This is a genomic window from Brotonthovivens ammoniilytica, from assembly GCF_025566885.1.
Classification (GTDB): domain Bacteria; phylum Bacillota; class Clostridia; order Lachnospirales; family Lachnospiraceae; genus Brotonthovivens; species Brotonthovivens ammoniilytica.
In genome coordinates this window covers 57,672-115,342 of sequence record NZ_JAOQJQ010000007.1, presented here as the reverse complement: position 1 = coordinate 115,342, position 57,671 = coordinate 57,672, and the positions used below count along the sequence as shown (strand labels likewise).

Genomic DNA, 57,671 nt, shown 5'->3' with positions numbered 1-57,671 from the left:
TGCCGGAACAGGATTTTAAGATTGGAGATCTGACGGTATGCCCTTTAAGGACTTCTCATGATGCTGCAGAGCCTGTAGCATATATGATGAAAAACCAGGGAAAATCTATGGCAGTGCTTACCGACCTGGGAAAATATGATGATTATCTTGTGGACAAGCTGCAGGGATTAGATGTATTATTGTTAGAAGCAAATCATGATGTACATATGCTGGAAGTGGGAGGCTATCCCTACTATCTGAAAAAAAGAATCCTTGGAGACAGAGGACATTTATCCAATGAGTTGTCCGGCCAGCTTCTTGGCAGACTGCTCCATGACAAATTCCAGAAAGTAGTTCTGGGCCATTTGAGTAAAGAAAACAACTATCCACAGCTGGCTTACGAAGCTGTGCGGCTGGAGATTACGATGGGCGACAGTCCTTATAAAGGAAGTGATTTTCCCATTCAGGTAGCAAAAAGAGACCAGGTATCGGAACTGGTCTGCGTCTAAAAGAGATGTTTCAAATAAATGAAATATATAACAAAGAGAGGAACAGCGGGAGAACCCGCGGAGGGAAGAGATGGATAATACAGCAAACAGAACAGTAATTACAGTAGTAGGAAAAGATACCGTAGGCATTATTGCGAAAGTATGTACTTATCTTTCAGAAAATCATATTAATGTACTTGATATTTCTCAGACGATTGTACAGGGATTTTTCAATATGATGATGATTGTGGATATGAAAGATGCGGCAGAACCTTTTGCGGAATGTGCAGCTCAGCTGGAAAAACTGGGTGAAGAGATTGGCGTTTCCATTAAATGCCAGAGAGAAGAAATTTTTGATAAGATGCACAGACTGTAAAGAAAAAAGATAAAGGGGAATACACGCATGATTAATATGTTTGAGGTAAACGAGACCAATAAAATGATTCAGCAGGAAAACCTGGATGTGCGTACAATTACACTGGGTATCAGTCTGCTGGACTGTATTGATTCTGATCTCGATAAGTTAAATAAAAATATTTATGAAAAAATTACAACGCTGGCAAAAGATCTGGTAAAGACAGGACGGGAGATTGAGCGGGATTATAGTATTCCCATTGTAAATAAGAGAATTTCCATTACTCCTATTGCACTGGTTGGAAGTGCAGCCTGCCATACGTCGGATGATTATGTGACGCTGGCAAAAACACTGGACAGAGCGGCAAAAGAGGTTGGAGTTAATTTTATCGGAGGTTATTCCGCACTTGTGTCAAAGGGAATGACAAAAAGTGATGAGCTGCTGATCCGTTCCATTCCGGAAGCGCTGGCATGTACGGAAAGAATCTGCAGCTCTATCAATCTTGGTTCAACAAAAACCGGTATTAATATGGACGCCGTAAAACTTATGGGCGAGATCATACATATGACGGCGGAGTACACAAAGGAAAACGATTCTCTTGGGTGTGCAAAGCTTGTGGTATTCTGCAATGCCCCGGATGATAACCCGTTTATGGCAGGAGCCTTTCATGGCGTAACGGAAGCGGATGCTATTATTAATGTGGGCGTCAGCGGACCGGGAGTTGTAAAAAAAGCGCTGGAGCAGGTGCGGGGAGCCAACTTTGAAGTACTTTGTGAAACCATTAAAAAGACCGCCTTTAAAATTACAAGAGTGGGCCAGCTGGTTGCCCAGGAAGCGTCTAAACGCATGGGGATTCCTTTTGGAATTATTGATCTGTCCCTGGCTCCTACACCGGCGGTTGGAGACAGTGTAGCTGAAATTTTAGAAGAAATCGGTCTGGAATATGCAGGAGCTCCGGGAACTACCGCCGCTTTGGCGCTGTTAAATGACCAGGTGAAAAAGGGCGGTATTATGGCGTCATCCTATGTAGGCGGCTTAAGCGGAGCTTTTATTCCGGTAAGTGAAGATCAGGGAATGATAGATGCAGTGCTGGCCAATGCACTGACACTGGAAAAGCTGGAGGCTATGACCTGCGTATGCTCAGTGGGACTTGATATGATTGCGGTGCCGGGAGACACCTCAGCCAGCACACTGTCCGGTATTATTGCAGATGAGATGGCTATCGGAATGATCAATCAGAAAACAACAGCTGTTCGTTTAATTCCGGTAATCGGAAAAGACGTGGGGGACCAGGCAGAATTTGGAGGTTTACTGGGTTATGCACCCATTATGCCGGTCAATCCGTACTCCTGTGAAGCATTCATAAACAGAGGAGGACGAATCCCTGCCCCGGTCCACAGCTTCAAAAACTAAGCAATTTCACCGAAGGTGAAATAAATGAGGGAGTATCAGGGGGAAATGGAGACATTTCTCCCTGCTTTTGCTCCATAGGAAATACCGTGTTGTGATAAAACTGAAAAGTAGGAAGTGTTGAGTATGAAATGGAAATTAGAACTGCCGGCAGAGGAATCAAAGATGCTGTTTTCCAGGCAGGATCTGGTGAAACTGATGATACCGCTGGTATTTGAGCAGCTTTTAATGATGCTGGTGGGTGTGGTAGATACGGCCATGGTTTCAAGGGTTGGGGAGGCAGCAGTTTCGGGAGTTTCCCTGGTGGATATGATCAATCAGCTGATTATACAGATTCTGGAGGCCTTGGCTACAGGAGGAGCTGTAATTGCGGCGCAGTATATCGGGCACCGGGAACATAAAAAATCCTGTCAGACAGCGAATCAGCTTATGATTGTCGTAACGTTGATTTCTGTGGGAATTATGGGCTTGATGTTTCTGATCAAAGGTCCTGTGCTGGGAGGTCTTTTTGGAAATGTTGACGATACTGTAATGACAAGCGCCATGACATATCTGATGATTTCTGCAGTTTCTTATCCGTTTTTAGGTATTTACAGTGCGGGAGCGGCATTGTTCAGATCCATGAAAAAAACTAGTGTGACCTTATGGATGGCGGCCTTAATGAACATTGTAAATATCATTTTTAACAGCATATTTATATTTGGCCTTGATATGGGGGTGGCAGGAGCCGCTCTTGGTTCTTTGGCCGGGCGTATGATTTCAGCTGTGGTAATTACACTTCTGCTGCTAAATAAAAAACAGATTGTGCATCTGGAGAAAATTACAGGTCCTGTATTTGACGGAACTCTGATTCGGAAAATATTATATATCGGCGTTCCAAATGGTCTGGAAAACGGTATGTTTCAGTTTGGAAGGATTCTTGTGGTGGCGATTGTATCCGGCTTTGGTACTGTACAGATTGCAGCAAATGCAGTTGCCAATAATATAGCCGGTATCGAAGTGATTCCGGGATTTGCTGTTGGTATTGGAATGATTACGGTAATTGGCCAGTGTGTAGGAGCAGGAGATTACAAACAGGCAGAATATTATACGAAAAAACTCAACCGCCTTGCAATGGCAGTAATGTTCCTTTATAACGGAGGGATTCTTCTGCTTCTGCCTTTAATTTTAAAAGCATATGTACTTTCCCCGGAGACATTGCAGATGGCAGTGATACTCCTTGTAATCCACGGTGGATTTGCTATGTTTTTGTGGGCGCCGTCCTTTGTAATGCCCAATGCCCTTCGGGCCTCTAATGACGTGAAATTTACGATGACGGTTTCCATGGTTTCCATGTGGGTCTGCAGAATACTGTTCAGCGTTATTCTTGGGAGATTTGCCGGACTTGGAGTTATAGGAGTGTGGCTTGCAATGGTACTGGACTGGGTATTCAGGCTTATTTTCTTCCGGGTTCGTTTCAGAAGCGGGAAATGGCAGCGTATTAAGCTGATTTGAGGCTTTCTTTCAGGGCTGTATCCAGAAATAAAAAAGGTGTTGACAAAGCAGAAGGAAAATTATATTATAGTTGCAAGCAAAAGGGAGTAGCGACGCGAATGCGCTTCGAAATCGTCAGTACAGTGCAGATGCACTCGGTTAGAATTAAACAGCAAGACTTTTGTCATACGTTGTGTGTGGCAGAAGTCTTTTTTTACTCTATAGGGATACTGTGTTGTGATAAAGCTGAAAGGTGCCGATTCCTATAGAGCAAAAAACACTCCGCTGTAGATCGCACTGCGGCTGATATCCCTTGCTAAGGAGGATATATGAAACGGAAAAAAGAAAAAAAATTTAAAAACTGTGAGGTGCCTCCGGGGCAGAAGAAGCAAAAAAATTCTGCAGCCGGTAAAATTAAGCTGAAATCAATACTGATAGCTGCTGTTGTCACAGCTGTTGTACTTGCGCTTACTTTTTACTTTACATTGTTTGCTATTAATGTGCAGTCAGCAGGATTCTGGGCGGCGGTTATCGGCGGAACAATTTTATTCCTGGCCGTAAAAGCAATTGCCTATTTTTCTCTGAGCATTACAAGCCGGGATATTCAGCAGAGTGAGAGAGAATATCAGAATTATAAGAATACAAAGCAATTTGTAATTCCGGGAGTGATTATTCTGGCAGCAGCTGTAATTGCCATACTTGGCTCTCCTATGTTCCATGCGGGAAAGTATTCCTCTATTTTGAAGGTAGAAGATTCGGTATTTGAGGAAGACCTTGCAGAAACTTTAAATACGGATTCCATTGCCCTGATGGATACTTATTCCGCACAGATGCTTGGAGACCGTGAAATCGGTTCTCTCTCAAATGTGGTCAGTCAGTATAATGTGGCTTCTGACTATACCCAGATTGATGCCAATAAGGCTCCGTTGAAGGTTGCACCTCTGGAATATGCAGGATTTTTTAAATGGATTAATAACAGATCTGACGGCATTCCGGGATATGTAACGGTAGATCCGGTTTCTATGTCTGCAGATTACAAAGAAGCTGCAGAAGGCATGAAATATGTACCTTCCGCTTATCTGGGACAGGATCTGGCCAGACATATCAGAATGCATTATCCTACAGCGGTTTTTGGAAATCTGCATTTTGAGATTGATGAAGAGGGAAATCCGTATTATATTGCAACTGTTTACAAAAAGACTGTATTTTTATTTGGAGGAAAAACTGTAAAGGGCGCTATTATTGTGGATCCGGTGGATGGCTCATCGCAGTATTATGATGCTGCAGATGTACCAAACTGGGTGGATGTGGTTTATGACGGCGATCTGCTTTGTGAACAGTATAACTGGTATGGAAAATTGCAGAATGGTTTCATTAACAGTGTCATAGGAAAAAAAGGCTGTAAGCGTGTCACCATGTATACCACAGATGAAGAGACTGATCAAAACGATGCAGTTCCCCTTTCCGATTATGGATATGTTGCAAAGGATGGAGATATCTGGATTTACACAGGCATTACATCGGTGAATGGAGACAGTTCTAATATTGGTTTTATCATGGCGAATGAGCGTACAGGTGAAACTCACTACTATGAAATTGCCGGGGCTGATGAGAAATCGGCTATGTCCGCCGCAGAAGGTGAGGTACAGGAAAAAGGATACCAGGCAAGCTTCCCGTCTCTGATCAATGTAGATGGAGAACCTACTTATATTATGGTTTTAAAGGATGCCAGCGGACTGGTGAAGCTGTATGCAGCAGTAAATGTGGAGCAGTATAATCTGGTAACTACCGCTTCTACCCAGGAAGAATGTATTCAAAAATACAGGAATCTGATTGGCACCGGAGAGGCAGTACAGGAAGAAGACAAGAAAGAGGAGCCGTCAAAGCAGCCTGTAGAGGCAGAGGGAAGTAAAACGATTACCATTGCTGATATAAAACTGATTGATATTGATGGAAATACCTATATTTATATTATCACCGGCGAGAAGGAAATTTTCCGCCAGAAAGTATCGGAAAACGAGAATCTGCTCTTTTTAGAAAAGGGTGATAAAATTACGGTATCTTACAGCGGAAAAGAAATGGTATCCTATACCCCATCGAAATAAAAGCTAAAGATATAGATACAGACAGGTAACTGTTTCGTATTATGGTATAAAAAACAGATGCAGGAACCGTTTTTGGTTTTGCATCTGTTTTTTGGCTGGCATCAAAACTATAACTCAATCATATGCCTTAACTTTTCCCTGGCCCGTGTCAGCCGGGAGCGTACGGTTCCTTCCGGAATTTTCATGATTTCGCTGATTTCCACAGTAGAAAATGATTCGTAATAGTATAGAATCACAACGATTCTGAACTTGGGTTCCAGAGTCATAACCATATCCAGCAGATCGCTGTATTTGGTTTCTGTGACAGATCCAGACTGAAGGAGATCAATATCTTCAGTCAAAATGGAACGCTTTCTTTTCCTTAACATCGTTTTTGCTACAGACATTACAATTTTCATAATCCAAGGGCGGAATTTTGTTCTGTCTCTTAAATCATTTCTGTGCTCAAAAGCTTTGGTAAGTGCTTCACTGACCGCATCCTGTGCATCGGCTTCATTGTTTAAGATTGCATATGCCAGGTGGTATAAGCCGGTCTGATATGCTGAAGCGTAATCTGCAAACTCATCATTTGTAATTTTATCCATTGTATTTCCTGCCTAACTTTATCTTTTGCTGTGAAAGACTTCAATATATATGACGCGCCAACAGCGAAATCCGCTCCCGGCAATTTAAAAATATTTATGCGTTCAAAAGGAATGGGCACGGCATGGAATATGTATGATCCTTTCTTTGCGGGATCATGGTTTTATTACTGTAACATAAGATATCAGATCTGCATATGGAACAGGCGTCCCAAGCAGGCGGGAAACACAGCGGTGTGATAAAAAACATGTTATGATAAGAAGATCTTTGGAACCAAAAATAAGAATTGGCCAAAATTTGTTTCAGACAACAGATTTAAAAGTATAAATTATTTTACAACTGAAACATATTAATTGTACTTATAAATTCCAGTAAATAATTTAATACCATCAAAAACGGACCTTCGTTGTAAAAAGGCCGGCCTCATGTTAAACTTTAATAGAAAGTTATCTGTCCTGACAGGCAGTGCCTCATAGCTTTAAAGAGGGATGATGTTATGGCGGCCCCTGGCTGCAGGCGGAGGGTCCTGAATGTGGGATCTTTTTGCAGAAGAACTGGTCATACTTAATAAGGAGGATTTTCCGTATGGAAAAGTTATCAATTGAGAAACGTTTGAAAGAAAACGATTATCCGGGACGTGGAATTATCATTGGAAAAACAGAAGATGGAACAAAGGCTGTGACAGCTTACTTTATTATGGGAAGAAGCGCAAACAGCAGAAATCGTATATTTGTGGAGGAAAAAGACGGAATCCGTACGGAGGCATTTGATCCTTCAAAGCTTGAAGATCCCAGTCTTATTATTTATGCTCCTGTTCGTGTACTTGGAAATAAAACAATTGTAACTAACGGAGATCAGACAGATACGATCTATGAACTGATGGACAAACAAATGACCTTTGAACAGTCACTGCGGGGGAGAACTTTTGAACCGGACGCACCAAATTACACTCCGCGGATTTCTGGTATTATGCATGTGGAGGATGGAAAATACAGCTATGCCATGTCTATTTTAAAGAGTAACCACGGGGATCCGGCCTCTTGTAACCGTTATACATTTGCATATGAAAATCCGGCAGCCGGGGAGGCCCATTTTATTCACACATACATGGGAGACGGCAGTCCGCTTCCAAGCTTTGAGGGAGAACCAGAGCTTGTGGATGTTCTGAATGATATTGATGCTTATACTGACCTGCTCTGGAACAGTTTAAATGAAGAGAATAAGGTTTCTTTATTTGTGCGGTACATTAATATCGAAGATGGCTCTTATGAGACACGAATCGTAAATAAGAATCAATAAGGGGGCATACAGATGAATGAATTAGAATTGAAATACGGATGTAATCCAAACCAGAAACCATCCAGAATTTATATAGAAGAAGGAGAGCTTCCAATAAAAGTGCTGTGCGGTAAACCAGGATATATTAATTTTCTGGACGCTTTTAATGGCTGGCAGCTGGTGCGGGAATTAAAAATGGCAACAGGCCTTCCCGCAGCCACATCCTTTAAACATGTTTCCCCGGCAGGGGCAGCAGTAGGACTTCCTTTGACTGATACAGAAAGTAAAATATACTGGGTGGATGATTTAGGAGAATTATCTCCCCTTGCCTGCGCCTATGCAAGAGCCAGAGGTGCGGACCGTATGTCTTCCTTTGGAGATTTTATTTCTTTATCAGATGTGTGCGATGTATCTACTGCAAAGATTATTAAGCGTGAGGTATCAGACGGAGTCATTGCGCCCGGATATGAACCAGAAGCGTTAGAGATTCTGAAAGGAAAAAAAGGCGGAAAATATAATGTCATTGAAATAGATCCGGAATATGTTCCAAATCCGGTGGAGCATAAAGAGGTATTTGGAATTACCTTTGAGCAGGGCCGGAATGAACTGAAAATAGACAAAGATATGCTAAAAAATATTGTAACGGAAAATAAAGAGATTCCGGAACTTGCCCAGATTGATTTATTGATTGCTTTGATTACTCTGAAGTATACACAGTCTAATTCTGTATGCTATGCGAAAGGCGGACAGGCTATTGGAATCGGAGCAGGACAGCAGTCCAGGATTCACTGTACCCGTCTTGCAGGACAGAAAGCAGATAACTGGTTTTTGCGCCAGTCTCCCCAGGTTATGGGCCTTCAGTTTGTGGCCGGCATTAAACGGGCAGACAGAGACAATGCCATTGATGTGTATATGGGTGAGGAGTATATGGATGTGCTGGCCGACGGCGTCTGGGAGACAATCTTTAAGGTGAAACCGCCGGTATTTACACCGGAAGAGAAAAAGGCGTGGCTGGCGAAAAATACAGATGTTGCTCTGGGATCTGATGCATTTTTCCCCTTTGGAGATAATATAGAGCGGGCATATAAAAGCGGCGTTAAATATGTTGCGGAACCGGGCGGGTCAATTCGCGATGATCATGTAATTGATACCTGCAATAAATATGGAATGGCAATGTGCTTTACAGGCATCCGTCTGTTCCATCATTAAAAACAATCAGAGAAACAGTGTGTGGCTGCAGAATTTGAATTCTGCAGCCATTTTCGTTATACTGAATAAAAATGGATGATGAAAAGGGGAGAATTATGACGCGAATACTGCTGGTAGAAGATGATAAATGGATTATAAAATCTCTCACAGAGTTTTTAAAGGAAGAGGGATTTGAACTTTTTACAGCCTGCGGCCAGAAAGAAGCTCTTGACAGATTAAAAGAAAGAGAATATGATCTGGCCCTTCTGGATGTATCCCTGCAGGACGGCAATGGTTTTTCTGTCTGCTCTGCAATAAAAAAAGAGATGGATCTGCCAGTGATTTTTCTCACCGCATCTGATGATGAATATAGTGTAGTAACGGGGCTGGATTTGGGGGCGGACGATTATATTTCAAAGCCGTTTCGGCCAAGAGAACTGGTATCTAGAATCCGCAGCGTGCTTAGGCGTACTGGAAAAAAAAGAAGCGTGATCTGTATGGGGGCTCTTCGGATTGATCCGGAAAAGGGAAGTGTGTTAAAAAATGGCAGAGAAATCAGCCTGTCTGCGTTAGAGTACCGTCTGCTGCTGTTGTTTGCCGGAAATCAGGGGATGATTTTGAGCAGAAGCAGAATCTTAGAGGAGATCTGGGATGTATCCGGGGAGTTTGTAAATGATAATACATTGACGGTTTATATTAAAAGGCTCAGGGAAAAGGTGGAAGATGATCCTCAGAATCCTGAAATGATAAAAACTGTACGCGGGCTGGGATATAGAATAGGAGAATAGGACATGAAATTGCTAAGGAATGCGCAGGTGAGAAATCATCTGATTTTATATTGTGTTTTATCATCAGGTGCTGCTGTCCTGGGGTTTTTGCTTTGCAGAGAATCGGGCTTTTTAATCTGCATTCTGGGTGCCGTGTTTATCGTATTATATCTTATGGAAATGAAAAAGCGTTATCGGCATATGGAAGCGTTTGTCTCCCGTGTGGACGCTGTGCTCCACGGAGAGGAACAGATATGTTTTTCAGACTATCAGGAGGGGGAATTAAGTCTTTTAAGAAACGAAGTAGTAAAGCTTACTGTCAGGCTGCGGGAGCAGGCAGAGCAGCTGAAAAAAGATAAAATTCTGCTGGCAGATTCCATTGCCGATATATCCCACCAGATTCGGACGCCTCTGACTGCGCTGAACCTGTTGACAGTTTCTATGCGCAGTCAGGAGCTTACAAAAGAAGACCGGCGGGTAAAGCTTATGGAGATGAGTCAGCTTCTTGAGCGGATTGAGTGGCAGATTTCAGCTTTATTAAAAGCAGCAAGGTTAGATGCCGGAACCGTGGAGCTTGAAAAGCAGGAAATTTCTCTAAAACGATTAATAGAAAAAGCAGCCGAACCCCTTTTGATTTCCATGGAATTAAGAGAACAGGAGCTTTTGCTGAATTTGTCAGGCAATTTCTGCGGAGATTTTATGTGGACTGCAGAAGCTGTGGGAAATATTCTGAAAAACTGTACGGAGCATGTGCCTGCAGGAGGTAAAATCAGTGTAACTGCCAGAGAGAATGCACTGTATTCAGAGATATTGATTTCGGATACCGGAGAAGGATTTGATACAGAGGATCTGCCGCATCTGTTTGAACGGTTCTATAAGGGAAAAAATGCTGGCAGCCAGAGTATTGGGATTGGTCTGGCGCTGGCCAGGATGATTATTGTACGTCAGGACGGAATTATTAAAGCGGAAAATCAAAAAGACAAAGGGGCTTTGTTTACCATTAAATTTTATAAGAGTGTGATATAAAAAGTTCCAGAAGATTTCATAATAAGAACTGTGGAGTGTAAGGCCCGGGGCAGGGATGGGGCGCTGTTTTTTGATGGATATGATATGTGACAATTCTGTCACTTAAAAGTCATCGGGACGTCATTTGAGCCTGTTATGCTGAGAGCAGAAAAGAAAAAGGAGAAGAGTTTTCATGGAAATTCTCAGAGTTGAAAATCTTAAGAAATATTATGGAGAGGGAACCAATACAGTAAAGGCGCTGGACGGTATTTCTTTTTCTGTAAACAAAGGAGAATTTATCTCTATTATAGGCCCGTCGGGCTCCGGAAAGTCTACGCTGCTTCATATTCTGGGAGGTGTAGATAAGCCCACATCCGGAAAAGTTTTTATGAATGGTCAGGATATTTATGGGGGGACAGATGAGCAGCTGGCGGTTTTCAGGCGCAGGGAAGTGGGGCTGATTTATCAGTTTTATAATCTGATTCCGGTTTTAAATGTAATGGAAAATATGACGCTGCCGGTGCTGATGGACGGAAGAGATATTAATCAGGAGCGCCTTGGGGAGCTAACAGATATTCTGGGACTGAAAGGCAGAGAGAATCATCTTCCAAACCAGCTTTCCGGAGGTCAGCAGCAGAGAGTATCTATCGGGAGAGCGCTGATGAATGCCCCGGCGGTTGTTCTGGCAGATGAGCCTACCGGAAATCTGGATTCCCGCAATAGCCAGGAAATTGTAGAACTGCTGAAGCTGTCAAATGTAAAATATCAGCAGACGCTTATCATGATCACCCACGATGAAAATATTGCCCTTCAGGCAGACCGCATGATTGCAATTGAAGATGGGAAAATTACCCGGGATGAGGTGATGGGCAGATGAATGTTTTTCAGAAAGTAACCTTTAAAACCATGAAAGAAAACCGTATGCGGACCGGAGTAACGATTGTGGGAGTTTTGCTGTCGGCGGCTTTGTTTACGGCTCTGGTATCCTTTTGTACAAGCCTGTTTTCTTATATGGAAAAGACCTATATATACAGGGATGGCAATTATTATCTGCATGTGCCCAATGCGGGGAGTGATGTACTAGAGGAATGTAAGCAGGATGATGAAACGGTATATGCAGCAGCGGCCCGTTATGTTGGATATGCTTTTATTGACAGTGAGAATGAATATAAACCGTATTTGTATGTTGCGGCGGCAGACCAGACGTTTTTTGATATTATGCCGGTGCATCTGGTGTCCGGACGGATGCCGGAAAATGATGGAGAAATTCTGATTCCGGAGCATTTAAACTATAATGGGAATGTTGTATATAAAAATGGAGATACCCTTTCCCTAAAGCTGGGAGACCGGAAATCTGTCCTGGGTGAAAAATTAACTCAGGATGATGCCTGGTATGGAGACGGCAAAGAAAACTTAGAAAAGACCGGAAATAAAACATATCAGGTAGTTGGAATTTATGAACGGCCGGAATTTGAAGGGTATACAGCACCGGGCTATACGGCATTAACCTATTCCCAACAGCTGGTTTCTAAAACAGATGGATATGATTTGTATCTGAATATTAAAAATCCGGGCAAACTTATGGATGCCTATATTGAGCGGCATCAGCTGGCAGATTATTCTGTGGAACAAAACTGGAATCTTTTGATGTTTGCCGGGGTAATCAAGTTTTCTAACTGGTCTGTTATTATATATGGTTTTGCGGTGATATTTGGTATTTTAGTTTTGACAGGATCCATTTCCCTTATTTACAGCGCTTTTTCTATTTCCGTCAGCGAACGGACCAAACAGTTTGGCCTGCTGTCTTCTATTGGCGCAACAAAGAGGCAGATTAAACAAAGTGTTTTCTGGGAGGCGGGATTTGTTTCACTTGCCGGAATCCCTCTGGGCATCTGTCTGGGGCTGGCAGGTATGGGAATCACCTTTCATTTTATCGGAGATAAATTTCACAGTCTGCTGGAGTCTCCTTATGATGTGACACTTCACGTTTCATTGATTTCAATACTGCTTGCTGCAGGAATCACCCTGTGCACAGTATTTATTTCGGTGTGGATTCCTGCCAGAAGAGCAGCCAGAGTAACAGCCATTGAGGCCATCCGCCAGCAGAATGATATCACGAATCAGAATAAAAGTGTGAAAACCTCCCGGCTGTTTTTAAAGGTATTTGGACTAGAAGGGATGCTTGGAAGAAAATATTTTATCAGAAGCAGAAAAAAATACCGGACGACCATTGCTTCTCTGGCTTTGAGTATTATTCTGTTTTTATCTGTCAGCAGTTTTACCATGTATTTAAGGTCGGTAGTAAGTGTAAGTGTGGTAACATCCAATTATGATCTCTGGTATCAAATGCCGGAATATCAGCAGGAAACGCTTAATGTGCTTTCAAATCTTTCTGAAACAAAGGAGATGGCTTACAGCAGCAGTGATATTTGTGATATCGTGATTCTGCCAGATGATCTGGCAGAAAGCCAGGTTAAGTTTCAGCAGGCAGCAGGAGGTTTTACGGATGATGTTAAAGATTCAGGTCTTGCATTTACCGCATATAAGTTTTATCTTGAGGATACCGCATATGAGGCGTTTTTAAAGGAGCAGGGACTGGAAACGAAAAAATATCTAAACTCTGACAATCCCCCTGCTGTTGTATATAATACCGGAAAGCAGACACTGTGGGAAAATGACAGCAGAATCACCTATCAGTTTGAATATTTTAAACAGGATGTCACCTCTGTTTTAAAGGTAAAGGCGGTCCCGGAAAAGAAGGGATACAATAATGTGGGAGGCGGAATGGAGATTGGAGAGGACGGTACCTGGCAGTATATGTATTATTATGTGCGGGAAGGGGAACAGGAAGAGTATGATCAGCAGGGAAATCTTTTAAATGAGGTGAAGATTCCGGCTGAGTATGAGAAGGTGCAGATTGGAGATCTTGTCAGCGAAGCGCCTCTTGGGGTTCCCACAGACAGAGGCACGGTGCTGATGATTTATCCTTATTCAGCAGCTCCCCGGGAGTTAGGAGGCAGTGTTACCTGTTATTTTAAGACCGATAATCATGAGACACTGACAGCAGAAATGAAAAAAGTGCTCTCAAACGCCGGCCTGCCTTCCGGAGATCTGAATATTTATGACCGGGTGGCGGATGATGAGACGAATCAGAATCTTCTGATCATTATTAATGTATTTTCTTATGGATTTATTATTATGATTTCGCTGATTGCCGTGGCAAATGTCTTTCATACGCTGTCCACAAATATTGCTCTCAGAAAACGGGATTTTGCAATGCTTGCCAGTATAGGAATCACCAAAAAAGGAATCCGGAATATGCTGCGCTATGAATGCATTTTATACGGTGTCCGGTCGCTGATCTTTGGAATCCCCATTGCATTTCTTGGGACGCTTTGTATGTATGTGCTGGTGCTGCAGGCTGTAGACGCATATTTTGTAATACCAGGGAAATCCGTACTCATTGCGGTTATATCTGTATTTGTGATTGTGTTTTTAACAGCAAGGTTTGCGGTGAAAAGACTTCAGAAGGAAAATCTGATAGATGCGCTGAAGGCAGAAAATATTTAGGTATAACAGGAAAAGAAATTCCCTGCCGGCCGGGTGGCTGACAGGGAATTTCTTTTTGCTTTTTTGGTATGTAAGAAATTGTTTGATTAACGATTTGTTTGTATTGTTTTTGGTATCAGATTCTGCAGGAAATATTTCCCGCAGAATCAAAAAGTATTGTTTATAAACATCTCCGGTAATGTAGGTTTATTCCGCCTCTTCCTCAATGATAAAGGATACAAGTAAATCATCCTGATTTACGCTGTCACCGGCAGAAACATAAATCTTATCTACGCTGCCGTTTACTTTTGATACAACGGTTGTTTCCATCTTCATAGCTTCCACTGTCATCAAAGGCATATTCTCTGTAACTTTGTCGCCTTCTTTTACAAGGACTTTTCCAACTGTTCCAGGAATGGAAGAGCCAAGGTGGCATGGATTGGATTTATCCGCTTTCAGCTTCTGGTCAGCTTTGATTTCAAGATTCTTATCCTGAACCCGGACCGTACGGATGGAACCGTTTACCTGGAAGCTTAAAGTGCGGATTCCGTGTACATCCGGATCGCTTGCTTCAAGATATTTAATCAGGACTTCTTTTCCTTCGCCCAGTGTCAGATAAGTTTCTTCTCCTTTGCGCAGTCCATAGAAATATACATGACTTTCCAGACGGGTGACATCATTATACATTTCAAAATGGTCGCAGTAATCTTCATATACTTTCGGATATAATGCATAGCTGATGGCTTTTTGCTGCATGACTTCTTCACTCTTATCTTCATAATGGTACTTTTCGATCAGGTGCTTTTTAATTGCTTCTAGATCTTCCGGAGGAAGAAGTCTGCCTGGGCGCTCTGTTAATGGTTCAATATCTTTCAGGACAATTTTCTGAAGGGCTGCAGGGAAACCGCCGTCCGGCTGTCCCATCATGCCTTTAAAGTAATCAACTACAGAGTCCGGATAGGAAAGTCCTGCGCCGGCTGTGAGAATATTTTCCTTAGTCAGATTATTTTTAAACATGAAGATTGCCAGATCGCCTACCGCCTTGGAAGTTGGGGTAACTTTAACAATATTTCCAAGGAGATCGTTGGCATCTTTATACAGAGACTTAATTGATTCAAAGTCATCGGCAGATCCCATGCTGGTAACCTGAGCTAAAAGGTTTGAATACTGTCCGCCGGGAATTTCATATTTGTAGATTTCCGCATTTGGAGCTTTCATATCACTTTCAAAAGCAGCGTAAACTTTACGGATTCTGCCATAGTAGCGGCTTAATTCATCCAGCTGTTCAAAATCCAGTCCGGTATCGCGCTGGGTGCCGCGAAGGGCTTCTGTAACAGCGTTCATGGATGGCTGGCTGGTGAGAGAGGACATGGATTCAATTGCAAGGTCCACAATATCAACACCTGCTTCAGCGGCCATTAATACAGAGCTTACGCCGTTTCCTGTGGAATCGTGTGTATGTAAATGCAGAGGAACGTTTAATTCATCTTTTAAGGCTGTTACAAGTTTTTTTGCAGCCAGAGGTTTTAACAGGCCCGCCATATCCTTGATGGCAATTGCGTGGCATCCTAAAGCCTCCAGTTCCAGAGCTTTTTTCACATAGTAATCCAGTGTATATTTGGTTTCAGACGGGCTTGTAATATCTCCGGTGTAGCAGATCGTACCCTCTACAATTTTACCGGTCTTTAAAGATTCCTCAATAGGCATCTTCATGTTCTCCACCCAGTTTAAACTATCGAATACACGGAATACATCAATGCCGTGTTCTGCAGAAATGCGGATAAATTCTTTTACCACATTATCCGGATAGTTGCTGTATCCAACTGCGTTGGATGCCCGCAGCAGCATCTGAATCAGTGTGTTTGGCATTCTTTCTCTTAACAGCGTCAGACGTTTCCAGGGTGATTCTTTCAGAAAACGGTATGCAGTATCATAGGTTGCCCCGCCCCAGGCTTCCACAGAAAATGCATTCTGCATAAATGCGTTGGTAGCGTAAGCGGCGCCGCAGAGGTCTTTGGTTCTCATGCGGGTTGCCATCAGAGACTGCTGTGCATCACGCATAGTAGTATCTGTGACATACAGTTTTTTATCATTTTTTATTTTCTGCATAAATCCTTCAGCGCCCAGTTTTAAAAATTCATCTCTGGCGCCGTATACAGGAGCAGTTCTGTCATATTTTGGAAGCACCCGGTTTTCATAAAAACCTTTTGGCCCTGTGGTGGAATTTACAATTTTATCACCCAGGAATTCAATAATCTTGGTTGCCCGGTCCTGTCCCCGCTCTAACTGGAATAATTCCGGAGTTTCTTCGATAAAAGTAGTGTAGCACTGTCCATTTACGAATTTAGAGTGATTCAAGACATTGATCAGAAACGGAATATTCGTTTTGACACCGCGGATTCTCATTTCCCGCATTGCCCGGATGGACTTGCGTACGGCGCCTTCAAAGGTACGGTCATGTGAGATGGCCTTTACAAGAAGACTGTCATAGTATGGGGAAATCACTGCGCCTGTGTAAGCGTTTCCGCCGTCCAGACGGATACCATTTCCGGAACCGGAACGGTATACGGTAATCTCTCCCGTATCAGGAAGGAAGTTATTACTGGGATCCTCGGTTGTAACACGGGTCTGGATAGAATATCCATTGCAGTGGATGGAATCCTGAGAAGATATACTGATTTCTTTTGAATCCAGCGGATAGCCTTCTGCGATCAGAATCTGAGACTGCACCAGATCAATTCCCGTAACCATTTCGCTGACGGTATGCTCCACCTGAATACGTGGATTCATCTCGATAAAATACGGATGATTGTCAGCATCTACAAGAAATTCCAGCGTGCCGGCATTTCGGTAGCCTACTTTTTTTGCAAGACGGATGGCGCTGTCAAAGATGATCTGTCTTGTCTGTTCCGGAACAGAAAAAGCAGGAGCGTACTCAACAACTTTCTGGTGACGGCGCTGTACGGAACAGTCGCGGTCAAAGAGGTGTACTACATTGCCGTAGTTGTCCCCAAGGATCTGAACCTCAATATGTTTTGGACTGCGAAGATATTTTTCAATAAAAATCTTGTCATCGCCAAATGCTTTTTTGGATTCATTTTTTGCTTCTTCAAATTCTCTGCCAAGGTCTTCCATGCAGTTGACGATACGCATACCGCGTCCGCCGCCGCCGTTTGAGGCTTTCAGCATAATTGGAAAACCAACCTGCGCTGCGATTTTTGCAGCTTCGTCATATTCTTTAATGGCATGGTCCACACCTGGAATAATCGGTACTTCTGCATCAATGGCCATCTGCTTGGAAGAAATTTTATCTCCCATAGCGTTCATAATATCGCTGGAAGGACCAATGAAAACAATGCCGTTTTTTTCGCAGGCGTCTACAAAATCAGGATTTTCTGATAAAAAGCCATACCCCGGATGAATTGCGTCCACATTTGCGGACAATGCAATTTTAATAATGGTGTCGATATCAAGATAAGCATCAATGGGACCTTTTTCCGGATTTAACGGATAAGCCTCATCTGCTTTTGTACGGAAAAGCGCATAGCGGTCTTCCTTGGAAAAAATACCGACGGTTGTAATCCCAAGCTCATTTAAAGCCCGGAATACTCGGATGGCGATTTCGCCCCGGTTCGCCACCAGAACCTTTTTGAATGGTTTGATTGTTGTGTTTTTCATTCAATTAGACTCCTCACTCATTTTCGGATGCCTGGTATCAGGCATCTGGGAAAATAAATCCCCTCAGATTTATTTTGCGTCACGCGGACAAATGACCGCATGACACAATTATATTGGAAAGTTCAAAATACTGCAAGTGAAAATTCTATATTATGCAAAAAATAACGCAGAAATAGACTTTGTTAAGAAAAAGACAAATAAAAATGCAGGATTTAAAACAAAATAATTCATTTTTGCTAATAAAATGACAGGTATACCGTCAAAACACGGCTCAAAATGAAGAGTGTACGAAAAAATGCTGCCCCGCAAATATATTTTGGGGCAGCAAAAAAATTATCTGCAGATCTGGCGTTTAAAGTATGATAAGGGACCGGCGAAATTCATTTTTTACAGGGTATCCCGTTTTACCGGTCTGAATGCTGTTGTAAATGTGAGCGCTGCGGATCTCAAGCTCAAGAAGCTGTTTTCTTTCATCAGATAAATCCTGATAATCAGAAGATAATCTGCTGATTACCGGAATGCTGCTTTGCTTTAGCAAAGTTAAAAGGGGCGCTGCAGATTTTTTAAATCCCAGTATCCTTACATAAGGCGCGCAGTCATATTTCTGAAAAAGACAGAGACTCTCCCCCGTTATGCCAAGAAGCAGGTGAATCAAATATCTGGCAATGGAAGTGTAAGTGCGGTCTTTGGTTTTCAGGATACTGCAGAATTGAGAAAAACTTCTAAATTGTTCCAGTGTGTGTTTGATTCTGCCAAAAAGCTGTAAAGAACCTTCGCCAAATTCTGCGTATCGTCCGTTATTTAGAAGCAGCTTATAATGAAGGAGGCTGGAAAAATCATCTTCCTGCAGAAAGAAATTATGAGCGGCCCAGTCTTTTACTGCTTGATAGCAGGCATCCGGCATCTGGTTTTTAAGATTACACAGTGAATCGGCTGTGACGGAGAGCTCCTTGGAGGCGAAAATAGCTTTCCGCAGGGCGGTGGCGGAGGAAAACCCTCTGTGGATATCCGTATCGTGGTAGCTGCTGCCCTGACGGGGGATGATACATGGAATTAAATCAGAGTCAGACTGCATGAGAGCTTTTAAATATTCGATGCCGAGAATGTTGTTGGGCAGATTTAAAGCAGAGGGGTCTGCATCAAGATGCAGATATTTCACTGCCGCAGCCTGCCGGGCCGCCGGGAAGGAAAGTCCTTCTTTTAAATAAGAGGAGAGAAGTTCGCGGTAGGGAGCCGGCTCCCCTGCAAATAATGCGGCCAGAGAAAAGAGCCGGTCTGTATCCGGGGACTCTGCGCCAAAACTGATATGTGTAACACAGTTTAGCCTGTCCAGAATATGAATGCCGCTTTTTGCAAATGTTTCAGCGCTTGAAACAGCTCCGAAAACAGGCAGTTCCAGAACAAGATCTGCGCCTCCAAGGAGAGCCAGCCGTGTTCTAAGATATTTGTCTGCAGCGGCGGGTGCGCCTCTCTGCACAAAATTACCGCTGATGATGGCGATAATATAGTCTGCCTGAGTTTGTTTTCTGGTTTCTTCTATGTGATATGCATGTCCGTTATGGAATGGATTGTATTCAGCAATAATTCCTGTAATATTCATAAAAGTCTCCTGATTGAATTCTTATATTTCAGAAATCATAACACGGAGGCCGCGGCAGTACAAGAAAATTTGTAATTGCAGAATTTGAAAGGTTTGTGTACTATCGTTTTATAAATAAGCAGAAATAAAAAAGATAAAAAGGAGCGGTTATGACATTACAGCAGTTAAAATACGTGATCCAGATTGTGCAGTCCGGTTCCATCAGCGGCGCAGCACAAAAGTTATTTATTACTCAGCCAAGTCTTTCTAAGGCTGTAACGGATCTGGAAAAAGAAATGGGGATTACAATATTTTGCCGTAATAACAGAGGGGTTTATCTGTCAGAAGAAGGAACAAGGTTTCTGGCTTATGCCCGCCAGGTAGTAGAACAGGCTCAGCTTCTGGAGCAGAAATACAAAAAAGGAACTCCTGTGCGCAGAGTTTTTGCTATATCGGCCCAGCATTATGCATTTGTTGTAAATGCATTTGTGGAACTGATAAAAGAATACGGAAAAAACAAGTATGAATTTTCCCTGAGAGAGTCAAAGACATTTGATATAATTGAGGATGTGCGTACGAAAAGGAGTGAACTTGGAATTTTGTTTCTGAATGATTTTAATCATGATGTTATGATGCGGATGTTTGAGAAGGCAGAGCTTTCATTTGTTCCGCTGTTTTTGGCAAGACCTCATGTATTTGTCAGCAGAAAAAATCCCCTGGCCGGGAAGGAGAAAGTGGCGATGGCTGATTTGCAGGATTATCCCAGACTGACATATGAGCAGGGAATCAATAACTCTTTTTATTTTGCGGAAGAGCCGTACAGTACAGAAGAAAGTCCTAAAAGTATTGTTGTAACAGACCGTGCTACGCTGTTTAATTTGCTGATTGGTTTGAATGGTTATACTATTTGTTCCGGGATTTTAAGCAGCGATTTGAATGGAACGGAAATTGTATCTGTTCCGCTGGCCCGTGAAGAGAAAATGGAAATCGGCTATATTCATGCTGCTGAAATGCCCTTGAGTGAAACTGCGAAACGTTATCTTGAACATTTGAATAAATATAGTTTTTTTCTATAGATGGCGATTGATTATTTGTATTAACGCATAGTAATCCTCTTATGTTAAAGTAACCTGAGAAATGCAAGGAGGATTCGCAATGAGCAATTATATGAATATGGAAAAAGCACCATATCCTTTTGAAGTGGTGGGAAGTTTTTTGAGACCGGATAAGCTGAAGAAAGCAAGAGAGAAGTTTTCAAAAGGAGAAATAAAGAAAAAGGATTTGACAGCGGTTGAAAATGAAGCAGTCAGAGAACTGGTCATGAAGGAAAAAGAAGCAGGTCTGCCGGCTGTGACGGATGGTGAGTTCAGAAGGCGCTACTGGCATCTGGATTTTTTTGCAGCATTAGAAGGTGTTGCAGAAATTGGCGCAGAACACTGGTCTGTAGAGTTTCAAGGAGAACAGCCAAAACCTGCTACTGTTAAAATAACAGGGAAAATTGGGTTTGGCCGGCATCCGTTTTTAGAAGATTTTAAATTCATGAAGTCTGTGGCCGGGAATACTGTTGTAAAACAAACAATACCGTCTCCGTCAATGCTCCATTTAATGTGTTGTGTCAGAGAAGAGAATTACAAGCCTCTTGAGAGATACCGGGAGGAAGACGTCCTGTTTGCGGATATTGCAGCGGCCTATCAGGATGCTGTTCAGGCATTTTATGCGGCGGGATGTCGTTATCTGCAGTTTGATGATACTTCATGGGGAGAGTTTTGTGATTTGAGCAAACGCGAGGCATATGCAGAACGCGGTTTGGATCTGGATGTGACTGCGCAAAAATATGTAGATATGCTGAATCGCATTCTGGAAGTAAAACCGGATGATATGGTGATTACAATGCATGTCTGCAGAGGAAATTTCAGATCTACCTGGTTTTCCAGCGGCGGTTATGAGCCGGTAGCTGAAATTTTATTTGGGGGCTGTCATGTGGATGGTTTTTTCCTGGAATATGATTCTGACCGGGCAGGAGATTTTGCACCTCTCCGCTTTATAAGAAATCAGAAGGTGGTTCTTGGACTTGTTACATCCAAAGATCCGAAGCTGGAATGTGAACAGGAAATTGTGGAAAAAATCTGCAAAGCACAGCAATATGTTCCGTTAAAACAGCTGTGTATCAGTCCTCAGTGCGGTTTTTCATCTACCGAAGAAGGGAATCTTCTCACAGAAGAGGAACAGTGGAGAAAGGTAGAACTGGTCAAAAGTATTGCAGAGAAAGTCTGGAGTTAATGCTGCAAATATTGCTGGTCTGCGGGATCTATGCTTAATTGCATGGATCCCTTCATTTATGCATTTGGTAGAAGAAGTGAGTATCAGATATAATAAAATCCATAAAACATAAAGCAGGAGGTATTTACCAATGATTAAGAAAAGTGTAGATGTAGTGTTGCGGGTTCGGCCAGTATTTCTGGCAATTATTCATGAATATTCATATGAAGGGCCATGCAGATTTGGAAAAGGAGAGCAGCTGGAAAAGTCATATGAGGTTATGATGGCTCAGGAACTTTATAAAAAGTTCAAAAATAATATTTCGAAAAATATTACAATGGATGGGATTGAGATTCTTGATCCTATTTATGTGGAAAGAGATGACTGGTTTGTAACGAAGGAAGATATGTTTTTAAAGATGGCAGAGGATATTGAACAGGTAGATTTTTTTATTTTTTCTACCGGAATCGGAAGAGGAGATCTATATCTGGAGTTTGCACAGCGTTATAAGAAACCTATGGGAGTTGCACCTCAGCAATGCTGTGGTCCGGCATTGAATACAGCCGCTGTTCGGGCCAGAGGGCTTGAATCATACTCTTATCGTACATGGGACGATCTGCGGACCCATCTGCGGGTAATGCGTGCTAAAAAAGCTTTGGCAGAGACAAGAGTACTGCTTGCGTCCAGATTCAATTCTACAACATCTTTCAGTACGCCGGATACATTTGTAAATATCAATGAAATTGCAGATAAGTTCGGAATTCGGTTCCGAAATATAAATGCCCATGAGTTAATTGATCAGACACATATGGTGGATCCTACCACAAATCCAACGCTTCCGGGAAGAAAAGCTCTTAATATTAATGAAGAAGATATGGTGCTGGTAGAAAAGATAACAGATGAATTAATTGCAGGCGCTCAGTTTAATAAAATGGAAAGGGAGAAACTGAAAAAATCTGTAGTAGCATATGTAACCGTTCAGAAACTCATGGAATTTAATGATTGTAATGCGTTTACTATTCCATGTCCGGATATCTGTTCTACAAGAAGAATGAATGAAGAACAGATTACATTTTGTCTGACACACTCATTAAATAATGAACAGGGTATTCCTTCTGCATGTGAATTTGATATCAATTCGCTGGTAACTATGGTAATGCTGACAAACCTGTCCGGAAAAGCACCATATATGGGAAATACCAATTGTGTATATTATGATGAAGACGGCAAAATGGTTACTTTGCAGAATATAGGAGAAGATGATATTCAAAATATCAAAGATGCAGATCGGGCAAATCTTTATTTGTCCTTCCATTCTACGCCAAACAGAAAGTTAAAAGGTCTTTCAGCTAAGACAGGATCTTATGGTATTGCACCATTTGCACACGGCGGATTCGGTGCAACGTTCCGTTATGATTTTGGCCAGGATAATGGACAGGAAATTACACTGGCAAAAATTTCGCCGGATGGTAATCAATTATTTGTGGCAAAAGCAACGATTTGTGGAGGGGCTGGTTATGATAGAATGAATTGTGATCAGGGAGTATTTTTTACAGTAGAAGACCAGGAAGATTTCTTCTATAAACAAATTAATTTTGGAAATCATTGTCCGCTTGTGTACGGTGATTATACAAAAGAACTGATTATGCTTGGCAAGGCATATGGTCTGGAAGTCGTTACCGCATGAGTATCCTGAAAGTAAATAAAACATTATTACAAAGCCGTCAGGCTGCCGCTGCACTTCTGGAAAAGATGCAGCGGACAGTCTACCATACCCCGGAACTGCTCCATGAGGATTTATATCAGTTTATACTGTATAAATATCTTCTGCATGAGACTGCACAGGGAATTTATGATATTTCAGAACTTTCTGAACTGAGTGTGGCAAAGGCTGTCCAGCTGGAAAAACAGGATGCTTTTAAAGCTGACAGTGCGGCTTCCTGCGACGGAGTTACTTCTTCCATGAATAAGAAAATACTTTTGTATATGGCGATTCAGAAAGGGTTTGGCATCACTTTTCCTGTAGAAAAGACAGCATATTTTGAAACGACACAGGATATTGCCAGAGCAGTGTTTGAGGCAGGGAGGCAGTAATATGAGTACAGCAATGGCAGAGGAGAAAAAAGTCAGGACAATCGCAGAAGAAGAACAGGAGTTTATACAGGAGTTTAATGAACTGGAAGACTGGCTGATTCAGTATCAGGCGCTGTTAGAGTTAACCTCTGATATGGAAAAACTATACGAAACAGAGCGGACTGAGGAAAATAGAATACATAGCTGCCAGGCAAAATTATGGCTGGTGCTGGGGTATGAAAACGGAAAAATATCAGTCCGGGCGGACAGTGAAAGTCTTATTGTGAAGGGGATTGTTGGTGTAATCACTGCACTGTTTCATCATCGAACGCCAGAAGAAGTCCGCCGGGCTGATATTACTTTTATGGATAAAACGGACATTGCCCGGCAGATTTCTACAGACCGCTATAAAGGAATGCAGCTGATTATAAGGAAAATAAAAAAATTTGCAGATAGTTGTGAATAGTACTATTTGCAGAGTTGTTTTAAAAAAACATCTCTGACTGAGTGAACCGGAAATGCCTTACTGGTAAAAGCGCAGATCTGGCGGCTTGGCAGAGGTGTTTTTAATTGCAGTTGTATCAGTTTCCCTTTTTTCAATTTCTCATGTACGAAGATTTCCGGGACAAAGCCGATACCAAGGTTTCGTTCCACCATAGAAACAATAAGGGGCATGGAACCAACCTCATATTTGGGAAAATAGGTGATATCCAGTGAGGAACAGACCTCGTCAATGTAAAGACGTGCGCTGGTACCATGTTCCATGACAATAAAAGGTTCGTTTTGCAGCTGAGAAAAATCCAGAACCTTATGTTTTAGATGTTCGTATTGGGGACTGGCAATTAAAATATCACTAAAATTCATCAGAGGATATTTTTGTATGGAATCATTCTCTGAAAATGGGGTTGTCAGAATCGCAATATCAAGAAGTCCCGAATTTAAAAGCTGAAAGGCTTCCTTTGGAATTTGGAAGGAAAGCTCCATATGGATACCGGGATACTTTGCTTCAAAGGTCTCAAGATGGGAGAGCAGAAAATACTGTAGTGTCAGTTCTGTGGCACCAATGCGCAGGAAGCCGCTGTTTAACTTCTGTATATTATGCAGGTGGTTTTCTGCATAAGAAATATAAGCAAAGGCTTTTTTGACATAATCGTATAGGAAACTTCCTTCTTCTGTCAGTGAAATGCCCTGCTTTGAACGCAGTAAAAGCGTGCATCCTAGTTCGTGCTCCAGATTCTGTATAGAACGGCTGACTGTAGATTGGGAAAGAAACAGCTGATTTGCTGCTGCAGTCAGACTTTTATTTTCAGCAACATGATAAAAGATATGATAATAATCATAATTTAAAGACATAGTAATCCTCCAGACGCTATTTAACAGAAAAATGTACTTTTATGATACAAAAAAATCTCATATAATAATAGAAAAAACATTACAGTTTTAAGCAAAAGTTTTTAATATTTACAAAGATCGAAATTTTTTTGTATTTTTTTTATATTGTCCGGGGAAATTACTTGCCAATTTCAAAGATTGTACTATAATGAAACTGATATGTTTTTTGGAGAATCCAAAGAAAAGCGAAGGGAGTAAATAATAATGAATGTTTTAGTAATCAATTGCGGAAGCTCTTCCCTGAAGTATCAGTTAATTAATTCTGATACAGAAGAAGTGCTTGCAAAAGGACTTTGTGAGAGAATCGGTATTGACGGGAGACTTACCTATCAGAAAACAGGTCTTGACAAAGAGATCACAGAGGCTGCAATGCCTACACATAAAGAGGCCATCCAGATGGTGCTGGATGCTCTGGTAAATGAAAAAACAGGTGCCATTAAAAGCCTTGATGAAGTAAATGCAGTGGGACACAGAGTGGTACACGGCGGCGAGAAATTCGCTTCCTCTGCTGTTATTACAGATGATATGCTGAAAGCAGTAGAAGAATGCAATGATCTTGCACCATTACATAATCCTGCAAACCTGATCGGGATTAATGCCTGCAAGGAGCTGATGCCGGGCGTACCAATGGTTGGCGTATTTGATACCGCTTTCCATCAGACAATGCCTGCAAAAGCTTATCTGTACGGCCTTCCTTATGAATATTATGAAAATTATAAAGTAAGAAGATATGGTTTCCACGGGACAAGCCACAGCTTTGTATCAAAACATACGGCAGAGTTTCTGGGCATGGATCTGAATGATTCTAAAATTATTGTTGCCCATCTTGGAAACGGAGCATCTATCAGTGCTGTATTAAACGGTAAATGTGTAGATACATCTATGGGATTAACTCCTTTAGAAGGCCTTGTAATGGGAACCCGTTCCGGAGATATAGATCCTGCAATTATGGAATTTATTGCGAAGAAAGAAAACCTGGATATTGCAGGTGTTATGGAAGTATTAAACAAAAAATCCGGCGTTCAGGGTATTTCAAAATTATCCAGTGATTTCCGCGATCTTGAGGATGGCATGGAAGCAGGAAATAAACTGGCCGAAATTGCTCTTGATGTATTCAGCTACCGGGTAGCAAAATATATCGGTTCTTATGTGGCCGCTATGAATGGCGTAGATGCAATTGCCTTTACAGCCGGCATTGGCGAGAATGCGCCTATTGTTCGTGAAAAAGTATTATCATATCTTGGATATCTTGGAATTAAGCTGGATGCTGAGGCAAACGGAAAACGCGGCGACGACAATGTGATTTCCACAGCAGATTCTAAAGTGAAAGTTTGTGTCATTCCTACAAATGAAGAACTTGCAATTGCAAGAGAAACAGTTGCTTTGATTTAAGGATAAATATGGAGCAAAAGGAGTGTTGAAGGTTCAACACTCCTTTTGCTCTATAGGAAATACCGTGTTGTGATAAAGCTGAAAAGTACCGATTCCTATAGAGAAAAAAACGCTCCGCTGATGATCGCACTGCGGCGGAGTGGAATCATGTCGCAAAAGCGATTTTTTAAAAATTACAGAGAAGCTTGGAGGAAAACATTTTGAAACTGAAATATGAATATAATGGAAAATTTATTTCTGTTGTTCAAAAAATTACAGGTACCGTTTTAATCAGTCTGCTCTGGCTGGTTCTGTGTGTTCCGGTATTTACCATAGGAGCATCCTCAAGGGCGCTGTATCATACCGCCGACTGGGTGTTAAGACATGATCTGGGATATCCTGCAAAAGAGTTTTTCAAAGAGTTTCGAAAACAGTTTAAGAAATCTGTGGCTGTATGGATTCCATTTTTGGCGGCAATCGTACTGATTATGGTGAATTTTTATCTCATGAATCATTCCTTGAGAAATAAAACAATGGCTATGGTTGTGCTGGGACTGCTTGCAGTAGTATTTCTGCTGGTGCTGGTATGGTGTTCCTATATTTTTCCGTATATATCTTTCTTCGACGGGGATGATAAACGAACTTCCTTTAAGACATCTTATATAATGATGATTACCCATCCGGTGCGCTCCCTGGCAATTTTCGGCCTGTTTATTGTATGCGGCCTGATTTTATATGCGGTTCCCATTTCTGTTGTGGCTCTGCCTGTATTAATATCCTTCCTGCATTCTGTACTGCTGGAGAAGGTATTAAAAGAGTATACAGATCCGAAAGACTGGGAAAAGCGCAAAGAACGTTACAGAGATGAAAAGGAAATTTACGATCAGCAGTTAGAAGACCGGGCAGATGAAATTCTCCACGGCTCAGGCGGAGATGATTATATCAGATAGGGGATGACTTCCGCCTCTGCAGGCGGTGAGTAACAAATATAGAAAGACGGGAGAAATTATGGAGAAAACAGGACAGACAACAGCCGCTGGCTTGGGGTTTTACATTAAAAATATGTTTCTGATCAGTATTTTCTGGATTGTATGTTCCATTCCGGTTTTTACCATCGGTGCATCCTGCAGTGCGGCATATCGGACCGTCCACAGGGTTTTGTATCGTAAGGATCAGGAGACATGGAAGGTTTTTCGGGACAGCTTTAAAGATAACTTTAAAAAAGGCACTAAATGCTGGATTGTGGTTGCTGTACTGGGATTGATCTTCTTTGGCATTGGACGGTACCTGTTTCAGCTGGACTGGGATTCTAACGGGACATCGGGACTTGGCATGTACTATATAATGTTTTACCTGATGTTTGTATACGTGTTCCTCTGGGGGATGTATGTGTTTGCTTATAATATCCGGTTCAATGATCCGGCCAGGGTTATTCTGAGGAACTGTCTTTATCTGGTAGTGCGCCATCTGCTCAGCACCATTGTTATGGGAATCATCATGGGCGTATTTATTTATCTTACGGTCTGGCTGAAATTTGTAGTTGTTATCACGCCGGGACTGGCAGTATTCTGCATTTTAAAAATAATGGAAAAAGTTTTTTCTCATTATATGAATGAAGATGATTACCGGATGGTCTGGGGACTGGAACCTCTGGAAGAACCACAACAGGAAGATGAGTTAACTCCGGTGTTTAAAGATGAAGATTCCCACTGAGATGTTGTAAAAATGGGCTGCATGAAAAAGTAAATTCCCCATGACCCGGTTATAAAAATGATGAAGAAATACATTGACAAACATACCGCTGGTATGTATAATAGCTTAAGTGTGATTAGAAAATTGCCGTACATTGTTAGACTGGCAGTTTAACAAGTATAGATTGTTTGTAAATGGAGGTGTAAACATGTCTATTTGTCCAAAAAATAAATCTTCTAAAGGAAGAAGAGATAGAAGAAGAGCAAACTGGAAAATGAGTGCTCCTACTTTAGTGAAATGCAGCAAATGTGGAGAATTAATGGTTCCTCACAGAGTATGTAAGAAATGTGGTTCTTATAACAAAAAAGAGATTATCACAGTAGATTAATGATGAAACGAAGAAATAAAGCGGAGGGTTCCGCTTTATTTTTTTTGCTCTATAGAAAATACTGTGTTGTGATAAAGCTGAAAAGTACTGATTCCTATAGAGCAAAAAACGCTCCGCTGAGGATCGCACTGCGGCGGAGCAGAGTTATGTGGCAAAAGCGACCCGCCGCAGGCGGAGAATCCTGCTGTGGCAGGATTTTTTGGTTGAATTTGTTGTCTTGTTATAGTATATTTCTTACTAGGCGGGAATGGCCAAAGGAGGAAGTAAATGTCTGAAATGATTAAGGTGGCAGTTGATGCTATGGGCGGAGATCATGCACCATTAGAAGTAGTAAAAGGTGCGGTGGAAGCCATAAAAACACGGGAAGATATAAAAGTTTTTCTGGTGGGACAGGAAGAGCTTGTAAAAAAAGAACTAGAACAGTATACATATAAGCCGGAACAGATTGAAGTGGTAGATGCCAAAGAGGTTATTGAGACTGCAGAACCCCCGGTTAATGCAATTCGTAAGAAAAAACAGTCATCAATTGTGCTGGGCATGAATATGGTTAAGAAAAACGAGGCAGATGCCTTTGTATCAGCCGGCAGCTCAGGAGCTATACTAGTTGGCGGACAAGTGCTGGTGGGAAGAATCAAAGGGGTAGAGAGGCCTCCGTTAGCTCCGCTGATTCCAACAGAAAAAGGAGTGGCCCTGCTGATTGACTGCGGAGCAAATGTGGACGCTAGAGCCAGCCATCTGGTGCAGTTTGCCAAGATGGGTTCTATTTATATGGAAAATGTAGTGGGAATCAAAAATCCCAAGGTTGCCATATTAAATATTGGCGCTGAGGAAGAAAAGGGAAATCAGCTGGTGAAGGAAACATTTCCGTTATTAAAAGCGTGTGAAGATATTAATTTTATCGGCAGTATTGAAGCAAGAGAGATTCCTCATGGGGGAGCTGATGTTATTGTCACAGAAGCATTTGCTGGAAATATTGTACTAAAGCTTTATGAGGGAGTGGCAGATACACTTCTTACAAAAGTGAAAGAAGGACTGATGTCCACACTGCGCAGTAAGATCGGAGCCCTTTTAATTAAACCGGCCTTAAAACAGACACTGAAAGCTTTTGATGCATCTCAGTATGGAGGAGCGCCGCTTCTGGGGCTTAAGGGACTTGTGGTGAAAACCCATGGAAGTGCCAAAGCAAATGATATAAAAAATTCTATTATTCAGTGTGTAACATTCCGTGAGCAGGAGATTAACTCTAAAATAAAAGAGCATATCTGTACAGAGACAGAAGAATAGGCAGTTTAGAATCATAGAAGTCTTTTCTAAAATAATCAGGAAAGGAGAGATGGCTGTGGAATTTGAAAAATTGCAGGAGATTATTGCCCAGGTACTGAATATCAGTACTGAGGAGATTACAGAAGAGTCTTCTTTCGTGGATGATCTTGGAGCAGATTCCCTGGAGCTTTTCCAGATCCTTATGGGTGTGGAAGACGAGTTTGGGATTGAAATTCCGCCAGAGCAGGCAGATCAAATAGTTACAGTATCTGATGCATTTGAAAAGATAAAAGAGGCACTGTAGGATTCCATGGGGAATAATCAAAGACGATTTATGACCGGGCTGTAACGGAGCAGTAGAGATTTCTGCTTTGGGGCAGCCCCTTCATTGTAATGCGGCAGTAAAAATGACTGCACCGGATGAAAAAGCGCTGATCATAAAGCAGTCAGACAGTCCGGGTTTATAAAAAAGGAGAAATTATGGGTTCATTAAAAGAGTTTCAATCAAAGATCGGATACCGCTTCGCACAGGAGGGACTTCTCCGTCAGGCGCTGATTCACAGTTCTTATGCCAATGAGAAACATATGAAAAAACATTCAGATAATGAAAGGCTGGAATTTTTAGGGGATGCGGTTCTTGAGATTATCACCAGCGAGTATTTGTATCAGCTGCATCAGGACTGGCCGGAGGGGGAACTGACAAAGCTGCGGGCCAGTATTGTCTGTGAGCAGACCCTGGCTTTCTGCACCAGAAAGCTGAATCTTGGAGAGTACCTTTATCTTGGTAAAGGGGAGCATCAGACCGGCGGAAGAAAACGAAAATCCATCTTGTCAGACGCCTTTGAAGCAGTAATTGGAGCAATTTATTTAGATGGTGGTTTTGCTAATGCAAAAGAGTTTGTGCATAAATTTGTACTGAATGATATTGAACATATGCAGCTCTTTTATGATAGCAAGACTATCCTGCAGGAAATGGTACAGGCGGAAAATAACGGAGAACTAAATTATCCTCTGGTAGCGGAAGATGGTCCCGATCATAATAAGCACTTTATTGTGGAGGCAAGGATTGGAGCGCGTCTTTTGGGCAGAGGAGAAGGGCATACAAAAAAAGCTGCTGAACAGGAAGCAGCGTATCAGGCGATTCTGCTTCTTAAGAAAAAGGACGGAGGGAACGCATGTATCTAAAGAGTATTGAGGTACACGGCTTTAAATCTTTTGCAAACAAAATTGTATTTGATTTCCACAATGGAATTACCGGAATTGTAGGGCCAAACGGCAGCGGTAAGAGCAATGTTGCAGATGCCGTGCGCTGGGTGCTTGGAGAGCAGAAGGTAAAGCAGCTTCGAAGCTCCAGTATGCAGGATGTGATTTTTGCGGGAACAGAGAACAGAAAGCCCCAGAGTTATGCCTATGCAGCCATTACACTGGATAATTCGGATCATCAGCTGGCCCTGGATTATGAAGAGGTAACGGTTGCCAGGCGGGTGTATCGCTCCGGAGAAAGTGAATATCTGATTAACGGAACTGCCTGCAGGCTGAAAGATGTCAACGAGCTGTTTTATGATACCGGTATCGGCAAAGAAGGATATTCTATTATCGGGCAGGGGCAGATTGATAAAATTCTTGGAGGAAAGCCGGAGGAGCGCCGGGAACTGTTTGACGAGGCAGCAGGAATCGTAAAATATAAAAGAAGAAAACAGACGGCCCAGAAGAAACTAGAAAGTGAAGAGCAGAACCTGGTCCGGGTTAATGATATTTTATCAGAGCTTGGCAGGCAGCTGGCCCCCTTGGAGAAACAGTCTGAAACAGCCAGAGAATATCTGAAGAAAAAAGAGGAATTAAAAAGCTATGATGTCAATGCATTCCTTCTGGAGACGGAAAAGGTAAACAGGGAGCTTTCAGAGGCAGAAGAGCAATACCAGATAGCTAAAGAGCATCAGGAACAGACGAAAGACGCATTTGAAAAGATCAGGAATCAGTATGAACAGATGGAGAATGCCATCGGTGAGACGGAAGACCGGATTGAGCAGATGCGTCAGGAGATGAATCAGGCCGGGACAGATAAAGAAAAGCTGGAGGGACAGCTGAATGTATTAAAAGAGCAGATTCATTCTATTGAAAATAACGAAGAGAATTTGAAAGAACGTCTGAAATCCATGAAAGAAGATGAAGAGGCAAGGATTCAGGCAAAAGAGACCTATGAGCAGGAGAAATGCGGTTTTTTGGCTGATATTCAAAAGATACAGCAAAAAAAGGAAACTGCCTATCAGCAGATTTCAGAATGCAAAAATGAAATTGTCCGATGCGAGGAACTCATTGAAAACGGAAAAAATGAGATTTTAAAACTTATGGACGAGAAAGCATCCCTCCGGGCCAGGCAGCAGCATTTTGATACAATTGCAGAACAGACCGCTATCAGGCAAGCCCAGATTCATCAAAAGCTTTTGACACAGAAGAGCGCAGAGGAGGAACTGCAGTCTGTTTTTGACGGGCACAAAGCCAAAAAGGATGAAATTGAGGCAGAAATTGCCGGGCTGAAAAGCCGGGAATCTGAAATTGAGAGTAAACTGGACGGATGGAAAATAAAATCTCAGGAAGCTGTAAAAACGCTGGAACAGGCAAGAGAACAGTATCATAAAGACCGTTCCAGATTAGAATCTCTGAAAAATATTGCTGAGCGTTATGACGGATATGGCATCAGTATTCGGAAAATTATGGAGAAACGGGCTGAAAATCCCGGTATTCATGGTGTTGTTGCTGATATTATCAAAGTGGACAAGCAGTATCAGACTGCTATAGAGACCTCTCTTGGGGGAAGTATTCAAAATATTGTCACAGAGGATGAAGAGACGGCCAAAGCATTGATCTCTTATTTAAAGCGGAATAAGCTTGGACGGGCCACCTTTCTGCCGCTGACCAGTGTGAAAAAAAGGGACGGATTTTCTCAGGCAGGCGCCTTAAAAGAGCCGGGAGTCATTGGACTTGCAGATACTTTAGTGGAGACTAAAGAAAAATACCGTGGGATTATCGGATATCTTCTGGGGCGTACTTTGGTGGTAGATCATATAGATCATGCCACAGCTATTGCAGGAAAATACCGTTATTCTCTGCGGATAGTTACTCTGGAGGGGGAGTCCCTGCAGCCAGGCGGCTCTATGACCGGCGGTGCATTTAAAAACAATAGCAATCTGCTTGGACGAAGCGGTGAAATTCAGCAGCTGTCCGGAAAAGTAAAAGAAGCGGAGGAGCTGATTGGCTCAACCAGCAGCCGGCTTGAGGATATACGGACAGCAAGAGAGCTGTTAAAAGAGGATCTTGCCGCAGTCAGAGAAGAAATGCAGCAAAAGAAGCTGTCCTTAAATACGGTGAAGCTGAATCTGGAACATGCCAGAGAAGAGATCTGCCAGCATGAAACATTTTATCAGAATATCCAAAATGAAAATCAGGATATAAAAGAGCAGCTTTTAAATGCCAAGGAAGAAAAAGAAAAGATTTCGCAGATCATTGCCCTTTCAGAGGAAAGGACTCATGAAATTGAGGAAGAGAGTGAAGCGGTTCAGAAATTGCTGGATAAACAAAATCAGGAAGAGAGCCGTCTTCAGGCACAGTTGTCTGAAATATTAATGGAAGATGCTGCCCTTCGTCAGAAAGAGGAATTCATCATTGAAAATATTCAGCGTGTGGAAGGTGAATTACAGAAGCTGGCAGATGAGCGGAAAATGCTTACCGACTCTTTCAGGGAAAGTGATGCTGATATTCAAAAGAAACAGCGGGACATGGAAGAGATAGGAAAAACCATTGCCGAAGCTGTGAGGGTTCATCAGAAGCTGGAAGTGTGTGTAAAAGAACTGCAGGAAAAGAAAGAAAGTATGTCTGCGGATTATAAGGGATATTTTAAGGAACGAGAGGAATTATCTGGTCAGATTGGTGAACTGGATAAGGAAATTTTCCGGCTGCAGGCGAAAAAGGAAAAGCTGGAGGAATCCCTGGAGCGTCAGAGCAGCTACATGTGGGAAGAGTATGAACTGACGTACCATGCAGCCCTGCCCCTTAAAAATCCGGAATATCAAAATCTGGCTGATATGAAAAAGCAGATGATAAGGCTCCGGGAAGAGATACGAAAGCTTGGCATTGTGAATGTCAATGCCATTGAAGAGTATAAAACAGTATCTGAACGCTTTCATTTTATGGATAACCAGAGGAATGATCTTGAGGAAGCAAAGAAGACATTGATTGGTATTATTGAGGAGCTGGATCAGGGAATGCGCCGGCAGTTTAATGAGAAGTTTGCCGAGATTCAGCGTGAATTTGATAAAGCCTTTAAAGATTTGTTTGGAGGCGGCCGGGGGACTTTAGAGTTGACAGAAGACGGGGATGTGCTGGAATGCGGCGTGCGGATTATAGCCCAGCCTCCGGGTAAGAAGCTGCAGAATATGATGCAGCTGTCCGGCGGTGAGAAATCACTGACAGCTATAGCACTGCTGTTTGCCATCCAGAACTTAAAGCCGTCTCCCTTTTGTCTGCTGGATGAAATTGAAGCGGCGCTGGACGATTCTAATGTTGTAAGATTTGCCAGATATCTGAATAAGCTGACAAAAAATACGCAGTTTATCATTATTACCCACCGAAGGGGAACCATGTCGGCGGCCGACAGGCTGTACGGTATTACCATGCAGGAGAAGGGGGTATCAACTCTTGTATCCGTAAGCCTGATTGAACATGCACTGGACGCATAAATATATAAAAACAGAAAGAGGGAAAGGACATGAGCGAAGAAAAAAAAGGTTTTTTTGGCAGACTGGTTGCGGGTCTGGCAAAAACAAGAAAAAATATAGTTTCCGGTTTTGAATCTGTATTCAGCGGATTTTCCAGAATTGATGATGACTTTTATGAGGAGTTAGAAGAAATTCTGATTATGGGCGATATCGGCGTCCGTGCCACAGAAGAAATTCTTGACAGTCTGAAAGAAAAGGTAAAAGAAAATAAAATCAAGGATCCTGCTGACTGTAAGGAGCTTCTCATTGACAGTATTAAAGAGCAGATGAATGTGGGAGATACCGCCTATCGCTTTGAAGATGAAAAGTCTGTAGTACTGATTATCGGAGTTAACGGTGTTGGAAAGACAACTACGGTTGGAAAGCTGGCAGGAAAACTCAAATCTCAGAATAAAAAAGTAATTATGGCGGCAGCGGATACATTCCGGGCGGCAGCGGGAGAGCAGCTTCATGAGTGGGCAAACCGGGCAGGAGTTGATATTGTAGGCGGACAGGACGGCGCAGACCCGGCAGCAGTTGTGTTTGACGCCGTACAGGCTGCAAAGGCCAGAAAAGCGGATGTACTGCTCTGTGATACCGCCGGACGTCTTCACAATAAAAAGAATCTCATGGAAGAATTAAAGAAAATCAACCGGATTCTGGAGAAAGAATATCCGGAGGCTTACAGAGAAACTCTGGTTGTACTGGATGCCACTACCGGCCAGAATGCGCTGGTACAGGCAAAACAGTTCAGTGAGGCCGCAGAGATCACCGGTATCGTTCTCACTAAAATGGACGGAACAGCTAAGGGCGGTATTGCAGTTGCCATTCATTCAGAGCTTGGCATACCTGTAAAATATATTGGCGTAGGAGAGACAATAGATGATCTGCAGAAATTTGATGCAGATCAGTTTGTAGACGCATTGTTTGATACTCAGACAGAAGAATAGAAGGTGTAAAAATGAGTGAGATGTTGACATTAGCGGCTTTTGAGGAAGCCTGCGAGGCAGTCAAAAATGTTACAATGGAAACAAAGCTTGTATACAGTGAGTATTTAAGTGAACAGACCCAGAATAAAGTTTACCTGAAACCGGAAAATATGCAGTTTACCGGGGCATATAAAGTAAGAGGCGCTTATTATAAAATCAGTACGCTGTCTTCGGAGGAACGGGAAAAGGGGCTGATTACAGCCTCCGCGGGAAATCATGCCCAGGGGGTTGCCTATGCAGCCAAATGTTTTGGTGCAGGGGCTACCATTGTAATGCCTACCACCACGCCTCTGATTAAGGTAAACCGTACAAAGAGCTACGGAGCGGAAGTGGTTCTGTACGGAGATGTCTATGATGAGGCCTGTGCCAAAGCTTATGAACTTGCAAAAGAACACGGTTATACGTTTATCCATCCCTTTGATGATCCGGCGGTAGCTACCGGTCAGGGAACCATTGCTATGGAGATTGTAAAGGAGCTTCCCCTGGTGGATTATATTCTGGTTCCCATCGGCGGGGGCGGGCTGGCTGCCGGAGTATCTACTCTGGCAAAAATGCTGAATCCGAAAATTAAAGTGATTGGTGTGGAACCGGCGGGAGCGGACTGTATGAAGGAATCCTTTCGGGAGGGAAAAGTGGTAACCCTTCCGGAGGTAAATACCATTGCAGATGGTACAGCAGTAAAAACACCGGGAAGCAATATTTTTCCGTATATAAAGAAAAACCTGGATGATATTATTACGGTGGAAGACGACGAACTGATTGTTGCATTTTTAGATATGGTGGAAAACCACAAGATGATTGTAGAAAATTCCGGACTTTTGACAGTGGCGGCCCTGAAACATCTGGATGTGAAGGACAAAAAGATTGTTTCCATTTTAAGCGGCGGCAATATGGATGTGATTACCATGTCTATGGTAGTACAGCAGGGACTGATTTTCAGAGACCGTATCTTTACGGTATCTGTGCTTCTGCCGGATAAACCCGGCGAACTTACCAGAGTGGCAGATACCATTGCGAAGGTTCAGGGAAATGTGGTGAAGCTTGAGCACAATCAGTTTGTCAGCACCAACCGAAATGCAGCTGTAGAGCTTAAAATTACCATGGAGGCATTCGGAACAGAGCATAAGCATCAGATTATCCAAGCCTTAAAGAAAAACGGCTATAAGCCGAAACTTGTGCAGGCAGTATTATAACTGAGGAGGGGAATAATGGAGCTTCGGAAAGCGGAGAAAAAAGACAGGCCAGCCATCCGGCGGCTGTACAAAAGCGCATTTCCTTTCCGGGAACGCAAACCGTTTTTTATGCTGATGCAGAAAAGAAATCAGCCGGGAGTACTGGTACTTGATGACGGTGGATTCTGCGGTTTTGTTTCCATGATTCGTGTGAAAGATATTTTGTATATCGGCTATCTGGCCATTGATCCTTTGATGCGGGGGCAGAATTACGGCAGCAGAATACTGGGGCTTTTAAAGGAAAAATACCCGGAAATGAGAATTATGCTGGAAATTGAACGGCTAGATGAGAATGCTCCCAATAAGGAGCAGAGAAAACGGAGGCGGATTTTCTACCACAGAAACGGGTTTATAAGTTCCGATCTGTTTGTTTATGTGATTCACTGCGAATTTGAGATTTTGACTATGAATGGAAAAATAACATTTCAGGAATATGAAGAGGCTCTTCGGGCGGACTTTGGGCCCGCAGTATACAGATTTATAAAAAAACCAAGCCGGATGGAAGGATATGCAGAAGGGACGGTTTAAATCAGATTACGGCTGTCAAGAAAAAACACTTGACACATGTCTTTCCCTGTGCTAACCTACTAAAGGTGATTGCGAATGGAGAAAATCGGACAGCAGGTTTTTTTATATGATTTTTATGGAGAACTGCTGACAGAACATCAGAAAAGAGTATATGAGGATGTAGTTCTCAATGATCTGTCATTGAGCGAGATCGCACAGGAGCTGGGAATCAGCCGCCAAGGTGTACATGATCTTGTGAAACGGTGTGATAAGATTTTGGAAGGATATGAGGGAAAGCTTCATCTGGTAAAACGTTTCAGAGAAGAAAAAGCGAAGATCTTAAAAATCTGCCAGCTGACAGACAATTACCGGAACAACGTAGATGCGGCCATGGATGAAATCAGAAAGATTTCCCGGGAAATATTAGAGGAGTTATAAGATGGCATTTGACAGTTTATCAGAAAAACTGCAGAACGTGTTCAAAAATTTAAGAAGAAAAGGACGCCTGACAGAGGAAGATGTAAAGGCAGCTTTAAAAGAAGTAAAGCTGGCACTGCTGGAAGCCGATGTTAATTTCAAAGTTGTTAAGAACTTTGTGAAGTCTGTTCAGGAGCGTGCCGTTGGTTCAGACGTTATGAACGGACTGAATCCGGGGCAGATGGTGATCAAAATTGTAAATGAAGAAATGGTGAAACTCATGGGATCTGAGACAACTGAGATCGCATTGAAACCGGGGATTGCCATTACAGTCATTATGATGGCGGGTCTGCAGGGTGCAGGTAAGACTACTACTACTGCAAAGATTGCCGGAAAGCTGAAACAAAAAGGCAAAAAGCCGCTGCTGGCAGCCTGTGATGTTTATCGTCCGGCAGCCATTGCACAGCTTCAGACAAACGGTGAAAAACAGGGCGTTGAAGTATTTTCTATGGGCGACAGCCATAAGCCTGTGAATATTGCCAAAGCGGCAGTTGAGCATGCTTCTAAGAACGGGTTTAATGTAGTAATTCTGGATACGGCAGGACGGCTGCATATTGATGAAGAGATGATGGATGAACTCATCGAAATCAAAGAGCAGGTAGATGTGTCTCAGACAATTCTTGTTGTAGATTCCATGACCGGACAGGATGCGGTAAATGTTGCCAGCACCTTTGAAGAGAAGATTGGAATTGACGGAGTTGTTCTGACAAAATTAGACGGTGATACCAGAGGCGGTGCTGCACTTTCTATTCGTGCGGTAACCGGAAAACCTATTTTATATATTGGTATGGGAGAAAAGCTTTCGGATCTGGAGCAGTTTTATCCGGATCGTATGGCGTCCCGTATTCTTGGTATGGGGGATGTGCTGACCCTGATTGAAAAAGCACAGGAAGATCTGGACGAGACAAAAGCGGCAGAGATGGAAAAGCGTCTGCGGAAAGCTCAGTTTACATTTGATGATTATCTGGAATCTATGAATCAGATGAAGAAAATGGGCGGACTCACCAGTATCTTAAGTATGATGCCCGGAATGGGCGGGTCCCAGATGAAGCAGATTGAAGATGCCGTGGACGAAAAGAAAATGGCCAGAATCGAGGCTATGATCTATTCTATGACAGCCAGAGAAAGAAGCGGCCAGGATGGGTTAAGTCCAAGCAGAAAGCGCAGGATTGCCAATGGCGCAGGCGTTGATATCAGCGATGTGAACCGGCTGGTAAAGCAGTTTGATCAGATGAAGAAGATGATGAAGCAGATGCCGGGAATGATGGGCAAAGGGAAACGCGGTGGTAAATTTGGAGGCTTAGGTGGAATGAAGTTTCCTTTTTAACCGATAGAAATGACGAAAGATTTGAGGAGGTGAAAAGAAATGGCAGTAAAAATCAGATTAAGAAGAATGGGACAGAAAAAAGCTCCTTTCTATAGAATCGTTGTAGCTGATTCCAGATCCCCAAGAGATGGAAGATTTATCGAAGAAATCGGATATTATGATCCAACAAAAGAGACAGCAGAAATCCGTGTTGATGAAGAAGCAGCTAAAAAATGGTTAGCAAACGGCGCTCAGCCGACACAGACCGTAGAGAAGATCTTCAAAATAGCTGGTATCGAGAAATAAGATTAGTGAGGTGTCAGTAATGAAAAGATTAGTAGAAGTAATTGCAAAATCACTAGTCGATTACCCGGATGAAGTAACTGTAACTGAAACTGAGAAGGAAAAAGCCATTGTGCTGGAACTTCATGTTGCTCAGTCCGATATGGGTAAGGTAATCGGTAAGCAGGGAAGAATCGCTAAAGCGATTCGTGCCGTTGTGAAAGCAGCAGCGTCTAAAGAAGACAAAAAAGTAATTGTTGAGATTGTTCAGTAATTAGAATGGGGATATAGCTTGCTATGTCCCCACTTTTCACTCTATAGGAAATACTGTGTTGTGATAAAGCTGAAAAGTACCGATTCCTATAGAGCAAAAAAACGCTCCGCTGTAGATCGCACTGCGGCGGAGTGGAATCATGTTGTTTACGCAACCCGCCGCAGGCGGAGAATCCTGCCGTGGCAGAATTCTTTTTCACATAGGAGCAGAGTATGGAAGAATATTTCCAGGTAGGTGTAATATCAAGCACCCATGGAATTGCAGGGGAAGTGAAGGTTTTTCCTACCACAGATGATGTCAGCAGATTTAAAAAGTTAAAAGAAGTGATACTGGACACCGGGAAAGAGCGCATGACGCTTCATATTACACAGGTGAAATTTGTAAAACAGATGGTAGTTTTAAAATTCCGGGAATTTAGCAATATCAATGAGGTAGAGCGGTTTCGTGGAAATAGCCTGCTGGTAACAAGAGATCAGGCGGTGAAGCTGAAAAAAGATGAATACTTTATTGCAGATATGATTGGACTGCAGGTTGTTTCTGATGAAAATGAATTTCTGGGTAAACTCAGTGATGTCATCCAGACGGGGGCAAATGACGTGTATGTGATTCAGAATGAGACTGGGGAAGAGCTTTTAATTCCGGCTATTAAAGACTGCATTCTGAAGGTGGATATGGAGCAGGGACAAATGCTTGTGCATCTTCTCCCCGGATTGAGAGATTAATATGAATTTTCACATTTTGACATTATTTCCGGAGATGATACAGGCCGGGTTAAATACCAGTATTATCGGCCGGGCTATTCAGCAGGGAATGATTTCTATCCATGCTGTGAATATTCGGGATTATACAATAGACAGACATAAAAAAGTAGATGATTATCCTTATGGAGGGGGCGCCGGCATGGTGATGCAGGCTCAGCCTGTATATGATGCCTGGAAATCTGTAACAGAACAGACCGGTTACAGACCCAGATGTGTCTATCTGACCCCCCAGGGCCGGACGTTTTCTCAGAGTATGGCAAAGGAGTTTGCCCGGGAACAGGATCTGATCTTTTTGTGCGGGCATTACGAAGGCGTGGATGAGCGTGTGTTAGAAGAGATTGTCACAGATTTTGTTTCCATTGGGGACTATGTGCTTACCGGGGGAGAACTGCCTGCCATGGTAATGACGGATGCCATAGCCCGTATGGTGCCGGGAGTGCTTGGCAATGAAGAATCGGGAACCGGAGAATCCTTTGAGGGAAGTCTTCTTGAATATCCCCAGTACAGCAGACCTGCTGTGTGGCAGGAAAAACAGGTTCCGGATGTGCTGTTATCGGGAGATCATAAAAAGGTAGAAGCCTGGCGCCGGGAACAGTCTGTACTGCGTACATTGAAGTCCCGCCCGGATCTGCTTTCGGAGGCGGAGCTGACACTGCAGGATGTCAGGTTGATTTTAAATAATCATAAGAAATAAAAGGAAAACAAGCTTGCAAAAATAACAGGTTTGTGGTAGAGTAAATTATTGTGAGAAAAGAGATGGTCCTCTGTTACAAATCATGTATTAAGAACATCAAAAAATAGGAGGTCACAAAATGAACGCAACAGAAATTATTAAAAGTATTGAAGCTGAGCAGCTCAAAGCTGAAGCACCGGAATTCCGTGTTGGCGATACAGTAAGAGTACATGCTAAAATCAAAGAGGGAAACCGTGAAAGAATCCAGGTTTTCGAAGGAACTGTTTTGAAAAAACAGGGCGGAAGCAGTCGTGAGACTTTCACAGTTCGTAAGTTTTCCAACGGTGTAGGTGTTGAAAAAACATGGCCGCTGCATTCTCCAAACGTAGAAAAAGTAGAAGTAGTACGTTACGGTAAAGTAAGACGTGCAAAACTGAATTACTTAAGAGGACGTGTTGGTAAGAAAGCAAAAGTAAAAGAATTAGTAAAATAGGAATGGCTTATGAGGGGACACATACAGATGTGTCCCTTTTTGTCTATCACGGTGGAGGGTGTATGAGATTCGGAGGGACAAGAGGTCTGAATTTTAACAGGCGCCGGAGAAGAATTGACCGGAACGCCACAAAAAATGTACTGTTTTGGATCATTGAAATTATGATTGTAGTGGCCATTGCGTTTGTCTGTGTGTATTGTTTTGGAATGCGGGCCACTGTGGCAGGGGATTCTATGTCTCCTACCCTTAAGAATAACAACCGTGTGCTGGTGAACAGACTGGTTTATCATCTGTCCGGGCCAAAGTCGGGAGATGTGATTGTATTTTATCCCAACGGAAATAAAAAATCCCGGTGTTATGTAAAGCGGGTGGTAGGTGAACCGGGGGATAAAGTCCAGATTAAAGACGGGGCTGTATATGTGAATGGAGAACTGTTTGATCAGACGGATACAGAGGCTATTGAGACAGCCGGACTTGCGGAAGAGGTAATTACAGTAGGTGAAGACGAGTACTTTGTTCTTGGAGACAACAGGGATAACAGTGAGGACAGCCGTTATGCAAATATCGGAAATGTAAAAAAGGATGATATTGTAGGGAAGGCATGGTTTTGCACCTATCCATGGAGCTCCATAGGGCGGATTAAATAGAAAGCAGGTAGTAATATGCATTTTCAATGGTATCCAGGTCATATGACCAAAGCAAAACGCCAGATGCAGGAAGATATCAAACTGATTGATCTGGTTATAGAACTGGTGGATGCAAGAATTCCATTAAGCAGCAGAAATCCGGATATCGACGAGCTTGGAAAACATAAGGCCCGTCTGATTCTGCTTAATAAATCGGACCTTGCGGACCCGAAGCAGAATGAGGCCTGGTCAGCTTATTTTAAATCAAAGGGATTCTTTGTTGTAAAAATAGATGCAAGGCGCAGAAATGAGATGAAAACCATTCAGAATGTTATTCTGGAGGCCTGCAGTGAAAAAATTGAGCGTGACAGAAAGCGGGGGATTAAGAACCGGCCGGTGCGGGCAATGGTAGTGGGGATTCCAAATGTAGGGAAGTCTACCTTTATCAATACATTTGCAGGAAAGGCATGTGCAAAAACAGGCAACAAGCCCGGAGTGACAAAAGGAAAGCAGTGGATTCGTCTGAATAAAAATGTAGAGCTTTTAGATACACCGGGTATTTTATGGCCGAAATTTGATGATCAGATGGTGGGACTTAGGCTGGCACTGATTGGTTCCATAAAGGATGAAATTTTAAATATTGATGAGTTATCCCTGAATTTAATTGAGCTTCTGCAGAAATATTATCCGGGTATGTTACGCAGCAGGTATGAGGTAGATGAAGATCAGGAGCCTGTAAAAGTGCTGGAACAGACAGCTGTGCGCAGAAATTGTATTCAGAAAGGGAATGAACCGGATTACAGCAAAGCGGCATCCCTTGTAATAGATGAATTCAGAAGCGGTCGTATAGGGAAAATTACACTTGAATTTCCGCCGGTAACTGACTAAAATGGAATAAGATTGAAAAAACAGATCAGATGTGAGGAAGTTTAATAAATGGGAAAAGAAGAGCTGGAAACAGACGCAGATCAGGGCGGGAAGCCAAAAAAAAGTAAAGGAAGAGAAGCGCTGGATACAATTATTTATCTTGGAATTGTAGTATTTGTAACAATACTGTTTATTTTATTTGTGGCCCAGAGAACACAGGTAAGCGGAAATTCCATGTATCCTACACTTCATGACAGAGACAATCTGATTGTGGATAAGATTTCCTATCGTTTCCACGACCCGGAACGGTATGATGTAATTGTATTTCCGTATAAATATGAAAAACGTACTTACTTTATCAAACGTGTCATTGGTCTGCCCGGCGAGACGGTTCAGATTGACGAGGGCGGAAACATCTATATTGACGGAGAGGTTCTAGAAGAAGATTATGGATATGAACCTATTGATTATCCGGGACTTGCGGCAGAGCCCATTACTTTAAGCAGCGATGAATATTTTGTTCTGGGAGACAACCGAAACAACAGTGAGGACAGCCGTTTTGAAGATGTGGGTATTATTAACAGAGAAGATATTATCGGGCGGGCGTGGGTTCGGATTTTTCCGTTCAAAGACTTTGGACTGGTAGCCAGGATTCAGCAAAGCGACGCCCTGGGAGGATGACAGATTGACGGAAGATAAAAAAATCAGCGTCATAAAAGAAGAATTAAAGGCAGCATCCATAGAAATGCTGCCTTCTTTTATGGACACTTATCAAAAGGATGAAAGAAGCGGTGTGCAAAAGCTGGTATCTCAGGCAGAGAAGCAGCTTTTAAAATTTCAGGCAGAAAAAGAGCGCATTGAAAATTTAAGACAGTATGAAAAAACTTATGCACAGTATGCTTATATATGCGGAATAGATGAAGTCGGCCGGGGGCCTTTGGCAGGTCCTGTGGTAGCAGGTGCAGTGATTCTTCCAAAAGACTGCCGTATTTTGTATATTAATGATTCCAAAAAGCTCAGTGAAAAAAAGCGGGAAGAATTATATGATATTATTATGGAGCAGGCAGTGGCTGTTGGAATCGGAATGGCAGGACCCCAGCGTATTGATGAGATTAACATCCTGCAGGCAACCTATGAAGCTATGCGGGAAGCTATCGGTAAGTTAAATCCACAGCCGGATCTGCTGCTAAATGATGCGGTAACTATTCCACAGGTGCCCATAAAGCAGGTGCCTATCATCAAAGGAGATGCAAAAAGTATTTCCATAGGGGCCGCCAGCATCATAGCAAAAGTAACCAGAGACCGGCTTATGAAAGAGTATGACAAAGTTATGCCAGAATATGGATTTGCATCCAATAAAGGGTATGGCGCCTTAGCCCATATTGAGGCATTGAAAAAATACGGGCCAAGTCCCATCCACCGAAAGAGTTTTATTAAAAATTTTATATAGCTGTAAGCAGTAAGACTTTGGGAAAATAAATAAATTAAGCAGAAAAAAGAACATTTTCACAAAAAAGCGGGAAATAGAAAGTCCTGATTTTTTGCGGGAATGTTCTTTTAATTTTGAAAAAATCAGGGGCCTTTTCTATAACAAAAGCATATTTGTCATAGCGCAAAGATTAAATGTGTCAAAGAGTTTTGGAGGCAGAATTGATATGATATTGCCAACAAGTAAGCAAGATTAGAGGAGGACAAATATGATGTCACAGTTTAAATTTTCAGCAGGTCCGTGGAATGTCCATGACGGGGCCGATTCTTATGGTCCGGCTACAAGAAGCAGTATTTCTCTGGAAGAAAAAATTGAAAAATTTGCGCAGATGGGGTTTGACGCGATTCAGTTTCACGATGATGATGCAGTGCCGGATATCAATGAATTATCAGAAGAGGAAATCAAAGAGGAGGCAAAAAAGGTAAAAAAATTATTGGATCGTTATCATCTTGCTGCGGAGTTTGTAGCTCCAAGACTCTGGATGGATCCTCATACCAGTGATGGCGGTTTTATGTCAACCTGTAAGGAAGACAGAGATTACGCCATGTGGAGAGCGAAACGCTCCATTGATATCGCAAATGAGCTGGGGGCTGACAAAGTGGTTCTGTGGCTGGCCAGGGAGGGAACCCTTTGTGCAGAGAGCAAAAGTCCCGTATGGGCCACACAGATGCTCATTGATGCCATCAATGAGATGCTCAGGTATGATTCTGAGATTAAAATTGTAATTGAACCGAAACCCAATGAACCAATAGACAGAAGTATCTGCGGAACGATAGGACATGTGATGGGAGTATCTGCGGCTACCATAGATCCGTCCAGAGTAGGCGGATTATTAGAATCAGCTCATGCCATCCTGGCAGGGCTTGATCCTTCGCATGAAATTGGGTTCGCCCTGGCAATGGGGAAACTCTGGGGCGTACATCTGAATGATCAGAATGGAATTAAATACGACCAGGATAAAACTTTTGGTGTGGAAAATCTCAGACAGGCATTCAATCAGGTAAAAGTTCTGATTGAGAATGGATATGGCTCCAATGGAGAATATGTAGGACTGGATGTGAAGGCAATGCGGACTACCAAAGATGAGGATAGCTATAAGCATCTGGAAAACAGCTTAAAAATTGTCCGGGCGCTGGAAGAGAAAGTGGCAGAATTTGATTATGATCTTCAGAAAAAGCTTGTGGCAGACAGAGATTTTGAAGGACTGGAAATGTATGTGATGAATCTGCTTATGGGGCTTGCATAAGTACTGTAAGAAAGGAGAAGGCGGGAATGTCAGAAGTCTTATCTTATGGAATGGTTGGCGGCGGTCTGGATGGATTTATCGGCGCCGCACACCGAAGGGCTGTAAATCTGGACGGTGAAGCCAGACTGACAGCGGGGGTTTTTTCAGGAAATCAGGAAAAGTCTAAAGCGGCGGCAGAAGCCTTTCATATTGATCCCAAAAGGTGTTATGAATCTTATCAAGAAATGGCAAAAGCAGAAGCCCAGCGTGAAGACGGAATTGATTTTGTGGTGATTGTGACGCCAAATTATCTGCATTATGAAATGTGCAGAGCCTTTCTGGAGGCGGGAATCCATGTGGCCTGTGATAAACCGGTAACCATCAGCTTTGAACAGGCCGATAAGCTGCAGAAGCTGGCAGAGGAAAAGCAGCTTTTGCTTATGGTGACTTACACCTATATGGGGCATGTAACTATAAAACATATTCAAAAGAAAATACGAAAGGGAGAGCTGGGAGAGATCCGTATGGTTATGGCGGAGTATCCACAGGGCTGGCTGGCATTTGAGGATGATTTTGGAGGAAAGCAGGGAGCCTGGAGATGTGATCCTAAAAAGACCGGCAGAGTAAACTGCCTGGGGGATCTAGGTACTCATGTAGAAAATCTTGCAGCTATGACTACAGGACTGAAAATAAAGCGGGTACTGGCTAAAATGGATGTGATTGTCCCGGGACGCGTGCTGGATGATAATGATTCGATATTAGTGGAATATGACAATGGGGCTTCGGGAATTTACTGGACCTCTCAGGCAGCTATCGGAAGTGATAATGCTTTGAAACTGCGGATATACGGAAGCCGGGGAACCATTCTCTGGGATCAGGAAGAGTCTGAAAAAATTACAGAAATTCATGCAGACGGAAGTATTGTAAAGCTTCATCGGGGATATAGCAGTATTGATCCGGAGGCCGGAAAATACGCAAGACTTCCGGCAGGCCATACAGAGGGCTGGCTGGAAGCAATGGCAAATCTATATCAGAGTTTTATTTGTTGTATACGTGCCAAAAAAGAAGGCAGCTTTTCAGAAGATATGATTGATTTTCCTGACATAAGCCACGGAAAAGAAGGGCTTGCTTTTGTGGAAGCATGTTTAAAAAGTAATGAGAATGGAAATGTATGGGTAGATTTACAGGAGGAAAAATAATGGCAAGACCGGTAACACTGATGACTGCTCAGTGGGCAGATCTGGAATTGGAAGAAATCTGCAGACTTGCAAAAGAAATGGGATATGATGGACTAGAGATTGCAAGCTGGGGACAGCTGAATGTAAAAAGAGCGGCACAAGATCCTGATTATGTCAGAAAAGTGCAGGAAACATTAGAAAAATATGGATTAATCTGTAAAGCCATTGCGGCCCATCTGCCGGGCCAGTGTGTGGGAGATATCTGGGATAAACGTCTGGATGGTTTCGCTCCTGCTGAGTATGCAGGGTGCCCGGAAAAAATCCGGGAATGGGGCATTCAGGAAATGAAATATGCGGCAAAGGCCGCCAGAAATCTTGGAGTTAAAGTTGTGACAGGATTTATGGGCTCACCTATCTGGAAAATGTGGTATTCCTTTCCACAGACTACAGATGAGATGATTGAGGAAGGCTATCGTAAAATCAGAGAACTCTGGCAGCCGATTTTTGATGAGTTTGATGCATGCGGAGTGAAGTTTGCGCTGGAGGTCCATCCTACAGAAATTGCTTTTGACTACTGGAGTACAAAGAAGCTTTTAGAGGTTTTTCACAGGCGTCCCGCTCTTGGAATTAACTTTGATCCCAGTCATCTGATCTGGCAGGGAATAGATCCGGCAATGTTTCTTTACGACTTTATGGACAGAGTATACCATGTTCATATTAAGGATGCTGCGGTCAATTTAGATGGCAGGAATGGTATTCTTGGTTCTCATATTAATTTTGGGGATCCCCGCAGAGGATGGAATTTTGTATCTCCCGGTCATGGTGATGTGGATTTTGATAAAATAATCAGAGTATTAAATGCAGCAGGCTATGACGGACCACTGTCCATTGAATGGGAGGATGGCGGCATGGACCGTGTATTTGGAGCAACAGAAGCCTGCAGCTATACAAAGAAAATCAATTTTTCTCCATCGGAGATGGCTTTTGACAGTGCATTAAAAACAAAGGAAGGGCAGGAGTGAGTCAGATGAATAAAACAAGTGTAAGAAATTTTGGATCGAAAGGCTGGTTGTTAATTTTATTTGGAATCATCTGTCTGTTCTGTAATAATGCAGGTACCTCAGATGGATTAAATGTGGCGCTGCCTGCAATTTCAGAAGGATCGGGTCTTGACTATAATATCTGCCTTTCCATTGGAACAATTGCGGGATTTGCAGGGGTCGTTGCCATGTTTGTGATTGGTAAGATCAGGGATAAAATCGGAAGCAGCAAAATGAGCGGTATTTTAATGATTATCTTCGGTTTTGCGTTTTTATTTTTGTTCTTAAGGGCAGAGAACCTTGTTATGTATGCTGTCAGTATGTGTATTATGGTCAGCTGCGGTCAGGGGACATTTTTTCTCTGTATGGGAGCGCTGCAGTCCTCCTGGTTTCCCAAAAAACGTGGCGTTGTTGTTGGAATCAGCACCATTGGAGCCAATATCGCATCAGCCATTATGGTTCCCATTATGACTGTACTTGTAACTATTGCAAATTATAAGATCGGACTTTCTGTTTTTGGAGTTCTTCCAATTCTCATGGGAATTTTATGCCTGGTGTTTTTAAAGGATAATCCCATGGATGCAGGAATCTATCCGGATAATGTAAGCCGGGAAGAGTATGAGAGGGATTACGCTATTATAAAAGATGAGGGAAGCTCTTATGTCAGTGACTGGACCATAGGAAAACTTCTGCGCACAAAGGAATTGTATCTGTCAGCTCTTGTTCCGGGTATTATGGGCCTGGTCCTTGTGGGAATCGTATCTCAGTTTGTAAACCGTAATATTGCACTGGGACTTTCTCAGCCGGTGGCAGTAGGAGCTATGACAGCAGCGGCTGTCTGCGGAATGTTTGGCAGCTGGCTTGTAGGTGTGCTGGATACTAAAATGGGAACAAAAAAATCGGCGATGCTTTACTGCGGATTCTTTGCGGTGGGAGTATTGTTAAATCTGCTGGCTGAGTGGTGTCCGCCTCTTGTTTATGTGTCGATTCTGGTTATCGGTATGTCTTTGGGGGGAACAACCAATTTTCAGATCTCCTGGCCGGCGTCCATTTTTGGAACTATGGATTATCCCTTTGTGAACAAGCTGGCTTTCCCCATGGGTTACTGTATTGTAAGTCTGAACTTTATTGTAAATGCAGTGGTACTGCAGCTGACCGGAAGTTTGTCACGGGCATATCTGGTATATGTTGTATTGCTGGTGATTGACATACTGATTATCAAATGTACGGATGCAGCAAAATGGGATAAGATAGTACATCCGGAATTATTGAAGAAATAATAGAAAAGGAGACAATTATGGATTTTACGGCATTTAATGAATATATGGTCTGCGAAGATGATCTGAAGATATATGAAGCGAAAGGAATTCCCCTGGGATATGATTTTTGTGTAAAGTATCCTACATACCGCGGAGCTTATCTGTGCAATATAGAAAATCTGGAAGTTATGATAGATGGAAAAATAATTCCCGGAGATGCCATTCGTTTTGGGGTGAACGGCAAATGGTTTTTCTTAAATGAGATTCCGGAATGCAGCAAGGAGTACTGGTTTACAGGAACAAAAGCAGTAATTCGGGTACTTGATGAAAATCCTTTGAATCAGGGGGAACATGAGGTTTTCATGAAGATGAAACATAAGATACCCTATACCGGTTATTTTGGAAATTATCTTATGATTACCAGTACCTGTACAAAGAAATTAAATACGAAAGGATCGTCAGATGGAAATGAAAAATAATGGTTTAAAATATGGAGTCTCCCTTTACAGTTTTGCAAATTCTTTTCATACAGGAAAAATGAATCTTGAGCAGTGTATCAAAAAAGCAAAAGATCTTGGATACCGTGGATTTACCATTGTGGCGGCTCAGATGTGCGAAGAATATCCTTATGCTGCGGATGCCTGGCTGGACCGGTTTGCTCAGATGATTTCAGATTATGATATGGATCCGGTGTGCTGGGAAGGGTATCTTGATTTTGGGATGCGCTCTGACCGTGATCTGACGCCGGAGGAAGTGATTGAATTTACAAAAAACGATATCATCTATGCCAGAAAAGCTGGTTTTCATATGATGAAAACCCAGCATTCTATTTCTCCGGAAATTTTTCAGCGGATGGCTCCATTTTGTGAAAAAATGGATGTAAAGCTCTGTATTGAAATGCACTGGCCTCATCATCCGAAAGTAGAAGTATGGCAGAAGTATTTTGATATTATGGAAAAGTCAGAGGGGTGGCTTGGCGTGTGTCCTGATACAAGTATTTTCCAGCGTTACCCCCATCAGTTACATATCAACCAGGCATTAGAAGACGGTTTTGCCCCAGAGCGTATGAACCAGGTTTTAAGTATGATAAGAACAGGAGAAACAAAGGACAGATTACTGGAATTTTGTAATTCTTCTGTGGAAACACAGTATGTGAATGAATTTTGTCCTAAATTTTCAGAATCCGCAGGGGATCTCAAAGATTTTATTCCCATGTTAAAGTATGCTCATATGATTCACGGGAAGTTTTATTATCTTGCGGATGATATCACAGATCCTTGTATTCCGTATGAGGAAATTATGCCCCTGATCAAAGAGGCAGGATATGAGGGATATTTCATTGGTGAATATGAGGGACACCACTACTCGATTCAGGAAGATGACGATATGCAGCTGAAACGTTTTCATAATCTGACCAGAAGGCTTTATGAAAATGCCTAGCAGAAAGGAACAAAAATGACAGAGTGTAAAGTCAGCAGAGTTTCACAGGTTGGGATTATTGTCACTAATCTGAAACAGGCCATAGCAAATTTTGAAAAATATCTGGGAATCAGTCAGTGGGAGTGTTTTGACGGGGCAGATCTGCCTCCTCTGGAAATCAACGGAAAGCCGGGACAGCTTAATATTAAAGGGGCCATAACCGTTTTCCCTGACAGATTTGAAATAGAGCTGATAGAGCCAACGGGAGAGGGGCCGTATATGGATTATTTAAAGAAACACGGACCGGGAGTGCACCATTTTGCAGTTATGACTCCTGACGGTAACAGTCTGTTTCAGGAGCTTTTGGATGCACAGAAGGCAGAAGGAAAAAAACTGTGGATTCATGCAAAACAGATTCATGCTAAAGACCGCAGAGGGATGGACTTCGCATACCTGGATTTGGTAGAGGAAATGGGTTCCATTGTGGAAATCTATAATGAAATAAGAGATTAAATCAAAGGACAGGGAAATATGTAAATGCAATCATCTTATTTCTCTGTCCTTTCCTGGGGTGAAGCTTCTGATAAAATTTTATTTGGTGAACCGTGCTCATCACATTTATAGAAATGATGTTTCCTTAGTACAAACAGACTTTCTTCCATAGACAGTTTCTGCTGTATGCTGTGATCTGAGTCTGTGGATTCTCTAGTATGAGAAAATAATTGTTTGTGCTGTCTGCGGAATTCAGAAGGGGTCATATGATACATAATATCAAACTGCTTGTTCAGATATTTACTGTCTGAAAAACCGCTGGCAATACAGATATCAATAATTTTCAGGTTTGTGTTGCGCATCAGATAGATGGCGTGTTCCAGCCGCAGAGTATTGACATATGACTGAAAGGACTGATTCAGATGCTTTTTAAAAAAGTGAGATAAATAAGTAGGGGTCAGCCCCTCTTGCAGGGCGATTTTATTAAGTTCCAGCTTTTCTGTATAGTGCTGCTTTATATAGGCCAGGATCCGTTCCATCCGGTTTTCAAAATTCAGAGCAGTTACCCTTTCTTCCTCAGAAATAAAACTGTGGGGTACAGATTGCAGGAAATAGTCAAAGAGCCGGTTTACATCACTGATACAGCGGAATTCAAATCCAAGCTTCTGGCCGAAGTAATTGTAAGCAATATGGAAACATACGTCCTGCATTTCTTTCAGTTCCTTTTGAGGAACCACAGCATTCAGATCTGAGGTACAGAAACGAAGGTTTGTAATATTCGGAAAATAATTCTGACAGAATGTGACATCAATCTGTGTGACCAGTACAAGACAAAGGGAGGTCTTTGCATAACAGGAATGAATCTGATAGGGGTTAAATAATGCCATTTCCCCGGAAGATAATGTAAAGGATTGGTCAACCGTATCAATCTTAAGACTTCCTTCTACCACATATAAAACCTCCAGATCCGAATGGATATGAGCGGTGGAATATGTGATGTCCAATATAAAGAAATTAAGTTTGCTGATGGTGTTATGTTCAATGATTTCAATCTTCCTGTTTTTGTAAGGGGGCATACGTGTTCCTCCGGTAAAAGGTTGTTAAAAGAATTATACCTTTGATAAAAAATAACGTCAAGATTAGAAGAAAATAGATAGAGAAGGAGCGTAATTATGAGCAAAGGAAAACTGACAAAAATAGTACATCTTGGAATTATGGTGGAAGATGTTTATAAAGCAGCCGAATTATATGAAAGAGAATACGGAATTGGTCCATGGAAATACGAAGTTGTGGAAAAAGTGTTTGCCAACAAGATTGTAAATGGGAGAAAGGGCGGCATTCATATGATTACCGCGGTATGCGATTGTCTTGGAATTGAATTAGAGCTTTTTGCCCCAAAAGAAAATGATGAGGTGTTTTCTGACTGGTTAAAGCTGCATGGCCCTATGATGCATCACATTGGTTTTGCATCCCAGGAAACCTTTGGGGAGGCTCTTGCACATGCCAGACAGATTTCCGGCAGAAAACCTTATCTGGATATAAAAATGGAAGATGGAGTGACTCCCATGCTTGCTTATGCGGATCTGCAAAAGGAGATGGGCATCTTAATGGAAATTCATAATGAAGAAAATTCAGATGGAAGGTAGAAAAAATATGACACAGAAGATTGTAGTGGCAGGGCATATCTGTCTGGATATCGCACCCGCATTTTTAAATGATAAAGGCTGTGAAATCACAAATCTGTTTTGCCCGGGAGGTTTAAGCGAGGTTGGAAGTGCAGATATCCATATAGGGGGAAGTGTGGCCAATACAGGGCTTGCATTAAAGATGCTCGGAGCTTTTGTATGTCTGATGAGCAAAATCGGCCATGATCATTTTGGCTCCATTGTAAAAGAGCAGCTAAACAAATTTGCCGAGGTTGATCATATTATGGAGGATCCGGATGGCAGTACATCATATTCTGTGGTATTGGCGCCCAAAGGGATTGACAGGATGTTTCTGCACCATCCAGGGACGAATCATACATTTTCCGGCAGTGACCTTGACTATGACGAGATTAAAGGGGCAGGGCTGTTTCATTTCGGTTATCCGCCGCTGATGAAAAAGATATATCAAAGGGATGGGGAAGAGCTGCTTAGCATATTTCAGCGGGTAAAAAGCCTTGGAGTGGCAACTTCGCTGGATATGGCTGCTGTAGATCAGCGGTCAGAGGCGGCCAAGGCTGACTGGGAGAAGATTATAAAAAGAGTTATACCCTATGTGGACTTTTTTCTGCCCAGTATAGAAGAACTGGCTTTTATGATTGACAGGCAGCAGTATGACAGCTGGAAAAAGAGAGCAGATGGAGGGGACATTACTTCTGTTCTGCGTTTGTCTGAAATTGAAAAACTGGCAGACCGCTTACTGGACTGGGGCGCCAATATTGTATTAATAAAATGCGGGGCGGCCGGATTGTATCTGGCTGTGGGTGGAGAAAAACGCCTGAAAAAAACAGGTATTATAAAAGATGTCCGGCAGTGGGCGGACAAACGTCATTTTGAATATTCATATAAACCCCATGGGATTTTATCAGGGACCGGTGCCGGAGATACAAGTATCGCAGCATTTCTGCAGGCTGTTATGTCCGGATATTCATGGGAGGACTGCTTGAAGCTGGCAGCGGCCACGGGAGCTTCCTGTGTGGAATCATACGATGCGGTTTCCAATTTAAAGTCTCTGGAAGAACAGATGCAGCGGATAGAAAAAGGATGGGAGAAACAGTATCTGCTTTTGCCAAAATCAGATTAGGAATCATATGCCCCGCGGCGGCTGTATAGCTGCTGCGGGGCATGTTATTATAATTCCTTTAAATAAATATTCAGATGTTTAATCTTAACAATATCCAAAAGTGACTCCTGATCCAGGTTTCCCTGAACAGAAGCAATATACCGTTTTCTGGGGTGTTCCTCACATCCGATCCAATAGTTGAGATAACTTGGATCTTCTTCATCTACTTCGATTTCCACATACAGACGAAGCTCTGTGCCATTTGGATCAATGGCAGGATAATTTAAGTAAAAGCGTCTCATTTCCTTTCGGCTTTCCGATTTAAAATAAGAGGCAGCAGAAGCCTCTTCGTCTCCGATAAGTTCTGCAAATGCATTTGGTTTCATAAGCTGCTCTTTAATAAAATCCGGGATCATGTCCGGATCGGTAATAGGTTTATTTGTGCTCATGTATACTTCCTCCGATTTGTATTATCAGGAATTATTATAGCGGAAATTGAGGAAAATAGCCAGAAGGGAAATATGGGGCTTGAGCAGAGGTTTTTTAGTGATTAAGAAGAAGGAATGAAGTGGTGCATAGAAAAATAATGCTGAAAAATCTGATCTTATCTCTGTACTTTGCGATTGACTGTTGTTATAATATACTTGCATAACTCCCAAGAAAATAACAAAGTATAATATTGATTTTTCCGGGGAATAGTAAAAGTATGGAGGTGCATTTATGGCTATTGTAAGCGATGAACAGGTTATTAAGGTGTTGCGTAAGTATAATCCATGGTGGCTCAACCCAGCGGCAATAAAGGATGAGTGTAAACCGCAAAAACGACTTGCGTACGATGAAGCACTCAGAATAATGAAACATAATACGATACGTCGGTTTGCCGTACTGTCCGGAGCGAGACGTGTGGGGAAGACAACAATTATGTATCAGATGATAAATAACCTGATTGAAAACGGAATAAATACCAGAAATATTTTGTATGTATCTTTTGATAATCCAATTGTAAAATTAGTCAATGTGGAAATGGTACTTTCTATTTATGAATCGCTTTATCCAATTCAGGGGACACGTTATATTTTTTTTGATGAAATTCAATATACGGAACATTGGGAATTGTGGATGAAAGTTATTTATGACAGCAGAAAAGATATTCGTCTAACTGCAACGGGATCGGCGAGTCCAATACTGGAAAAGGGGGCGGCGGATAGTGGGACGGGAAGATGGAATGTTTTGAAAATACCGACAATGTCGTTTTACGAGTATTGCCGTTTGTTACAGCTTGAGGAACCGGTTCTGCCTGATAAACTTCGAATTACAAAGCTGATTAAAATGAGTAAAGCACAGCTGGGAGATTTAATGGCCAGATTTGCATCCTTAGAGGGACATTTTAATCGCTACTTAATGATAGGAGGTTTTCCGGAGCTTGTATTGTCTGATGATGATATTTATGCACAAAGGATGCTGCGTGAGGATGTGGTAGATAAAGTTATTAAGCGGGATGTGCTTACTTTATTTAATATTCGGAGTCCACTTTTGATGGAAAAATTGTTTTTATATCTTTGTATGAATTCTACTGAGATTTTCAGCGTGACAACGGCAGCTAAGGAATTAGAAAATACTTCTGTTGCTACCATTGACAGTTATATTGAAGCCCTTGAAATGTCTAATCTTCTTTATCTGGCAAAACCAATGAATGTAGGAAGCAAAGGGGCATTAAAAGGAAAACCAAAAATTTTTATTGCAGATGCAGCTATCCGCAATGCAGTATTGATGATTGACGATGTGCTGTCAGATGAAAAAGAACTGGGAGCTATGGTAGAAACTACTGTATATAAACATATTGTGTCTTTTTATCAGGGAAGCACGGCGCAACTGGGGTATTTTAGAAAGGCAAAGGATAATCAGAAAGAGGTTGATGTGGTGGTGGAGCTGCCTCGTGAGAAAATTCTTTGTGAAGTTAAATACCGCAATAATTCTCATATCCCTGCCACGGATGCTATTGTGGAATTATGTAAAGATGAAAAGTCAAAGATTACAAATGCCTTTCTTATTACGAAGCAATTAGATGATTTTGGTGTTACCAGACATGAAACAAAAGTGCCTGTTTTTCGAGTACCTGCAATTGCGTTTTTGTATTTGCTGGGGAAGGCCGAGGCTGATGGGCAAAACGGAAGAATGTAGTATTAAAAAGATTTGAAAATGATGTTTATTTTTTGTTATTATATAAACAAGAAAGTACCCTAATAGTTCAATACAGCTTTTTTGTGTGTCTTACTATCAGGGTACAGTTTTTTCTTTTCCTTTTATAACAGATTAATTATTTTTCTCAGCTTCTGCCATTTTCATAGCCCGGACTTTTAAAGGAAGTCCAAAGAGTGTGATAAATCCTTCTGCGTCATGGTGGTCATAAAGTTCTCCTGTTGTGAAGCTTGCTAAAGACTCACTGTAGAGAGTGTGTGGGGAAGTGGTTCCAGCTTTGATAATGTTGCCTTTGTAAAGTTTGAATTTCACTTCACCGGTTACATATTTCTGTGTGGATTCCACAAAAGCCTGAACTGCTTCTCTAAGAGGGGTAAACCATTTTCCTTCATAGCAGATCTGAGCCATTTTGTTGCCCATGTCTTTTTTTACTTCCATGGTAGCGCGGTCAAGAACAAGTTCTTCTAACTGCTGATGTGCTTCCATAAGAATGGTTCCCCCCGGTGTTTCATAAACACCCCGGGATTTCATTCCTACCACACGGTTTTCTACGATATCAATGATACCGATACCGTGTTTGCCGCCTAAACGGTTTAACTCACGGATAATATCGGAAACCTTCATTTCTTTTCCGTTTACAGTTTTTGGAACGCCTGCTTCGAAGGTCATTGTTACATATTCGCCTTCTTCCGGAGCTTTTTCAGGTGTTACGCCTAAAACTAATACATGATCATAGTTTGGCTCAACAGCCGGATCCTCCAGTTCCAGTCCCTCGTGGCTGATATGCCATAAGTTACGGTCGCGGCTGTAGCTGCTGTCAGCAGAAAACGGAAGGTCGATACCGTGAGCTTTACAGTATTCGATTTCTTCTTCACGGGACTGCATGGTCCATGCGTCCTGACGCCATGCTGCAATGATTTTTAAATCCGGAGCCAGAGCTTTGATACCAAGCTCGAAACGAATCTGGTCATTTCCTTTGCCGGTAGCGCCGTGGCAGATTGCAGTAGCGCCTTCTTTTCTTGCGATTTCAACTAATTTTTTTGCGATTCCCGGGCGGGCCATAGAGGTTCCCAGTAAATATTTATTTTCATATACTGCGCCGGCCTGAACACATGGAACAATATAGTCGTCGCAGAATTCATCTGTAATATCCTCAATATATAATTTGGATGCGCCGGATAATTTTGCTCTTTCTTCCAGACCGTCTAATTCCTCTTCCTGTCCGCAGTCTACGCAGCAGCAGATGACTTCATAATCGTAATTTTCTTTCAGCCATGGGATAATTGCGGTTGTATCAAGTCCGCCTGAATAAGCTAAAACAACTTTTTCTTTCATAACAAGATTCCTTCCTTTATGTATATAGAATTTTTTCGTCTTACAGGAAAGCGTGAAAGCTGCCTGTGAAATAACCGGGCGCTGTGCCCCGGTAAATCCATCCGGTGTTTCATCGTCCGGACTAGAGAACTACAGATAATATACTACAAATTAA

55 protein-coding genes (1 of these 55 only partly in view) are annotated in these 57,671 nt (G+C 42.3%); 48 read left to right on the top strand and 7 right to left on the bottom strand.

All coding sequences use genetic code 11. From position 1 onward, the window contains the following. From OCV88_RS14295 to OCV88_RS14275, 5 genes are all read left to right on the top strand, one after another. Positions 1-488, top strand: the 3' portion of a protein-coding gene (locus tag OCV88_RS14295) for an MBL fold metallo-hydrolase (RefSeq protein ID WP_158426120.1). 310 nt of this gene lie to the left of the window's left edge; 488 of the gene's 798 nt are visible here — the last part of the coding sequence; the start codon falls outside the window, past its left edge; its stop codon occupies positions 486-488. A gap of 70 nt (positions 489-558) precedes the next feature. Continuing rightward, a complete protein-coding gene (locus OCV88_RS14290; protein ID WP_158426119.1) occupies positions 559-843 on the top strand; it encodes an ACT domain-containing protein in 285 nt (94 codons plus the stop codon). A gap of 27 nt (positions 844-870) precedes the next feature. Then, positions 871-2,235, top strand: a complete 1,365-nt coding sequence (locus tag OCV88_RS14285; protein WP_158426118.1) for a PFL family protein — start codon at positions 871-873, stop codon at positions 2,233-2,235. 123 nt (positions 2,236-2,358) lie between these two features. Continuing rightward, on the top strand, positions 2,359-3,726 hold the full coding sequence (locus OCV88_RS14280) for an MATE family efflux transporter (protein ID WP_262591390.1): 1,368 nt from the start codon (positions 2,359-2,361) through the stop codon (positions 3,724-3,726). A gap of 308 nt (positions 3,727-4,034) precedes the next feature. Beyond that, entirely contained in the window at positions 4,035-5,810 is a 1,776-nt protein-coding gene (locus tag OCV88_RS14275) for a hypothetical protein (protein WP_262591388.1), read from the top strand. 107 nt (positions 5,811-5,917) lie between these two features. Here the strand turns inward: OCV88_RS14275 and OCV88_RS14270 are convergent, their stop codons facing one another. After that, positions 5,918-6,394 carry an RNA polymerase sigma factor gene (locus tag OCV88_RS14270; RefSeq protein ID WP_158426117.1) on the bottom strand — a complete coding sequence of 159 codons (477 nt, stop codon included), beginning with the start codon at positions 6,392-6,394 and terminating at the stop codon, positions 5,918-5,920. A gap of 583 nt (positions 6,395-6,977) precedes the next feature. Here OCV88_RS14270 and OCV88_RS14265 point away from each other — a divergent pair. From OCV88_RS14265 to OCV88_RS14240, 6 genes are all read left to right on the top strand, one after another. Then, the gene (locus OCV88_RS14265; RefSeq protein ID WP_158426116.1) at positions 6,978-7,691 is read left to right on the top strand and encodes an IMP cyclohydrolase; all 714 of its coding nucleotides are present in this window, start codon (positions 6,978-6,980) and stop codon (positions 7,689-7,691) included. 12 nt (positions 7,692-7,703) lie between these two features. After that, complete coding sequence (locus OCV88_RS14260) at positions 7,704-8,879, top strand: phosphoribosylaminoimidazolecarboxamide formyltransferase (RefSeq protein ID WP_158426115.1); 1,176 nt, start codon at positions 7,704-7,706, stop codon at positions 8,877-8,879. A gap of 95 nt (positions 8,880-8,974) precedes the next feature. After that, the gene (locus OCV88_RS14255; RefSeq protein WP_158426114.1) at positions 8,975-9,646 is read left to right on the top strand and encodes a response regulator transcription factor; all 672 of its coding nucleotides are present in this window, start codon (positions 8,975-8,977) and stop codon (positions 9,644-9,646) included. A gap of 3 nt (positions 9,647-9,649) precedes the next feature. Continuing rightward, positions 9,650-10,651: a sensor histidine kinase gene (locus OCV88_RS14250; RefSeq protein ID WP_158426113.1), complete on the top strand. Its 1,002-nt coding sequence runs from the start codon at positions 9,650-9,652 to the stop codon at positions 10,649-10,651. Positions 10,652-10,823: 172 nt separating this feature from the next. Next, positions 10,824-11,507 (top strand): ABC transporter ATP-binding protein, encoded by a 684-nt coding sequence (locus OCV88_RS14245; RefSeq protein WP_158426112.1) that lies wholly within the window; start codon positions 10,824-10,826, stop codon positions 11,505-11,507. Then, positions 11,504-14,200: an ABC transporter permease gene (locus tag OCV88_RS14240; protein ID WP_158426111.1), complete on the top strand. Its 2,697-nt coding sequence runs from the start codon at positions 11,504-11,506 to the stop codon at positions 14,198-14,200. The genes OCV88_RS14245 and OCV88_RS14240 overlap by 4 nt, the downstream gene beginning before the upstream one ends. A 186-nt stretch (positions 14,201-14,386) precedes the next feature. On the opposite strand, the gene OCV88_RS14235 is transcribed toward OCV88_RS14240, so the two are convergent. Next, the gene (locus OCV88_RS14235; RefSeq protein WP_158426110.1) at positions 14,387-17,857 is read right to left on the bottom strand and encodes a pyruvate carboxylase; all 3,471 of its coding nucleotides are present in this window, start codon (positions 17,855-17,857) and stop codon (positions 14,387-14,389) included. A gap of 352 nt (positions 17,858-18,209) precedes the next feature. Continuing rightward, positions 18,210-19,457 carry a tRNA(Met) cytidine acetate ligase gene (locus OCV88_RS14230; RefSeq protein WP_158426109.1) on the bottom strand — a complete coding sequence of 416 codons (1,248 nt, stop codon included), beginning with the start codon at positions 19,455-19,457 and terminating at the stop codon, positions 18,210-18,212. A gap of 149 nt (positions 19,458-19,606) precedes the next feature. Between OCV88_RS14230 and OCV88_RS14225 the strand changes: the two genes are divergently transcribed. The 5 genes from OCV88_RS14225 (at position 19,607) to OCV88_RS14205 (ending at position 24,234) form a co-directional block, all read left to right on the top strand. After that, a complete protein-coding gene (locus OCV88_RS14225; protein ID WP_158426108.1) occupies positions 19,607-20,512 on the top strand; it encodes a LysR family transcriptional regulator in 906 nt (301 codons plus the stop codon). A gap of 79 nt (positions 20,513-20,591) precedes the next feature. Further along, positions 20,592-21,716: a 5-methyltetrahydropteroyltriglutamate--homocysteine S-methyltransferase gene (locus tag OCV88_RS14220; protein WP_262591385.1), complete on the top strand. Its 1,125-nt coding sequence runs from the start codon at positions 20,592-20,594 to the stop codon at positions 21,714-21,716. Positions 21,717-21,846: 130 nt separating this feature from the next. Continuing rightward, positions 21,847-23,382 carry a fucose isomerase gene (locus OCV88_RS14215; protein WP_158426107.1) on the top strand — a complete coding sequence of 512 codons (1,536 nt, stop codon included), beginning with the start codon at positions 21,847-21,849 and terminating at the stop codon, positions 23,380-23,382. Then, positions 23,379-23,789: a hypothetical protein gene (locus OCV88_RS14210; protein ID WP_158426106.1), complete on the top strand. Its 411-nt coding sequence runs from the start codon at positions 23,379-23,381 to the stop codon at positions 23,787-23,789. The genes OCV88_RS14215 and OCV88_RS14210 overlap by 4 nt, the downstream gene beginning before the upstream one ends. 1 nt (position 23,790) lies before the next feature. Continuing rightward, positions 23,791-24,234 (top strand): SufE family protein, encoded by a 444-nt coding sequence (locus OCV88_RS14205; RefSeq protein ID WP_158426105.1) that lies wholly within the window; start codon positions 23,791-23,793, stop codon positions 24,232-24,234. A 2-nt stretch (positions 24,235-24,236) separates the two neighbouring features. Here the strand turns inward: OCV88_RS14205 and OCV88_RS14200 are convergent, their stop codons facing one another. Continuing rightward, positions 24,237-25,121, bottom strand: coding sequence for a LysR family transcriptional regulator (locus OCV88_RS14200; protein ID WP_158426104.1), 885 nt, complete (start codon positions 25,119-25,121; stop codon positions 24,237-24,239). Between the two features lie 243 nt (positions 25,122-25,364). Here OCV88_RS14200 and OCV88_RS14195 point away from each other — a divergent pair, with 243 nt between their 5' ends. The 29 genes from OCV88_RS14195 (at position 25,365) to OCV88_RS14055 (ending at position 51,238) form a co-directional block, all read left to right on the top strand. After that, positions 25,365-26,552 carry an acetate kinase gene (locus OCV88_RS14195; RefSeq protein ID WP_158426103.1) on the top strand — a complete coding sequence of 396 codons (1,188 nt, stop codon included), beginning with the start codon at positions 25,365-25,367 and terminating at the stop codon, positions 26,550-26,552. Between the two features lie 200 nt (positions 26,553-26,752). After that, positions 26,753-27,481: a YesL family protein gene (locus tag OCV88_RS14190; protein WP_262591382.1), complete on the top strand. Its 729-nt coding sequence runs from the start codon at positions 26,753-26,755 to the stop codon at positions 27,479-27,481. Between the two features lie 58 nt (positions 27,482-27,539). Beyond that, on the top strand, positions 27,540-28,244 hold the full coding sequence (locus tag OCV88_RS14185; protein ID WP_158426101.1) for a YesL family protein: 705 nt from the start codon (positions 27,540-27,542) through the stop codon (positions 28,242-28,244). A gap of 187 nt (positions 28,245-28,431) precedes the next feature. Then, positions 28,432-28,611: a 50S ribosomal protein L32 gene (gene rpmF / locus OCV88_RS14180; RefSeq protein WP_158426100.1), complete on the top strand. Its 180-nt coding sequence runs from the start codon at positions 28,432-28,434 to the stop codon at positions 28,609-28,611. Between the two features lie 276 nt (positions 28,612-28,887). After that, a complete protein-coding gene (plsX, locus tag OCV88_RS14175; protein WP_416795192.1) occupies positions 28,888-29,895 on the top strand; it encodes a phosphate acyltransferase PlsX in 1,008 nt (335 codons plus the stop codon). 55 nt (positions 29,896-29,950) lie between these two features. Continuing rightward, positions 29,951-30,178 carry an acyl carrier protein gene (gene acpP, locus OCV88_RS14170; protein ID WP_158426098.1) on the top strand — a complete coding sequence of 76 codons (228 nt, stop codon included), beginning with the start codon at positions 29,951-29,953 and terminating at the stop codon, positions 30,176-30,178. A 176-nt stretch (positions 30,179-30,354) separates the two neighbouring features. Continuing rightward, positions 30,355-31,059: a ribonuclease III gene (rnc, locus tag OCV88_RS14165; RefSeq protein ID WP_158426097.1), complete on the top strand. Its 705-nt coding sequence runs from the start codon at positions 30,355-30,357 to the stop codon at positions 31,057-31,059. Beyond that, on the top strand, positions 31,050-34,610 hold the full coding sequence (gene smc / locus OCV88_RS14160) for a chromosome segregation protein SMC (RefSeq protein WP_158426096.1): 3,561 nt from the start codon (positions 31,050-31,052) through the stop codon (positions 34,608-34,610). Before rnc ends, smc begins: the two co-directional genes overlap by 10 nt. Positions 34,611-34,639: 29 nt before the next feature. After that, the gene (gene ftsY, locus OCV88_RS14155) at positions 34,640-35,578 is read left to right on the top strand and encodes a signal recognition particle-docking protein FtsY (protein WP_158426095.1); all 939 of its coding nucleotides are present in this window, start codon (positions 34,640-34,642) and stop codon (positions 35,576-35,578) included. Positions 35,579-35,598: 20 nt separating this feature from the next. Then, a complete protein-coding gene (gene ilvA / locus OCV88_RS14150) occupies positions 35,599-36,810 on the top strand; it encodes a threonine ammonia-lyase (protein WP_158426154.1) in 1,212 nt (403 codons plus the stop codon). A gap of 15 nt (positions 36,811-36,825) precedes the next feature. Beyond that, positions 36,826-37,377 carry a GNAT family N-acetyltransferase gene (locus OCV88_RS14145; protein ID WP_158426094.1) on the top strand — a complete coding sequence of 184 codons (552 nt, stop codon included), beginning with the start codon at positions 36,826-36,828 and terminating at the stop codon, positions 37,375-37,377. 75 nt (positions 37,378-37,452) lie between these two features. Next, positions 37,453-37,794, top strand: a complete 342-nt coding sequence (ylxM, locus tag OCV88_RS14140) for a YlxM family DNA-binding protein (protein WP_158426093.1) — start codon at positions 37,453-37,455, stop codon at positions 37,792-37,794. 1 nt (position 37,795) lies between these two features. Further along, positions 37,796-39,160, top strand: a complete 1,365-nt coding sequence (gene ffh / locus OCV88_RS14135; protein WP_158426092.1) for a signal recognition particle protein — start codon at positions 37,796-37,798, stop codon at positions 39,158-39,160. A gap of 39 nt (positions 39,161-39,199) precedes the next feature. Beyond that, positions 39,200-39,445 carry a 30S ribosomal protein S16 gene (gene rpsP / locus OCV88_RS14130; RefSeq protein WP_158426091.1) on the top strand — a complete coding sequence of 82 codons (246 nt, stop codon included), beginning with the start codon at positions 39,200-39,202 and terminating at the stop codon, positions 39,443-39,445. A 19-nt stretch (positions 39,446-39,464) separates the two neighbouring features. Continuing rightward, positions 39,465-39,695 (top strand): KH domain-containing protein, encoded by a 231-nt coding sequence (locus tag OCV88_RS14125; protein ID WP_158426090.1) that lies wholly within the window; start codon positions 39,465-39,467, stop codon positions 39,693-39,695. A gap of 212 nt (positions 39,696-39,907) precedes the next feature. After that, positions 39,908-40,417 carry a ribosome maturation factor RimM gene (gene rimM / locus OCV88_RS14120; RefSeq protein ID WP_158426089.1) on the top strand — a complete coding sequence of 170 codons (510 nt, stop codon included), beginning with the start codon at positions 39,908-39,910 and terminating at the stop codon, positions 40,415-40,417. Between the two features lies 1 nt (position 40,418). Further along, a complete protein-coding gene (trmD, locus tag OCV88_RS14115; RefSeq protein ID WP_158426088.1) occupies positions 40,419-41,150 on the top strand; it encodes a tRNA (guanosine(37)-N1)-methyltransferase TrmD in 732 nt (243 codons plus the stop codon). Positions 41,151-41,268: 118 nt separating this feature from the next. Continuing rightward, positions 41,269-41,622, top strand: a complete 354-nt coding sequence (gene rplS / locus OCV88_RS14110; protein ID WP_158426087.1) for a 50S ribosomal protein L19 — start codon at positions 41,269-41,271, stop codon at positions 41,620-41,622. Between the two features lie 62 nt (positions 41,623-41,684). Further along, positions 41,685-42,269 carry a signal peptidase I gene (lepB, locus tag OCV88_RS14105; RefSeq protein ID WP_158426086.1) on the top strand — a complete coding sequence of 195 codons (585 nt, stop codon included), beginning with the start codon at positions 41,685-41,687 and terminating at the stop codon, positions 42,267-42,269. Between the two features lie 15 nt (positions 42,270-42,284). After that, on the top strand, positions 42,285-43,136 hold the full coding sequence (gene ylqF, locus OCV88_RS14100; protein ID WP_158426085.1) for a ribosome biogenesis GTPase YlqF: 852 nt from the start codon (positions 42,285-42,287) through the stop codon (positions 43,134-43,136). 48 nt (positions 43,137-43,184) lie between these two features. Continuing rightward, a complete protein-coding gene (gene lepB / locus OCV88_RS14095) occupies positions 43,185-43,796 on the top strand; it encodes a signal peptidase I (protein ID WP_158426084.1) in 612 nt (203 codons plus the stop codon). A 4-nt stretch (positions 43,797-43,800) separates the two neighbouring features. After that, positions 43,801-44,565 carry a ribonuclease HII gene (locus tag OCV88_RS14090; protein ID WP_262591375.1) on the top strand — a complete coding sequence of 255 codons (765 nt, stop codon included), beginning with the start codon at positions 43,801-43,803 and terminating at the stop codon, positions 44,563-44,565. Between the two features lie 250 nt (positions 44,566-44,815). Continuing rightward, on the top strand, positions 44,816-45,850 hold the full coding sequence (locus OCV88_RS14085) for a TIM barrel protein (protein ID WP_158426152.1): 1,035 nt from the start codon (positions 44,816-44,818) through the stop codon (positions 45,848-45,850). 26 nt (positions 45,851-45,876) lie between these two features. After that, positions 45,877-47,028, top strand: a complete 1,152-nt coding sequence (locus OCV88_RS14080; protein WP_158426083.1) for a Gfo/Idh/MocA family protein — start codon at positions 45,877-45,879, stop codon at positions 47,026-47,028. Beyond that, on the top strand, positions 47,028-48,029 hold the full coding sequence (locus OCV88_RS14075) for a sugar phosphate isomerase/epimerase family protein (protein ID WP_158426082.1): 1,002 nt from the start codon (positions 47,028-47,030) through the stop codon (positions 48,027-48,029). Before OCV88_RS14080 ends, OCV88_RS14075 begins: the two co-directional genes overlap by 1 nt. Before the next feature lie 5 nt (positions 48,030-48,034). After that, the gene (locus OCV88_RS14070; protein ID WP_158426081.1) at positions 48,035-49,327 is read left to right on the top strand and encodes an MFS transporter; all 1,293 of its coding nucleotides are present in this window, start codon (positions 48,035-48,037) and stop codon (positions 49,325-49,327) included. A gap of 17 nt (positions 49,328-49,344) precedes the next feature. Then, on the top strand, positions 49,345-49,785 hold the full coding sequence (locus tag OCV88_RS14065; protein WP_158426080.1) for a C-glycoside deglycosidase beta subunit domain-containing protein: 441 nt from the start codon (positions 49,345-49,347) through the stop codon (positions 49,783-49,785). Next, positions 49,769-50,746: a sugar phosphate isomerase/epimerase family protein gene (locus OCV88_RS14060; RefSeq protein WP_158426079.1), complete on the top strand. Its 978-nt coding sequence runs from the start codon at positions 49,769-49,771 to the stop codon at positions 50,744-50,746. The genes OCV88_RS14065 and OCV88_RS14060 overlap by 17 nt, the downstream gene beginning before the upstream one ends. A gap of 15 nt (positions 50,747-50,761) precedes the next feature. Beyond that, positions 50,762-51,238, top strand: a complete 477-nt coding sequence (locus OCV88_RS14055; protein WP_158426078.1) for a VOC family protein — start codon at positions 50,762-50,764, stop codon at positions 51,236-51,238. 35 nt (positions 51,239-51,273) lie between these two features. Here OCV88_RS14055 and OCV88_RS14050 read toward each other — a convergent pair whose 3' ends face one another. Beyond that, positions 51,274-52,293, bottom strand: coding sequence for an AraC family transcriptional regulator (locus tag OCV88_RS14050; RefSeq protein ID WP_158426077.1), 1,020 nt, complete (start codon positions 52,291-52,293; stop codon positions 51,274-51,276). 96 nt (positions 52,294-52,389) lie between these two features. Here OCV88_RS14050 and OCV88_RS14045 point away from each other — a divergent pair, with 96 nt between their 5' ends. Both OCV88_RS14045 and OCV88_RS14040 read left to right on the top strand, forming a co-directional pair. Further along, on the top strand, positions 52,390-52,863 hold the full coding sequence (locus tag OCV88_RS14045) for a VOC family protein (protein ID WP_158426076.1): 474 nt from the start codon (positions 52,390-52,392) through the stop codon (positions 52,861-52,863). Continuing rightward, a complete protein-coding gene (locus OCV88_RS14040) occupies positions 52,853-54,004 on the top strand; it encodes a carbohydrate kinase family protein (RefSeq protein WP_262591370.1) in 1,152 nt (383 codons plus the stop codon). Before OCV88_RS14045 ends, OCV88_RS14040 begins: the two co-directional genes overlap by 11 nt. A 47-nt stretch (positions 54,005-54,051) precedes the next feature. Here the strand turns inward: OCV88_RS14040 and OCV88_RS14035 are convergent, their stop codons facing one another. Next, positions 54,052-54,432 carry a hypothetical protein gene (locus OCV88_RS14035; protein ID WP_158426075.1) on the bottom strand — a complete coding sequence of 127 codons (381 nt, stop codon included), beginning with the start codon at positions 54,430-54,432 and terminating at the stop codon, positions 54,052-54,054. A 271-nt stretch (positions 54,433-54,703) separates the two neighbouring features. Between OCV88_RS14035 and OCV88_RS14030 the strand changes: the two genes are divergently transcribed. After that, positions 54,704-56,164: an ATP-binding protein gene (locus tag OCV88_RS14030; RefSeq protein ID WP_158426074.1), complete on the top strand. Its 1,461-nt coding sequence runs from the start codon at positions 54,704-54,706 to the stop codon at positions 56,162-56,164. 132 nt (positions 56,165-56,296) lie between these two features. Here the strand turns inward: OCV88_RS14030 and OCV88_RS14025 are convergent, their stop codons facing one another. Beyond that, positions 56,297-57,517 (bottom strand): argininosuccinate synthase, encoded by a 1,221-nt coding sequence (locus OCV88_RS14025; RefSeq protein WP_158426073.1) that lies wholly within the window; start codon positions 57,515-57,517, stop codon positions 56,297-56,299. Between the last annotated feature and the right edge of the window lie 154 nt (positions 57,518-57,671).

Coding starts and splice junctions, on each gene's coding strand:
- OCV88_RS14290 (WP_158426119.1), top strand. CDS start 559: ATGGATAATACAGCAAACAGAACAGTAATTACAGTAGTAGGAAAAGAT.
- OCV88_RS14285 (WP_158426118.1), top strand. CDS start 871: ATGATTAATATGTTTGAGGTAAACGAGACCAATAAAATGATTCAGCAG.
- OCV88_RS14280 (WP_262591390.1), top strand. CDS start 2,359: ATGAAATGGAAATTAGAACTGCCGGCAGAGGAATCAAAGATGCTGTTT.
- OCV88_RS14275 (WP_262591388.1), top strand. CDS start 4,035: ATGAAACGGAAAAAAGAAAAAAAATTTAAAAACTGTGAGGTGCCTCCG.
- OCV88_RS14270 (WP_158426117.1), bottom strand. CDS start 6,394: ATGGATAAAATTACAAATGATGAGTTTGCAGATTACGCTTCAGCATAT.
- OCV88_RS14265 (WP_158426116.1), top strand. CDS start 6,978: ATGGAAAAGTTATCAATTGAGAAACGTTTGAAAGAAAACGATTATCCG.
- OCV88_RS14260 (WP_158426115.1), top strand. CDS start 7,704: ATGAATGAATTAGAATTGAAATACGGATGTAATCCAAACCAGAAACCA.
- OCV88_RS14255 (WP_158426114.1), top strand. CDS start 8,975: ATGACGCGAATACTGCTGGTAGAAGATGATAAATGGATTATAAAATCT.
- OCV88_RS14250 (WP_158426113.1), top strand. CDS start 9,650: ATGAAATTGCTAAGGAATGCGCAGGTGAGAAATCATCTGATTTTATAT.
- OCV88_RS14245 (WP_158426112.1), top strand. CDS start 10,824: ATGGAAATTCTCAGAGTTGAAAATCTTAAGAAATATTATGGAGAGGGA.
- OCV88_RS14240 (WP_158426111.1), top strand. CDS start 11,504: ATGAATGTTTTTCAGAAAGTAACCTTTAAAACCATGAAAGAAAACCGT.
- OCV88_RS14235 (WP_158426110.1), bottom strand. CDS start 17,857: ATGAAAAACACAACAATCAAACCATTCAAAAAGGTTCTGGTGGCGAAC.
- OCV88_RS14230 (WP_158426109.1), bottom strand. CDS start 19,457: ATGAATATTACAGGAATTATTGCTGAATACAATCCATTCCATAACGGA.
- OCV88_RS14225 (WP_158426108.1), top strand. CDS start 19,607: ATGACATTACAGCAGTTAAAATACGTGATCCAGATTGTGCAGTCCGGT.
- OCV88_RS14220 (WP_262591385.1), top strand. CDS start 20,592: ATGAGCAATTATATGAATATGGAAAAAGCACCATATCCTTTTGAAGTG.
- OCV88_RS14215 (WP_158426107.1), top strand. CDS start 21,847: ATGATTAAGAAAAGTGTAGATGTAGTGTTGCGGGTTCGGCCAGTATTT.
- OCV88_RS14210 (WP_158426106.1), top strand. CDS start 23,379: ATGAGTATCCTGAAAGTAAATAAAACATTATTACAAAGCCGTCAGGCT.
- OCV88_RS14205 (WP_158426105.1), top strand. CDS start 23,791: ATGAGTACAGCAATGGCAGAGGAGAAAAAAGTCAGGACAATCGCAGAA.
- OCV88_RS14200 (WP_158426104.1), bottom strand. CDS start 25,121: ATGTCTTTAAATTATGATTATTATCATATCTTTTATCATGTTGCTGAA.
- OCV88_RS14195 (WP_158426103.1), top strand. CDS start 25,365: ATGAATGTTTTAGTAATCAATTGCGGAAGCTCTTCCCTGAAGTATCAG.
- OCV88_RS14185 (WP_158426101.1), top strand. CDS start 27,540: ATGGAGAAAACAGGACAGACAACAGCCGCTGGCTTGGGGTTTTACATT.
- rpmF (WP_158426100.1), top strand. CDS start 28,432: ATGTCTATTTGTCCAAAAAATAAATCTTCTAAAGGAAGAAGAGATAGA.
- plsX (WP_416795192.1), top strand. CDS start 28,888: ATGATTAAGGTGGCAGTTGATGCTATGGGCGGAGATCATGCACCATTA.
- rnc (WP_158426097.1), top strand. CDS start 30,355: ATGGGTTCATTAAAAGAGTTTCAATCAAAGATCGGATACCGCTTCGCA.
- smc (WP_158426096.1), top strand. CDS start 31,050: ATGTATCTAAAGAGTATTGAGGTACACGGCTTTAAATCTTTTGCAAAC.
- ftsY (WP_158426095.1), top strand. CDS start 34,640: ATGAGCGAAGAAAAAAAAGGTTTTTTTGGCAGACTGGTTGCGGGTCTG.
- ilvA (WP_158426154.1), top strand. CDS start 35,599: ATGTTGACATTAGCGGCTTTTGAGGAAGCCTGCGAGGCAGTCAAAAAT.
- OCV88_RS14145 (WP_158426094.1), top strand. CDS start 36,826: ATGGAGCTTCGGAAAGCGGAGAAAAAAGACAGGCCAGCCATCCGGCGG.
- ylxM (WP_158426093.1), top strand. CDS start 37,453: ATGGAGAAAATCGGACAGCAGGTTTTTTTATATGATTTTTATGGAGAA.
- ffh (WP_158426092.1), top strand. CDS start 37,796: ATGGCATTTGACAGTTTATCAGAAAAACTGCAGAACGTGTTCAAAAAT.
- rpsP (WP_158426091.1), top strand. CDS start 39,200: ATGGCAGTAAAAATCAGATTAAGAAGAATGGGACAGAAAAAAGCTCCT.
- OCV88_RS14125 (WP_158426090.1), top strand. CDS start 39,465: ATGAAAAGATTAGTAGAAGTAATTGCAAAATCACTAGTCGATTACCCG.
- rimM (WP_158426089.1), top strand. CDS start 39,908: ATGGAAGAATATTTCCAGGTAGGTGTAATATCAAGCACCCATGGAATT.
- trmD (WP_158426088.1), top strand. CDS start 40,419: ATGAATTTTCACATTTTGACATTATTTCCGGAGATGATACAGGCCGGG.
- rplS (WP_158426087.1), top strand. CDS start 41,269: ATGAACGCAACAGAAATTATTAAAAGTATTGAAGCTGAGCAGCTCAAA.
- lepB (WP_158426086.1), top strand. CDS start 41,685: ATGAGATTCGGAGGGACAAGAGGTCTGAATTTTAACAGGCGCCGGAGA.
- ylqF (WP_158426085.1), top strand. CDS start 42,285: ATGCATTTTCAATGGTATCCAGGTCATATGACCAAAGCAAAACGCCAG.
- lepB (WP_158426084.1), top strand. CDS start 43,185: ATGGGAAAAGAAGAGCTGGAAACAGACGCAGATCAGGGCGGGAAGCCA.
- OCV88_RS14085 (WP_158426152.1), top strand. CDS start 44,816: ATGTCACAGTTTAAATTTTCAGCAGGTCCGTGGAATGTCCATGACGGG.
- OCV88_RS14080 (WP_158426083.1), top strand. CDS start 45,877: ATGTCAGAAGTCTTATCTTATGGAATGGTTGGCGGCGGTCTGGATGGA.
- OCV88_RS14075 (WP_158426082.1), top strand. CDS start 47,028: ATGGCAAGACCGGTAACACTGATGACTGCTCAGTGGGCAGATCTGGAA.
- OCV88_RS14070 (WP_158426081.1), top strand. CDS start 48,035: ATGAATAAAACAAGTGTAAGAAATTTTGGATCGAAAGGCTGGTTGTTA.
- OCV88_RS14065 (WP_158426080.1), top strand. CDS start 49,345: ATGGATTTTACGGCATTTAATGAATATATGGTCTGCGAAGATGATCTG.
- OCV88_RS14060 (WP_158426079.1), top strand. CDS start 49,769: ATGGAAATGAAAAATAATGGTTTAAAATATGGAGTCTCCCTTTACAGT.
- OCV88_RS14055 (WP_158426078.1), top strand. CDS start 50,762: ATGACAGAGTGTAAAGTCAGCAGAGTTTCACAGGTTGGGATTATTGTC.
- OCV88_RS14050 (WP_158426077.1), bottom strand. CDS start 52,293: ATGCCCCCTTACAAAAACAGGAAGATTGAAATCATTGAACATAACACC.
- OCV88_RS14045 (WP_158426076.1), top strand. CDS start 52,390: ATGAGCAAAGGAAAACTGACAAAAATAGTACATCTTGGAATTATGGTG.
- OCV88_RS14040 (WP_262591370.1), top strand. CDS start 52,853: ATGGAAGGTAGAAAAAATATGACACAGAAGATTGTAGTGGCAGGGCAT.
- OCV88_RS14035 (WP_158426075.1), bottom strand. CDS start 54,432: ATGAGCACAAATAAACCTATTACCGATCCGGACATGATCCCGGATTTT.
- OCV88_RS14030 (WP_158426074.1), top strand. CDS start 54,704: ATGGCTATTGTAAGCGATGAACAGGTTATTAAGGTGTTGCGTAAGTAT.
- OCV88_RS14025 (WP_158426073.1), bottom strand. CDS start 57,517: ATGAAAGAAAAAGTTGTTTTAGCTTATTCAGGCGGACTTGATACAACC.